Annotated in this window: 53 protein-coding genes and 2 pseudogenes (2 of these 55 only partly in view); 37 read left to right on the forward strand and 18 right to left on the reverse strand. The window is 59.9% G+C overall.

Features of this window, described 5'->3' with window-relative positions; all coding sequences use genetic code 11:
- The 5 genes and pseudogenes from arcD to gap all read right to left on the reverse strand — a co-directional run.
- Positions 1-430 carry the start of an arginine-ornithine antiporter gene (gene arcD, locus CS390_RS05140; RefSeq protein WP_065760160.1) on the reverse strand. Its footprint begins 998 nt before the window's first position, so the window shows 430 of its 1,428 coding nt (coding positions 1-430); the start codon lies at positions 428-430; its stop codon lies beyond the left edge, outside the window.
- Positions 431-1,004: 574 nt separating this feature from the next.
- Positions 1,005-1,760, reverse strand: a complete 756-nt coding sequence (locus tag CS390_RS25610) for a methyl-accepting chemotaxis protein (RefSeq protein WP_371918257.1) — start codon at positions 1,758-1,760, stop codon at positions 1,005-1,007.
- 102 nt (positions 1,761-1,862) lie between these two features.
- Positions 1,863-3,143, reverse strand: a pseudogene (locus CS390_RS25615) (HAMP domain-containing protein); the annotation flags it as partial.
- Positions 3,144-3,268: 125 nt separating this feature from the next.
- Complete coding sequence (locus CS390_RS05150) at positions 3,269-3,667, reverse strand: YbaN family protein (protein ID WP_065760158.1); 399 nt, start codon at positions 3,665-3,667, stop codon at positions 3,269-3,271.
- 217 nt (positions 3,668-3,884) lie between these two features.
- Positions 3,885-4,886, reverse strand: a complete 1,002-nt coding sequence (gap, locus tag CS390_RS05155; protein WP_099773652.1) for a type I glyceraldehyde-3-phosphate dehydrogenase — start codon at positions 4,884-4,886, stop codon at positions 3,885-3,887.
- 267 nt (positions 4,887-5,153) lie between these two features.
- On the opposite strand from gap, the gene edd reads away from it, so the two are divergent.
- The 10 genes from edd (at position 5,154) to CS390_RS05205 (ending at position 16,969) form a co-directional block, all read left to right on the forward strand.
- On the forward strand, positions 5,154-6,980 hold the full coding sequence (gene edd, locus CS390_RS05160) for a phosphogluconate dehydratase (RefSeq protein ID WP_099773653.1): 1,827 nt from the start codon (positions 5,154-5,156) through the stop codon (positions 6,978-6,980).
- A complete protein-coding gene (locus CS390_RS05165; RefSeq protein ID WP_099773654.1) occupies positions 6,977-7,933 on the forward strand; it encodes a glucokinase in 957 nt (318 codons plus the stop codon). The genes edd and CS390_RS05165 overlap by 4 nt, the downstream gene beginning before the upstream one ends.
- Positions 7,934-7,980: 47 nt before the next feature.
- A complete protein-coding gene (locus CS390_RS05170; RefSeq protein ID WP_099773655.1) occupies positions 7,981-8,706 on the forward strand; it encodes a response regulator in 726 nt (241 codons plus the stop codon).
- A complete protein-coding gene (locus CS390_RS05175) occupies positions 8,687-10,147 on the forward strand; it encodes an ATP-binding protein (protein WP_099773656.1) in 1,461 nt (486 codons plus the stop codon). Before CS390_RS05170 ends, CS390_RS05175 begins: the two co-directional genes overlap by 20 nt.
- 172 nt (positions 10,148-10,319) lie before the next feature.
- The gene (locus tag CS390_RS05180; RefSeq protein ID WP_099776547.1) at positions 10,320-11,582 is read left to right on the forward strand and encodes an ABC transporter substrate-binding protein; all 1,263 of its coding nucleotides are present in this window, start codon (positions 10,320-10,322) and stop codon (positions 11,580-11,582) included.
- A gap of 86 nt (positions 11,583-11,668) precedes the next feature.
- The gene (locus CS390_RS05185; RefSeq protein WP_065760150.1) at positions 11,669-12,577 is read left to right on the forward strand and encodes a carbohydrate ABC transporter permease; all 909 of its coding nucleotides are present in this window, start codon (positions 11,669-11,671) and stop codon (positions 12,575-12,577) included.
- Complete coding sequence (locus tag CS390_RS05190; protein WP_065760149.1) at positions 12,570-13,415, forward strand: carbohydrate ABC transporter permease; 846 nt, start codon at positions 12,570-12,572, stop codon at positions 13,413-13,415. Before CS390_RS05185 ends, CS390_RS05190 begins: the two co-directional genes overlap by 8 nt.
- Positions 13,416-13,418: 3 nt before the next feature.
- A complete protein-coding gene (locus CS390_RS05195) occupies positions 13,419-14,594 on the forward strand; it encodes an ABC transporter ATP-binding protein (protein WP_099773657.1) in 1,176 nt (391 codons plus the stop codon).
- A 54-nt stretch (positions 14,595-14,648) separates the two neighbouring features.
- Complete coding sequence (locus CS390_RS05200; RefSeq protein WP_065760147.1) at positions 14,649-15,995, forward strand: carbohydrate porin; 1,347 nt, start codon at positions 14,649-14,651, stop codon at positions 15,993-15,995.
- A 119-nt stretch (positions 15,996-16,114) separates the two neighbouring features.
- On the forward strand, positions 16,115-16,969 hold the full coding sequence (locus CS390_RS05205; RefSeq protein WP_065760146.1) for a D-hexose-6-phosphate mutarotase: 855 nt from the start codon (positions 16,115-16,117) through the stop codon (positions 16,967-16,969).
- On the opposite strand, the gene hexR is transcribed toward CS390_RS05205, so the two are convergent.
- Positions 16,962-17,822, reverse strand: coding sequence for a MurR/RpiR family transcriptional regulator (hexR, locus tag CS390_RS05210; RefSeq protein WP_218060847.1), 861 nt, complete (start codon positions 17,820-17,822; stop codon positions 16,962-16,964). The two genes, CS390_RS05205 and hexR, sit on opposite strands and share 8 nt — an antisense overlap.
- Positions 17,823-18,035: 213 nt before the next feature.
- Between hexR and zwf the strand changes: the two genes are divergently transcribed.
- From zwf to CS390_RS05225, 3 genes are read left to right on the forward strand one after another with little or no spacing between them, the layout of a single operon-like run.
- Positions 18,036-19,505, forward strand: coding sequence for a glucose-6-phosphate dehydrogenase (zwf, locus tag CS390_RS05215; RefSeq protein ID WP_099773658.1), 1,470 nt, complete (start codon positions 18,036-18,038; stop codon positions 19,503-19,505).
- Complete coding sequence (gene pgl / locus CS390_RS05220; protein WP_099773659.1) at positions 19,492-20,205, forward strand: 6-phosphogluconolactonase; 714 nt, start codon at positions 19,492-19,494, stop codon at positions 20,203-20,205. The genes zwf and pgl overlap by 14 nt, the downstream gene beginning before the upstream one ends.
- A 17-nt stretch (positions 20,206-20,222) precedes the next feature.
- Positions 20,223-20,897 carry a bifunctional 4-hydroxy-2-oxoglutarate aldolase/2-dehydro-3-deoxy-phosphogluconate aldolase gene (locus CS390_RS05225; RefSeq protein WP_065760142.1) on the forward strand — a complete coding sequence of 225 codons (675 nt, stop codon included), beginning with the start codon at positions 20,223-20,225 and terminating at the stop codon, positions 20,895-20,897.
- Positions 20,898-21,194: 297 nt separating this feature from the next.
- Here the strand turns inward: CS390_RS05225 and leuA are convergent, their stop codons facing one another.
- From leuA to xseA, 3 genes are all read right to left on the reverse strand, one after another.
- Positions 21,195-22,868, reverse strand: coding sequence for a 2-isopropylmalate synthase (gene leuA / locus CS390_RS05230; protein WP_099773660.1), 1,674 nt, complete (start codon positions 22,866-22,868; stop codon positions 21,195-21,197).
- 311 nt (positions 22,869-23,179) lie between these two features.
- The gene (locus CS390_RS05235) at positions 23,180-23,998 is read right to left on the reverse strand and encodes a M23 family metallopeptidase (protein ID WP_099773661.1); all 819 of its coding nucleotides are present in this window, start codon (positions 23,996-23,998) and stop codon (positions 23,180-23,182) included.
- Between the two features lie 3 nt (positions 23,999-24,001).
- Positions 24,002-25,381 (reverse strand): exodeoxyribonuclease VII large subunit, encoded by a 1,380-nt coding sequence (gene xseA / locus CS390_RS05240; RefSeq protein ID WP_099773662.1) that lies wholly within the window; start codon positions 25,379-25,381, stop codon positions 24,002-24,004.
- 504 nt (positions 25,382-25,885) lie between these two features.
- On the opposite strand from xseA, the gene CS390_RS05245 reads away from it, so the two are divergent.
- The 3 genes from CS390_RS05245 to CS390_RS05260 all read left to right on the forward strand — a co-directional run bounded on the left by CS390_RS05245 (position 25,886) and on the right by CS390_RS05260 (position 27,905).
- Positions 25,886-26,176 (forward strand): immunity protein, encoded by a 291-nt coding sequence (locus CS390_RS05245; protein ID WP_157767118.1) that lies wholly within the window; start codon positions 25,886-25,888, stop codon positions 26,174-26,176.
- Between the two features lie 857 nt (positions 26,177-27,033).
- On the forward strand, positions 27,034-27,324 hold the full coding sequence (locus tag CS390_RS05255) for an immunity protein (protein WP_099773665.1): 291 nt from the start codon (positions 27,034-27,036) through the stop codon (positions 27,322-27,324).
- Positions 27,325-27,614: 290 nt separating this feature from the next.
- Complete coding sequence (locus CS390_RS05260; protein WP_099773666.1) at positions 27,615-27,905, forward strand: immunity protein; 291 nt, start codon at positions 27,615-27,617, stop codon at positions 27,903-27,905.
- 44 nt (positions 27,906-27,949) lie between these two features.
- On the opposite strand, the gene CS390_RS05265 is transcribed toward CS390_RS05260, so the two are convergent.
- Positions 27,950-28,837 carry a LysR family transcriptional regulator gene (locus tag CS390_RS05265; RefSeq protein ID WP_099773667.1) on the reverse strand — a complete coding sequence of 296 codons (888 nt, stop codon included), beginning with the start codon at positions 28,835-28,837 and terminating at the stop codon, positions 27,950-27,952.
- Between the two features lie 102 nt (positions 28,838-28,939).
- Here CS390_RS05265 and CS390_RS05270 point away from each other — a divergent pair, with 102 nt between their 5' ends.
- The 4 genes from CS390_RS05270 to guaA all read left to right on the forward strand — a co-directional run bounded on the left by CS390_RS05270 (position 28,940) and on the right by guaA (position 33,523).
- Positions 28,940-29,710 (forward strand): sulfite exporter TauE/SafE family protein, encoded by a 771-nt coding sequence (locus CS390_RS05270; protein ID WP_065761734.1) that lies wholly within the window; start codon positions 28,940-28,942, stop codon positions 29,708-29,710.
- A gap of 43 nt (positions 29,711-29,753) precedes the next feature.
- Positions 29,754-30,311: a sugar ABC transporter ATPase gene (locus CS390_RS05275; protein WP_065761733.1), complete on the forward strand. Its 558-nt coding sequence runs from the start codon at positions 29,754-29,756 to the stop codon at positions 30,309-30,311.
- Positions 30,312-30,396: 85 nt separating this feature from the next.
- Positions 30,397-31,866 carry an IMP dehydrogenase gene (gene guaB / locus CS390_RS05280; RefSeq protein ID WP_099773668.1) on the forward strand — a complete coding sequence of 490 codons (1,470 nt, stop codon included), beginning with the start codon at positions 30,397-30,399 and terminating at the stop codon, positions 31,864-31,866.
- Between the two features lie 79 nt (positions 31,867-31,945).
- The gene (gene guaA, locus CS390_RS05285) at positions 31,946-33,523 is read left to right on the forward strand and encodes a glutamine-hydrolyzing GMP synthase (RefSeq protein WP_099773669.1); all 1,578 of its coding nucleotides are present in this window, start codon (positions 31,946-31,948) and stop codon (positions 33,521-33,523) included.
- A gap of 155 nt (positions 33,524-33,678) precedes the next feature.
- Here guaA and CS390_RS05290 read toward each other — a convergent pair.
- A pseudogene (locus CS390_RS05290) lies at positions 33,679-33,873 on the reverse strand (PH domain-containing protein); the annotation flags it as partial.
- A gap of 148 nt (positions 33,874-34,021) precedes the next feature.
- Between CS390_RS05290 and CS390_RS05295 the strand changes: the two are divergent.
- A complete protein-coding gene (locus CS390_RS05295) occupies positions 34,022-34,423 on the forward strand; it encodes a Rid family hydrolase (protein WP_099773670.1) in 402 nt (133 codons plus the stop codon).
- Between the two features lie 218 nt (positions 34,424-34,641).
- On the opposite strand, the gene CS390_RS05300 is transcribed toward CS390_RS05295, so the two are convergent.
- A complete protein-coding gene (locus CS390_RS05300; RefSeq protein WP_099773671.1) occupies positions 34,642-35,013 on the reverse strand; it encodes a PH domain-containing protein in 372 nt (123 codons plus the stop codon).
- A gap of 213 nt (positions 35,014-35,226) precedes the next feature.
- Between CS390_RS05300 and CS390_RS05305 the strand changes: the two genes are divergently transcribed.
- Both CS390_RS05305 and tadA read left to right on the forward strand, forming a co-directional pair.
- Positions 35,227-36,600: a multicopper oxidase family protein gene (locus CS390_RS05305; RefSeq protein ID WP_099776548.1), complete on the forward strand. Its 1,374-nt coding sequence runs from the start codon at positions 35,227-35,229 to the stop codon at positions 36,598-36,600.
- Complete coding sequence (gene tadA / locus CS390_RS05310) at positions 36,600-37,082, forward strand: tRNA adenosine(34) deaminase TadA (protein ID WP_099776550.1); 483 nt, start codon at positions 36,600-36,602, stop codon at positions 37,080-37,082. The genes CS390_RS05305 and tadA overlap by 1 nt, the downstream gene beginning before the upstream one ends.
- Before the next feature lie 43 nt (positions 37,083-37,125).
- Here the strand turns inward: tadA and mltF are convergent, their stop codons facing one another.
- The gene (mltF, locus tag CS390_RS05315) at positions 37,126-38,586 is read right to left on the reverse strand and encodes a membrane-bound lytic murein transglycosylase MltF (RefSeq protein WP_099773672.1); all 1,461 of its coding nucleotides are present in this window, start codon (positions 38,584-38,586) and stop codon (positions 37,126-37,128) included.
- 260 nt (positions 38,587-38,846) lie between these two features.
- On the opposite strand from mltF, the gene purL reads away from it, so the two are divergent.
- Positions 38,847-42,746 (forward strand): phosphoribosylformylglycinamidine synthase, encoded by a 3,900-nt coding sequence (gene purL, locus CS390_RS05320; RefSeq protein WP_065761801.1) that lies wholly within the window; start codon positions 38,847-38,849, stop codon positions 42,744-42,746.
- A 5-nt stretch (positions 42,747-42,751) separates the two neighbouring features.
- The gene (locus CS390_RS05325) at positions 42,752-43,063 is read left to right on the forward strand and encodes a YqfO family protein (protein ID WP_099773673.1); all 312 of its coding nucleotides are present in this window, start codon (positions 42,752-42,754) and stop codon (positions 43,061-43,063) included.
- Positions 43,064-43,138: 75 nt separating this feature from the next.
- On the opposite strand, the gene CS390_RS05330 is transcribed toward CS390_RS05325, so the two are convergent.
- Entirely contained in the window at positions 43,139-43,660 is a 522-nt protein-coding gene (locus CS390_RS05330) for a murein L,D-transpeptidase family protein (RefSeq protein WP_065759974.1), read from the reverse strand.
- Between the two features lie 29 nt (positions 43,661-43,689).
- On the reverse strand, positions 43,690-44,244 hold the full coding sequence (locus CS390_RS05335; protein WP_065759973.1) for an NUDIX hydrolase: 555 nt from the start codon (positions 44,242-44,244) through the stop codon (positions 43,690-43,692).
- Positions 44,245-44,378: 134 nt separating this feature from the next.
- On the opposite strand from CS390_RS05335, the gene CS390_RS05340 reads away from it, so the two are divergent.
- From CS390_RS05340 to purT, 5 genes are all read left to right on the forward strand, one after another.
- Positions 44,379-44,978, forward strand: a complete 600-nt coding sequence (locus CS390_RS05340; RefSeq protein WP_065759972.1) for a CoA pyrophosphatase — start codon at positions 44,379-44,381, stop codon at positions 44,976-44,978.
- 40 nt (positions 44,979-45,018) lie between these two features.
- Positions 45,019-45,543, forward strand: a complete 525-nt coding sequence (locus CS390_RS05345) for a gamma carbonic anhydrase family protein (protein WP_065759971.1) — start codon at positions 45,019-45,021, stop codon at positions 45,541-45,543.
- On the forward strand, positions 45,543-45,755 hold the full coding sequence (locus CS390_RS05350) for a DUF1289 domain-containing protein (RefSeq protein ID WP_065759970.1): 213 nt from the start codon (positions 45,543-45,545) through the stop codon (positions 45,753-45,755). The genes CS390_RS05345 and CS390_RS05350 overlap by 1 nt, the downstream gene beginning before the upstream one ends.
- A gap of 52 nt (positions 45,756-45,807) precedes the next feature.
- Positions 45,808-46,275: a VUT family protein gene (locus CS390_RS05355; RefSeq protein ID WP_065759969.1), complete on the forward strand. Its 468-nt coding sequence runs from the start codon at positions 45,808-45,810 to the stop codon at positions 46,273-46,275.
- A 95-nt stretch (positions 46,276-46,370) separates the two neighbouring features.
- Entirely contained in the window at positions 46,371-47,552 is a 1,182-nt protein-coding gene (gene purT, locus CS390_RS05360; RefSeq protein WP_065759968.1) for a formate-dependent phosphoribosylglycinamide formyltransferase, read from the forward strand.
- A gap of 75 nt (positions 47,553-47,627) precedes the next feature.
- Here purT and CS390_RS05365 read toward each other — a convergent pair whose 3' ends face one another.
- The 3 genes from CS390_RS05365 to CS390_RS05375 form a co-directional block, all read right to left on the reverse strand.
- Entirely contained in the window at positions 47,628-48,932 is a 1,305-nt protein-coding gene (locus CS390_RS05365) for an MFS transporter (RefSeq protein ID WP_099773674.1), read from the reverse strand.
- 274 nt (positions 48,933-49,206) lie between these two features.
- On the reverse strand, positions 49,207-50,427 hold the full coding sequence (locus CS390_RS05370; protein WP_065759967.1) for a transporter associated domain-containing protein: 1,221 nt from the start codon (positions 50,425-50,427) through the stop codon (positions 49,207-49,209).
- Between the two features lie 13 nt (positions 50,428-50,440).
- Positions 50,441-51,253 (reverse strand): inner membrane protein YpjD, encoded by an 813-nt coding sequence (locus CS390_RS05375; protein ID WP_099773675.1) that lies wholly within the window; start codon positions 51,251-51,253, stop codon positions 50,441-50,443.
- A 196-nt stretch (positions 51,254-51,449) separates the two neighbouring features.
- On the opposite strand from CS390_RS05375, the gene ffh reads away from it, so the two are divergent.
- The 7 genes from ffh to xerD form a co-directional block, all read left to right on the forward strand.
- Positions 51,450-52,826, forward strand: coding sequence for a signal recognition particle protein (gene ffh / locus CS390_RS05380; RefSeq protein WP_065759965.1), 1,377 nt, complete (start codon positions 51,450-51,452; stop codon positions 52,824-52,826).
- Between the two features lie 245 nt (positions 52,827-53,071).
- The gene (gene rpsP / locus CS390_RS05385; RefSeq protein WP_065759964.1) at positions 53,072-53,323 is read left to right on the forward strand and encodes a 30S ribosomal protein S16; all 252 of its coding nucleotides are present in this window, start codon (positions 53,072-53,074) and stop codon (positions 53,321-53,323) included.
- Between the two features lie 5 nt (positions 53,324-53,328).
- Entirely contained in the window at positions 53,329-53,865 is a 537-nt protein-coding gene (gene rimM / locus CS390_RS05390; RefSeq protein WP_099773676.1) for a ribosome maturation factor RimM, read from the forward strand.
- Between the two features lie 3 nt (positions 53,866-53,868).
- Positions 53,869-54,621: a tRNA (guanosine(37)-N1)-methyltransferase TrmD gene (gene trmD / locus CS390_RS05395; RefSeq protein WP_065759962.1), complete on the forward strand. Its 753-nt coding sequence runs from the start codon at positions 53,869-53,871 to the stop codon at positions 54,619-54,621.
- A gap of 42 nt (positions 54,622-54,663) precedes the next feature.
- Positions 54,664-55,014 carry a 50S ribosomal protein L19 gene (rplS, locus tag CS390_RS05400; RefSeq protein WP_065759961.1) on the forward strand — a complete coding sequence of 117 codons (351 nt, stop codon included), beginning with the start codon at positions 54,664-54,666 and terminating at the stop codon, positions 55,012-55,014.
- Between the two features lie 94 nt (positions 55,015-55,108).
- Complete coding sequence (locus CS390_RS05405) at positions 55,109-55,516, forward strand: acyl-CoA thioesterase (RefSeq protein WP_065759975.1); 408 nt, start codon at positions 55,109-55,111, stop codon at positions 55,514-55,516.
- A gap of 120 nt (positions 55,517-55,636) precedes the next feature.
- A protein-coding gene (gene xerD, locus CS390_RS05410; protein ID WP_065759960.1) for a site-specific tyrosine recombinase XerD crosses the window boundary here: on the forward strand, positions 55,637-56,401 show its 5' portion. It continues 132 nt past the right edge of the window; the window shows 765 of its 897 coding nt (coding positions 1-765); its start codon is at positions 55,637-55,639; its stop codon lies off the right edge, out of view.

Raw genomic sequence — 56,401 nt, forward strand, 5'->3', positions numbered from 1 at the left:
ACACCAGGAAGTGTACGGCCCAGAGCAGGATTGACGAGCCGACGATCGCGGCGGGCGTGTTGCCCTCGCCGAAGATCGGGAAGAAGTAGCCCAGGGTGCTGAACAGCAGCACGAAGTAGCCGACGTTACCTATCCAGGCGCTGATCCAGTAACCCCAGGCCGATGAGAAGCCCATGTAGTCGCCGAAGCCGGCCTTGGCATAGGCATACACCCCGCCGTCCAGATCCGGTTTGCGGTTGGCCAGGGTCTGGAAGACGAAGGCCAGGGTCAGCATGCCGACTGCGGTAATAGCCCAGCCGATCAGAATTGCACCGACATCAGCGCTGGCGGCCATGTTTTGCGGCAGTGAAAAGATACCACCGCCAATCATTGAACCCACCACAAGTGCGACTAGCGCACCGAGCTTTAGTTTTCCAGGAGCGTCAGACATTGGATAACTCCATTCCAGGAGAAGAGAGAGGCCAGCATAAAATTGGCGACTTTTGGATGAACTGATTCAGGTCAGTTCATGGCTACATTCCATTGTTGTTCAAATAGTTAGGCGGTGTATTCCTGTCTGTTTTTGAAGTGCTGCAGCCCCCGTCTGGCTGGGCTTTCATGGGTTTTTAGAGCATTTTATCTAGGGTGATTCGAGATTTGACGCTAGCCCCTTTTTCGGGATTCGCAAATTTTTGTCGGGAGAAATTCCTATTAAGTTGATGGAGATCAAGTGCTGTTCAAAACTAATGTTTTAATGCCGTTGGTATAGATGCGCCAGTTATTAGCGCTCTGGTTTGAATGCGTCATTACCTATAAACACGCACGGAACAAATGCCGTTAATTCAGGGTGCATCGCCAACGTTACAAATGCGGGACAGGGCGGGATGTCCGAAGGCTCGGCGCTGGGGAAGGCAACCGCTATCGGTTGTATGTCGGGGAGGAGGTATTGCCGGTGCCGGGGCTTTGCTGGCGTGCGCAGATGCGACCTGGGGTCGGCACTGCACACGCCAGCATGGGCTAGAGGGTCAAACCTTGAACTGCTCGATCAAGGCCATCTGTTGCGAGGAGAGGGTGTTGAGTCGATTGCTGACTTGCGCGGACTCGGCCGCCTGGCCGGTCAGGGTTTCGGTGACACCACGAATTGCCGAGACGTTGCGGTTGACCTCTTCTGCCACTGAGCTTTGCTGTTCGGCAGCGCTGGCGATCTGAAGGTTCATGTCGCTGATGACTGTCACCGCTTCGCTGATGCGGTTAAGGGCTGCGACGGCCTGATGAATCTGCCCGGCGTTCTCCTGAGCCTTGCCTTGGCTTGCATGCATGGTTGCGACCACGCTGCGGGTATTGCTCTGGAGACGTTCGATTACTTGGCGAATTTCTTCCACGGACTCCTGAGTGCGCTTGGCCAGGTTGCGCACTTCATCGGCGACCACGGCGAAGCCTCGGCCACTCTCACCGGCACGTGCGGCCTCAATGGCGGCATTGAGGGCCAGCAGGTTGGTTTGTTCGGCAATGCTGCGAATGACTTCCAGTACAGAGCCGATCTGTTCGCTGTTGGCCGCCAGGGTTTCGACTTCGCCAACCGCCTTGCTGACATCCTCGGCCAGCAGGGCGATGTCACGGGTGCTGCGCTCGATGATTGCACTGCCGTCCTTGGCGGACTGATCGGCACCACGGGCGGCATTGGCAGCGCTTGCGGCACTGTTGGCGACGTCATGGGCGGTGGCGCTCATTTCATTGGAGGCGGTGGCCACCTGGTCGATTTCGCGGAACTGCACCTGCATGCCGTCGCTGGTACGTTGGGCGATGGCTGAGGACTGGTCGGCGGTGGCGCGTGCTTGAGTGATGCTCTGTTTGATCTGGGCGATGATCGGCTGCAGCTTGTCGAGGAAGCGGTTGAAGCCGCCGGTCAGCCGTCCCAGTTCGTCCTGCCGGGCATAGTGCAGGCGTTGGGTCAGGTCGCCGTCGCCGCTGGCGATGTCTTCAAGCATCGCGGCCACGCTGTTCAGTGGTCGGGTTACGCCGGTGGCGGTCATCCAGATCACCAGCAGGCCGCCAAGACCGGCGAGGGCTGCGAGCAACAGAACCTTCAGGGTGCCACTGGTACGGGCCTCTTGCAGCACCTTTTGCAGGGCACTGGCATCGGCCAACAGTACGTCTTTTGGCAGGTCGATCAACACCCCCCAAGGTTTGCTGCTCGGGATCGGTTCGACCGGGTACAGGGCGCGAACCATTGTCCCCTGCTCGATGACGTGAGGGCGTTTGTCGGTAAGCCTTTCCAGTGCCTGCCGACCTTCCTGGCCAAGGGCCTGCTCAATACCTCGGCCGACTTTGCTGGCGTCATTGCTGTTGGCGGCGAGCAGGCCACCTGAAGAAACGACCAGCAGGTGGCCGGCGCCGTCGAACAGTTCACGCTGGGCGGCGCTGGCAGCGGTTTGCAGATCGTCCAGCGCCATGTCGACGCCGGCCACGCCAATCACCTTGCCGTCGCTGAGCAGCGGTACGGTGATACTGGTCATCAGCACTTTTTTGCCGCCGACGGTATCTTCATAAGGTTCCAGCAGGCAGGGCTGGGCACTGTTGAAGGTGCAGGTGTACCAGCTGTTGTAGGGGGTGCCGCTGAGGTTGAGCTCGGTTTTGGCCAGGTCGTCTTCGACAATCAGTGTGTTCAGCGCGGTGCCTTGGGCGCGGCTCCAATAGGTGGCGAAGCGCCCGCTGTCGTTGCCGCCATTTGCCAGTGTATTGACGAACGCGCTGTCGCGGCCGTCCAGCGCATTGGGCTGGAACACCAGCCAGAGGCCGAGGATGTCGGTGTTGCGATTGAACGCGGTCGCCAGGCTTTGGCTCAGTGCGGCGCGCACACTGGCCGCGTCCATCGTCTGGGCCTGGCCCAGCTTGCGAAGGTCCAGCGCCTGGTCGCTGACGCCAGTGGCCAGGGTCAGCTTGTTGCTGAAGGTGCGTTTGAGCAACTCGGCCTTTTCACCCGCCCGCGCTTGCAGCAACGCCTGTACGTTGCGGGTGAGCATGGTGCTGCTGGCTTTATCGACCAGTTGATCGCTGTCGTGTGACTGGTACAGGTTGATGCTGACGACCAGGGCAACGACCCCCAGCAGGCAGAGGCCGGAAAGCAGAACGATTTTCAGACGAATCGAAAGCGTGTCGAACATGAACGTACTCGCAAATGAACGGGTCGTTGAAAAGCCGAGTTGCTCGGCGCTGTTCGCCAGATGAGTTCAGCGATATCGGTGTATCGGCAGGGCCTTGTTAGACTTTAGTCGTATGCGGTGGGCGGTCATCTGTTTGTCACAGAAACCTGTTCCGGGCGTGACCAGATCCACAGGTTGACCAGGGCCATGCCCGCGAGGGCGCAAAACAGCGGCCAGCGATGTTCGAGCATTACCAGCATCAGTGCGCTGCACAGCAGCATGCTCACGGAGGCGCTGAACTTGGTCTTGCGGGTTATCACCTTGCCGTTGTGCCAGTTGTGCAGCATGGGGCCGAACAGGCGGTGATTTTCCAGCCAGTGGCTCAGGCGCGGGGAACTGCGGGTGGCGGCCCAGGCAGCGAGCAGAATGAACTCGGTGGTCGGCAGGCCGGGAACGAAAATGGCAATCAGGCCAATAGTCAGGCTTGTATAAGCCAGTAGGCCGAACATCAGGCGGGACAACTTGGAGGCGGGTGGGCGAGGCATGGGCGCTTTGACTGTGCGGGTAGGGCCCGGTTGCCGTCAGTGGCGATAGCGGGCTTGAAGGGAGCTTCGTCGCGCAGTTTGCGGCCTTTGGCGATGAAGATCCAGCACGTCTTGGCTTGGCTGCCTGTGTTTACAGGGTGGGCAGGTGCGGCAGGGGTATGGCTGCGGGCCGCGAAAGGGAGGCGCTCCCCTTCGCGTTGTTATCGCCTGCATCGACTCATTGCGCGTTGCACAGCGCCAGGCAGTTATCCAGCATGCGGTTGGAGAAGCCCCACTCATTGTCGTACCAGGCCAGCACCTTCAGCAGCTTGCCGTTGGCCTTGGTGTGGTTGGCGTCGAAAATCGATGACAGCGGGTTGTGATTGAAGTCGCAGGAAACCAGCGGCAGGTTGTTGTAACCGAGGACCTTCGAGTGTTGGCTGGCTTCCTTGAGCAGGGCGTTGACCTCCTCGGCACTCGCCTCGCGCTTGAGGTTCACCGTCAGGTCGACCAGCGACACGTTGATCACGGGTACCCGCACCGCCATCCCGGTCAGCTTGCCGGCCAGCTCCGGCAACACCAGGCCCACCGCCTCGGCGGCGCCGGTCTTGCTCGGGATCATCGATTGGGTGGCCGCGCGGGCGCGGAACGGGTCGCTGTGGTACACGTCGGTAAGGCTCTGGTCGTTGGTGTAGGCGTGGATCGTGGTCATCAGGCCTTGCTCGATGCCCAGTTCGCGGTGCAGCACCTGGGCCACCGGTGCAAGGCAGTTGGTGGTGCAGGAGGCGCTGGAGATGATCTGGTGCGATTGGCGCAGAATGTCGTGGTTGACGCCATAGACGATGGTGGCGTCAGCGCCCTTGGCCGGTGCCGAGATAATGACTTTGCGTGCCCCGGCAGTAAGATGGGCGGCCGCCTTGGCGCGGTCGGTGAACAGCCCGGTGCATTCAAAGACCACATCGATGGCCTCGGCCTTCCAGGGCAGCTCGGCAGGGTTGCGAATGGCGCTGACGGCAATGCGGTCACCGTTGACGGTCAGGCTTTCCTGATCGGACGCCACGCTGGCCTCGAATATCCCATGGACGCTGTCGTATTTGAGCAGGTGAGCGTTGATCGCGCTGTCCCCCAAATCGTTGATGGCGACGACCTGCAGGTCCTGGCGGTAGCCTTGGGTATAGAGTGCACGAAGAATGTTGCGGCCGATGCGGCCAAAGCCATTGATTGCAATTCGTAGGGTCATGGAGCTGCCTCTTGCAGACCAGGTGAAGCCCGAGATGCGAGTGAACACTTCACTGAATCTGATTTTGTTGTTGGAATAACAAGATTATTCCTAAAAAAATAGAAAACAAGCCTTTTTGATGGCAGTATTTTGTTCGATATACAACGAGTGACCTGGCAGGTCGTCCTCCCGATACGACCGATCCCCTGTACAAGAGCCTAGGCGGGGATTGGCGATAAGGGAAACTGCTGCACCGGTCGCAATCACCGCTAGCCTGGAGTCCAGTACATGCATCCGCGCATCCTTGAGGTCACCGAACGGTTGATCGCTCGCAGTCGTCCTACCCGCGAGCGCTACCTGCAACTGATTCGCGGGGCCGCCAGTGACGGACCGATGCGAGCCAAGCTGCAGTGCGCCAACTTTGCCCACGGTGTGGCCGGCTGCGCCCCTCAGGACAAGCAGAACCTGCGCCTGATGAACTCGGCCAACGTCGCCATCGTTTCGGCCTATAACGACATGCTCTCGGCGCATCAGCCCTACGAGCACTTCCCCGAGCAGATCAAGCAGGCATTGCGCGAGGTCGGATCGGTCGGTCAGTTCGCAGGCGGTGTGCCAGCAATGTGCGATGGTGTCACCCAAGGTGAGCCTGGCATGGAACTGGCCTTGGCCAGCCGCGAGGTGATCGCCATGGCGACTGCGGTGGCGCTCTCGCACAACATGTTTGACGCAACGCTGTGCCTGGGGATCTGTGACAAGATCGTTCCCGGATTGATGATGGGTGCGTTGCGTTTCGGTCACCTGCCGACGATGTTCGTCCCGGGTGGGCCGATGCCGTCGGGCATCTCCAACAAGGAAAAAGCCGACGTACGCCAGCGTTATGCCGAGGGCAAGGCCAGCCGCGAAGAGCTGCTGGAGTCGGAGATGAAGTCCTACCACAGCCCCGGCACCTGCACCTTCTATGGCACTGCCAACACCAACCAGTTGCTGATGGAAGTGATGGGGCTGCACTTGCCGGGCGCTTCGTTCGTCAACCCGTACACGCCACTGCGTGATGCCCTGACCGCCTATGCGGCGCAACAGGTCACGCGGATGACCAAGGCCAGCGGCGACTTCATGCCCTTGGGCGAAATCGTCGACGAGAAGGCGCTGGTCAACTCCATCGTGGCGCTGCACGCCACTGGCGGTTCGACCAACCATACCTTGCACATGCCCGCCATTGCGCAGGCGGCCGGTATCCAGTTGACCTGGCAGGACATGGCCGACCTCTCCGAAGTCGTGCCGACGCTGTCGCATGTCTACCCCAATGGCAAGGCCGACATTAACCATTTCCAGGCCGCTGGCGGCATGGCGTTCCTGATTCGCGAGCTGCTCGATGGCGGCCTGTTGCACGAGGACGTCAACACTGTGGCGGGGCACGGGCTGCGTCGCTACACCCAGGAGCCGTTCCTTGAGGAGGGCAAACTGGTCTGGCGTGACGGCCCTGCGGCCAGTCTGGACGAGAGCATCCTGCGACCACTGGCCCGTCCGTTCTCGCCTGAGGGCGGTTTGCGGGTCATGCAGGGCAACCTGGGGTTGGGCGTAATGAAAGTCTCGGCGGTGGCCCCGGAGCATCAGGTGGTCGAAGCCCCGGCGCGGGTGTTCCATGATCAGCAGGCATTGGCCGATGCCTTCAAGGCCGGCGAGCTGGAGCGCGACTTTGTCGCGGTGATGCGCTTTCAAGGGCCGCGCAGCAATGGCATGCCGGAACTGCACAAGATGACGCCGTTTCTCGGTGTGCTGCAAGACCGTGGCTTCAAGGTCGCGCTGGTCACCGACGGGCGTATGTCTGGCGCCTCGGGCAAGATCCCCGCGGCTATCCACGTTTGCCCGGAAGCCTTCGATGGCGGCCCGCTGGCGCGGGTACGCGATGGCGACATCATTCGTGTCGATGGTCATACGGGGACGCTGCTGGTGTGTGTCGATGAGGTCGAGCTGGCGGCAAGGCCGCTGGCGCAAGCCCCAACCGGCAATGACCTGGGCTGTGGGCGCGAGCTGTTTGGCTTCATGCGCCATGCGATGAGTTCGGCGCAGCACGGCGCCAGCGCCTTCACCGCTTCACTGGAGGCGCTGAAATGAAGCGTGCGCTGCTGGGTGACATCGGTGGCACCAATGCCCGTTTTGCCTTGTGGGAAAACGATCGGATGCACTCGGTCAAGGTCTATCAGACCGCCGACTACACCAGCCCGGAACAGGCCATCGACGCTTACCTGAGCGACCATGGCCTGGGGCGTGGCGCCTTGGGCGCTGTGTGCCTGGCCGTCGCAGGGCCTGTAGACGGCGATGCGTTTCGTTTCACCAACAACCATTGGCGGCTCAGCCGGCAGGCATTCTGCAAAACCTTGCAGGTGGATGAGCTGCTGCTGATCAACGACTTCTCGGCCATGGCCCTGGGCATGACCCGATTGCAGCCCGGCGAGTTTCGCGAGGTGTGTGCCGGGCAGGCCGAGGCGTTGCGCCCGGCGGTGGTCATCGGCCCGGGCACAGGCCTGGGCGTTGGTACCCTGCTGTCATTGGGCGAAGGGCGCTGGATGGCCTTGCCGGGCGAGGGCGGCCATGTCGATCTGCCGGTCGGCAATGCCCGTGAAGCGGCGATTCGCCAACAGATCGAGCGTGAAATCGGCCATGTCAGCGCTGAAACCGTGCTCAGTGGCGGCGGTTTGCTGCGCTTGTACCAGGCGATCTGCCTATTGGATGGCCATCGTGCAGTGCTGCAGACCCCGGCTGCGATCACCGAGGCGGCTCTGGCCGGCGAGCCGTTGGCGTGTTCGGTGATTGAGCAGTTCTGTCGCTTCCTGGGGCGTGTGGCGGGCAACAATGTACTCACCTTGGGCGCACGCGGTGGCGTGTACATCGTTGGCGGCGTGATTCCGCGCTTCGCCGAACTGTTCCTGAACAGCGGGTTTGCCGAGTGTTTTGCTGACAAGGGCTGCATGAGCGGCTATTTCAAGGATGTACCGGTATGGCTGGTGACGGCCGAATTTTCCGGCCTGCTTGGCGCCGGTGTCGCCTTGCAGCAGAAACAGGCCTGAGGGCCTAAGCGTGCAGCGGGCAACAAGACCCGCCAAGGATCAATGCATTGAGTACTGCCGGTAAGTCGATCCTGTTGGTCGATGATGACCAGGACATTCGTGAACTGCTGCAAGCCTACCTGAGCCGTTCAGGCTTTGCCGTGTGCGCGGTGGCCAACGGTCAGGGGTTTCGTCAGGCATTGGACGAGGGTGGTCATGATCTGGTGATCCTCGACGTGATGCTCCCGGATGAAGATGGTTTCAGCTTGTGCCGCTGGACTCGCCAACATCCGCGCCAGTCCCAGGTGCCGATCATCATGTTGACGGCCAGCTCCGATGAGGCCGATCGGGTGATTGGCCTGGAGCTGGGGGCCGACGATTATCTGGGCAAGCCGTTCAGCCCGCGCGAGTTGCAGGCGCGTATCAAAGCCCTGTTGCGCCGGGCCGGTTTTGCTCAGGAGCGTAACGGCGGTGAGGTCCTGGCGTTCGATGAGTGGCGGTTGGACACGGTCAGCCACCGGCTGTTTCACCGCGACGGTGAAGAGGTGATTCTGTCAGGGGCGGATTTCGCCTTGCTCAAGCTGTTTCTCGATCATCCGCAACAAATCCTCGACCGCGACACCATCGGCAATGCCACCCGTGGTCGGGAACCGATGCCGCTGGACCGGATTGTCGACATGGCGGTCAGCCGCCTGCGTCAGCGTCTGCGTGACACTGAAAAACCACCCCGTTTGATTCGTACTGTTCGCGGCAGCGGTTATCTGCTGGCAGCCCATGTCGCGCCTGCGCACTGAGCGGCGCTGGCGCCTGCCGTGGCCGCGTTCGCTGCTCGGGCGCATGCTGCTGTTGACGTTGTTGGCGGTGTTGCTGGCCCAGGGGCTGGCCAGCCTGATCTGGCTCTCGCAGCTGCGGGCCAGCCAACTGGAGGGCTTGGTGGCCAGTGCGCGCAGCCTGGCTCACTCGATGACCGCCAGCGTCAGCTACTTTCGCTCGCTGCCTGTGGCCTATCGGCCGATGGTGCTGGACCAGTTGCGTAGCATGGGCGGTACCCGTTTCGTGGTGTCGCTCAACGACCATCCATTGGACATGCAGATGTTGCCGGCCACACCGCGCAAAAAAGCAGTGATCGAAGCCGTGGAACAGGTGTTGCGCCAACGCCTGGGTGAGCAGATGAGTATCTCTGTGGAGTTCGTCAGCCCAAAGGAGCTGCGGGTGTTCAACAGCGGCCTGAAGCTGGACGAACTGCCGCGATCCTGGGCGCATTACGCGCTGACCCTGGCGCCACTTGATCCGCCGGTGCTGGTGACACAAATCGGTTTGGCGCCGGGTGAGTGGTTGTACATCGCCTCGCTGTTGCCTGAGCCGTACACCAGCCTGGAAGAAGAGGGCGTGCCGGGTCAGCAGATCGGTTTCATGGTGCTGACCAGTACCTTCCTGTTGCTGTTCATCGGTGTACTGGTGCATTGGCAGAGCCGTCCGTTGAAACGCCTGGCGCGGGCGGCGCGGGACCTTTCGCTAGGGGCGGCCGAGGTAGAGCCGGTGGTCGAAGGCGGTGGCAGCGAAGTGGTCGAGGTAGGCCGTGCCTTCAATGCCATGCGCGAGCGCATCAGCCGTTATTTGACGGAGCGCAGCCAGTTGTTCAGCGCGATTTCCCATGATTTACGCACCCCGATCACCCGTTTGCGGCTGCGGGTCGAGTTGTTGGATGACGAGCACGTGCAGCGCAAGTTCAGCCGTGACCTGGATGAGCTGGAGATGCTGGTCAAGGGCGCGCTGCAGTGTGTGAAAGATACCGACATCCACGAGAACATCGAACCGATCGATCTGGCCCAGGCGCTGCATGGCCTGATCGAGCCGTACCTGGGGACCGGTCAGGTCACCCTTGAGGGGCAGGTGCTGGCGCCATACCCCGGCAAGCCGTTGGCGCTGCGCCGGTGCATGGGCAATCTGATCGACAATGCGCTCAAGTACGGCCAGCGTGCGCACCTGCGGATCGAGGACAGCGATCAGGCGTTCGTGCTGCATGTCGATGACGAAGGCCCTGGCGTGCCCGAGCAGCGCCTGGAACAGGTGTTCGAGCCCCACTTCAGGCTGGCCGGGCAGCAGCAGGGTTATGGCCTTGGCCTGGGGATCGCCCGCAATATTGCTCACAGTCATGGCGGCGAGCTGACCCTGCAAAACCTGCGTGAAGGGGGGCTGCGGGTCACCCTGCGCCTGCCGCGAACCGGTGATTGAGTTCACTGAATTGGCGGTCGGCCGGGACAGGACGGCGCTTGTGCAATGTCACTGCTTGGTGACATTCGCGCATCCCTTCGTTACGTCCAGCGGGCGGGCCTCTGGTTAGACTGCTATGCAGCGCAAGCACCACGACTTGCACCTGCATAACAACAAGAAAAGGTTCCCTTCGATGAATGCGATTACTCGCCTCGCCGCTGTCATTTCTCTTGCCTCCTTGTTCCCCCTGAGCGCCATCGCTGCCGATCCCGGTACAGTGGAAGTGCTGCACTGGTGGACGTCCGGTGGTGAAGCAAAGGCCGTGGAAACCCTGAAGGAACAGGTCAAGAAAGACGGTTTCGTCTGGAAGGACAACGCCGTTGCCGGTGGCGGTGGTGCAGCCGCCATGACCGTGCTGAAAACCCGGGCCATTTCCGGTAACCCCCCTGCCGCCGCCCAGATCAAGGGGCCGGACATCCAGGAGTGGGGCGCCCTCGGCCTGCTGACTGAACTGGATGACGTGTCCAAGGCCAACCACTGGGATGCGTTGCTGCCCAAACAAGTCGCCGACATCATGAAGTACGACGGTCACTACGTTGCGGTGCCGGTGAATATCCACCGGGTCAACTGGCTGTGGATCAACCCGCAGGTGTTCGAGAAAGCCGGTGCCAAGGTGCCGACCACCCTTGATGAGCTCTTTGCTGCTGCCGACAAACTCAAGGCTGCAGGCTTCACTGCGCTCGCCCATGGCGGTCAGCCATGGCAGGACAGCACGGTTTTCGAAGACCTGGCACTGAGCATTCTGGGGACCAAGGGCTATCACGCGGCCTTCGTCGAGCTTGATGAGCAGGCCCTGACCGGCGAGAAAATGGTCGAGGTGTTCAAGACCTTGCAGCGCCTGGGCACCTACATGGACCCGAACCGCGCGGGGCGTGACTGGAACATTGCGGCGGCCGAGGTCATCAGCGGCAAGGCGGGCATGCAGATCATGGGCGACTGGGCCAAGAGCGAGTGGACCGCTGCAGGCAAGGTCGCCGGCAAGGACTACTTGTGCGTGGCCTTCCCCGGAACCCAGGGCAGTTTTACCTACAACATCGACTCGCTGGCGATGTTCAAACTCAAGAACGCGAACGACATCAAGGCCCAGAACGATCTGGCCAAGGTCGCGCTGGAGCCTGAGTTCCAGACCGTGTTCAACCGGAACAAAGGCTCGCTGCCGGTGCGTCAGGACATGGACATGAGCCTGTTCGACGCCTGCACGCAGAAGTCGTCGGTGGACTTCAAGGACGCCGAAAAAGGTGACGGCCTGCAACCGAGCATGGCGCACAACATGGCCACGTCGCTTGCCGTGCAGGGGGCCATCTTCGATGTGGTCACCAACTTCCTCAATGACCCGAGCGCCGATCCGGCCAAGGCGGTCAAGCAACTGAGTTCGGCGATCAAGTCGGCCAAGTGAGGCTGTGAGCCTGCTCTACCCGCTGTAGGAGCCGGCCTTGCCGGCGATGCGGTGCTTCGCGCCGCCCTCCATTCGAGATTTCCACGATGAGCACTGTTGTTGCACTCAACAAGGCCTCGCCCCTCGACGCATTGCAACGCTGGCTGCCAAAACTGGTGCTGGCGCCAAGCATGCTGATCGTCCTGGTGGGGTTCTATGGCTACATCTTCTGGACCTTCCTGCTGTCGTTCACCAACTCCAGTTTCATGCCCAGCTACAAATGGGTAGGGCTGGCGCAGTACGCCAAGCTGCTGGAGAACGACCGTTGGTGGGTGGCGAGCAAGAACCTGCTGGTGTTCGGTGGGCTGTTCATCAGCATCAGCCTGGTGGTCGGCGTGCTGCTGGCGGTGTTGCTCGATCAGCGCATCCGCCGTGAAGGCTTTATCCGCACCATCTACCTGTACCCGATGGCGCTGTCGATGATTGTCACCGGTACTGCCTGGAAGTGGTTGCTCAACCCCGGCCTGGGCCTGGACAAGCTGCTGCGTGATTGGGGCTGGGAGGGCTTCCGCCTGGACTGGCTGGTCGATCCGGACCGCGTTGTCTACTGCCTGGTGATTGCCGCGGTGTGGCAGGCCTCGGGCTTTGTCATGGCCTTGTTCCTGGCGGGCCTGCGGGGTGTCGATCAGTCGATCATCCGTGCCGCCCAGGTCGATGGGGCAAGCCTGCCGAGTATTTACCTGCGCATTGTCCTGCCGAGCCTGCGCCCGGTGTTTTTCAGTGCACTGATGATCCTGGCGCACATTGCGATCAAGAGTTTCGACCTGGTCGCCGCGATGACTGCAGGTGGCCCGGGCTACGCCTCCGACTTGCCGGCGATGTTCATGTACGCCTTCACCTTCAGCCGCGGGCAGATGGGCATGGGCTCGGCCAGCGCGATTCTGATGCTGGGGGCGATCCTGTCCATCCTGGTGCCTTACCTGTACTCGGAATTGAGGAACAAGCGCCATGACTAAGCCTCTTGCTTCGCGTGGCTTCAGCCTCAGCCGCCTGGCCATCTACGGCACCTTGCTGCTGGCCTGCGCGGTCTACCTGATCCCGCTGATCGTGATGCTGCTGACCAGCTTCAAATCACCGGATGACATCCGCACCGGCAACTTGCTGAGCTGGCCCGAGGTGATCACGGGCATCGGCTGGATCAAGGCTTGGGACACCGTGGGTGGCTACTTCTGGAACTCGGTGAAAATCACCGTACCGGCGGTGGTGGTTTCGACGCTGTTGGGGGCGCTTAACGGGTATGTGCTGTCGATGTGGCGCTTCCGTGGCTCGCAGTTGTTTTTCGGCTTGCTGTTGTTCGGTTGCTTTCTGCCGTTTCAGACCGTGCTGCTGCCGGCCTCGTTCACCCTCGGCAAGCTGGGCCTGGCCAGCACCACCACGGGCCTTGTGCTGGTGCATATCGTCTATGGCCTGGCCTTTACCACGCTGTTCTTTCGCAACTACTACACCAGTGTCCCGGATGCTCTGGTGCGGGCGGCACGGCTCGATGGTGCGGGCTTCTTCACCATCTTCGGGAAGATCCTGCTGCCCATGTCGGTGCCGATCATCATGGTCTGCCTGATCTGGCAGTTCACGCAGATCTGGAACGACTTTCTTTTCGGCGTGGTGTTCGCCAGCGGCGATGCCCAGCCAATCACGGTGGCGCTGAACAACCTGGTCAACACCAGTACCGGGGTCAAGGAATACAACGTCGACATGGCGGCGGCGATGATCGCCGGGTTACCGACCCTGTTGGTCTATGTGATGGCTGGCAAGTATTTCCTGCGCGGGCTCACTGCCGGCGCGGTCAAGGGGTGAATTATGGCAACGCTTGAATTGCGCAACGTCAACAAGACCTACGGCAGTGGCCTGCCGGACACCTTGAAGAACATCGAGCTGAAGATCGACTCGGGCGAGTTCCTGATTCTGGTTGGCCCCTCGGGCTGCGGCAAGTCGACCTTGATGAACTGCATCGCCGGGCTGGAGCAGATCAGCGGCGGGGCGATCCTGGTGGATGAGGCTGATATCAGCGGCATGAGCCCGAAGGACCGGGACATTGCCATGGTCTTTCAGTCCTATGCGCTGTACCCGACCATGAACGTGCGGGAGAACATCGCCTTCGGCCTGAAGATCCGCAAGATGCCCGCCGCCGCCATCGAAGAAGAGGTGGCGCGGGTGTCCAGGCTGCTGCAGATCGAGCACTTGCTCAATCGCAAGCCCGGTCAGCTCTCGGGTGGTCAACAACAGCGCGTGGCGATGGGCCGGGCGTTGGCGCGGCGGCCGAAGATCTACCTGTTCGATGAGCCACTGTCCAACCTCGACGCCAAGTTGCGGGTGGAGATGCGCACCGAGATCAAGCTGATGCACCAACGCTTGAAGACCACCACGGTCTACGTGACTCACGACCAGATCGAAGCGATGACCCTGGGCGACAAGGTCGCGGTGATGAAGGACGGGCTGATCCAGCAGTTCGGAACCCCGCAGCAGATCTATAACGACCCGGCCAACCTGTTCGTCGCCAGTTTCATTGGCTCTCCGCCGATGAACTTCATTCCTTTGCGTCTGCAGCGCAAGGACAGTCGGCTGCTGGCGCTGCTCGACAGTGGTCAGGCGCGCTGCGAGTTGCCGATGGGCATCGACGATGCGGGCCTGGAAGAGCGTGAAGTGATTCTGGGCATTCGCCCCGAACAAGTCTGCCTGGCACCGGAACAGCCCAATGGCCTGCCCAGTATTCGTGCCGAGGTGCAGGTGATCGAACCTACCGGCCCGGACACTCTGGTGTTCGTCAGCCTCAACGGCACCAAAGTCTGCTGTCGCCTGGCGCCTGACTGCCCGGTGCAGGTGGGGGACAACCTGAACCTGCAGTTCGACCCGGCGCGGGTGTTGCTGTTCGACGCCGTAACGGGTGAGCGATTGGGTGTGGTCGGCAACCCGCAAGTGCATGCGCCCAAGGACAATGTAGCCAAGGACAATGTGGCGCAGTTCAAGGGGCGCTGAGCCGTTTGCAGGACGTGTAAATCCATCGATAACAATAAGACGAGGAAACAAGGGATGGCTCATTACAAACGCATCAGGTCGCTGGCTCCGCTGACCTTGCTGGCCGCGTTCGGGGTAAACGGTGGTGCTCATGCTGCCGGTGCTTTCGACCCGGAATCGAAATGGATGACCGGAGATTGGGGCGGCACGCGTACCGAGTTGCTGGAGAAGGGTTACGACTTCTCGCTGGAGTACGTGGGCGAGGTGGCTGGCAACCTCAGCGGTGGCTACAACGATGACAAGACGGCGCGCTACAGCGACCAGTTTGCCTTGGGCGTGAAGCTGGACCTGGAAAAGATCCTCGGTTGGCAGGATACCGAGTTCAAGCTGGCCGTTACGGAACGCAGTGGCCGTAACCTGTCCAACGACCGCATCAGTGATCCGCGTGCCGGGCAGTTCAGTTCGGTGCAGGAAGTGTGGGGGCGCGGCCAGACTTGGCGGCTGACCCAGATGTGGATCAAGCAGCAGTATTTCGATCAGGCGCTGGACGTCAAAGTCGGTCGCTTCGGCCCGGGCGAGGACTTCAACAGCTTCCCCTGCGACTTCCAGAACCTGGCGTTCTGTGGATCCCAGGTTGGCAACTGGGTTGGCAGCATCTGGTACAACTGGCCCGTCAGCCAGTGGGCGTTGCGGGTCAAGTACAACATTACCCCGGAGTTCTTCGCTCAGGTCGGCGTGTTTGAGCAGAACCCGTCCAACCTGGAAACCGGCAACGGCTTCAAGCTCAGTGGCAGTGGTACCAAGGGCATGATCCTGCCGGTGGAAATGGTCTGGTCGCCCAAGGTCAACGACCTGCCGGGTGAGTACCGTCTGGGTTACTACTACAGCACCGCCAAGGCTGACGATGTCTTTGAAGACATCAATGGCCAACCGCAAGCGCTAACCGGTAATGACTTCAAATCGCACAGCAGCAAGCATGGCTGGTGGGTTGTCGCCCAGCAGCAGGTTACTGCGCACAACGGCGATGCCGCACGTGGTTTGAGCCTTTTCGCCAACTTCACCGTTCACGACAAGGCCACCAACGTGGTCGATAACTACCAGCAGGTCGGCCTGGTCTACAAAGGTGCCTTTGACGGGCGACCCAAGGACGACATCGGCTTTGGCGTGGCGCGTATTCACGTGAACGACGATGTGAAAAAACGTGCAGAGTTGCTCAATGATGTCAGTGGTATCAACGACTACGACAACCCGGCGTTCGTCCCTGTCCAGAAGACCGAGTACAACGCCGAGCTGTACTACGGTTTTCACGTCACCAACTGGCTGACCGTACGGCCGAACCTGCAGTACATCCGCAGCCCAGGGGGTGTGGATGAGGTGGACAACGCGGTCGTCGCCGGCTTGAAGATTCAGTCGGTGTTCTGACGTAATATGTTGTAAATTTACGCCATTTGTTGCAGCTGATTGTCGGCTTGCTCAGCACCTGCCTGTAGGTGCTGAGCTGGCTGGCGATAAAGCCCGTCAGTCAATCAGAGTTCCTAGCCATGCAAGAGCATCCGCTCCAGCGCTTTTTCACCTCGCGCCGGCCGCGTCCGACCTTTGAGTGGGAGCGCCATCAGCAGCGCGACGTGCTGATCATTGATCACCCACGTTGCCAGGCGGTGTTCAGTCGTCAGGGCGCCCAGTTGCTGCATTTTCAGCCGCAGGGCCAGCGCCCGTGGTTGTGGTGTGCCGCACAGTGGCCACAGGTTGGGGCGATCCGTGGCGGTGTGCCGGTGTGCTGGCCCTGGTACGGTCGTCACCCCAGTGAAGACCTCTGGCCTTCTCATGGTTGGGCACGCCTGCTGGACTGGAAGCTGATCGACAGCTCAGAGGATGCCGAAGGGGTTAGCCTGACCTGGCGTTTGCAGCTGTGTGACTGGCAGGTTGACTTGCAGGCGCGGCTCGGTGATGGCATGGAGTTGCAGTTGCGTACTGAGCATCAGGACAGCTTGCCCTGCCAGTTGAGTCATGCGCTGCTGGCTTACTGGCGTATCAGTGACGTCTCAAAGATAGCGCTGTCTGGGCTCGAAGGTGCGGAAGGTTACGACCAATTGAGTCGTCAAACCTGCCGGCAGAAAGGTGAGCTGAAAGTGCTGGGCGGCTGTCAGCGGGTGTTCCAGAATGCGGCAACGCTACAACTGCACGACCCGGCCTGGAAGCGCCAGCTGTGCATTGACATGGGCGACAGCGAGGACACGGTGGTCTGGCACCCCGGTAGTCGGCCGCTGATGGGTGTCAGTGGCAGCGAAACCCTCGGCTTTGTCTGCGTCGAGGCGACCAGTGGCCACAACGACAGCCTGAGCCTGGCACCGGGCGAGCAGGCTCATCTGCGGCTGCAGGCGCACCTGTTCAATTGAGTTCGTCGTCGATCGGGTAGCGGCTGGCGTTGAGGCTTTCCTTGATTTTGCGCAGGTGTGGCTGGAAGTCCACGCCACGGCGCAGGGTCATGCCGGTTGCCAGTACATCGAGTACCGTCAGCTGGATGATCCGCGAGGTCATCGGCATGTAGATGTCGGTGTCTTCCGGCAGCGGGATGTTCAGGCTAAGGCTGCTGGCCTTGGCCAGTGGTGAGCCGGCAGCGGTCAGGCCGAGCACCGAGGCACCGTTTTCACGGGCCAGGCGTGCGACTTCGACCAGTTCGCGGGTGCGCCCTGTGTAGGAAATGATCACGAACAGTTCGCCGGTGTGCGCCACCGACGCCAGCATGCGCTGCATCAGGACATCGGCATGGGCCGACACGGCAAGGTTGAAACGGAAGAACTTGTGTTGGGCATCCAGAGCCACTGGGGCCGAGGCGCCGAGGCCGAAGAAGTGGATCTGCCGGGCCTGGATCAGCATGTCGACGGCGCGGCTGATCAACTGCGGGTCGAGTTGCTGGCAGGCACTGTCCAGCGAGGCGATGGCACTGCCGAAGATTTTCTGGGTGTAGGCGGCCGGATCATCGTCGGCCTCGACAGCGCGGCTGACGTAGGCGGCGCCACTGGCCAGGCTCTGCGCCAGTTGCAGTTTGAGTTCAGGGTAGCCGCTGACATCGAACGAGCGGCAGAAGCGGTTCACGGTCGGTTCGCTGACCTTGGCCGCCTGGGCCAGGGCGGCAATGCTGAAGCGCGTCGCTTGCTGAGGGTTGAGCAGGATGACTTCGGCGACTTTGCGCTCGGCCTTGTTCAGCTCTTCAAGGCGGCCCTGGATCTGTTCCAGGAGGTTTCGCACGCGGTCCATGGTTTATGTCCTTGGGTCGAGGATGCAGCCAATAGCGGGCAGCAGCGGGCTTTTTGGGGGTGGCCTATCGTACTGATGGCCTGATTGCTTCACCACTTGAATCTGTCCAAGGGGTCAAATGTTGTGTTTATTACTACATAATCCCCTTGATTACTGCCCTTGAACAGGGTATTTGTACGTCAACTTGATAAAAGAACCAACATCATGTCTTCGATCTCCGTTGAGCCTTGTACGTTTGCCCTGTTTGGCGCCCTTGGCGACCTGGCATTGCGCAAGCTGTTTCCGGCGCTGTATCAGCTGGATCGCGCCGGGCTGTTGCATGCCGACACCCAGGTGTTGGCATTGGCCCGCGAGCCGGGCAGCGTCGAGGAGCACCTGCAGCGAATCGAAGCGCACCTGCATGAATTCGTCGAGGCCGGGCAGATAGAGGTCATCCCTCTGCAGCGCTTCCTGGCTCGCCTGAGTTACCTGCATGTGGACTTTCTCAAGGCGGATGACTATCAGACGCTCGCCGAAAAGGTCGCTCCCCAGGCGCCACTGATCGCCTACTTCGCAACGCCTGCAGCGGTTTATGGCGGCATCTGCGAAAACCTCGACAAGGTCGGCCTCGGCCCGCGTACCCGGGTTGTGCTGGAAAAACCGATTGGCCACGACCTGGAGTCGTCACGGCGGGTCAATGATGCCGTGGCGCAGTTTTTCCCGGAAAACCGGGTCTACCGCATCGACCATTACCTGGGCAAGGAAACCGTCCAGAACCTGATTGCGCTGCGCTTCGCCAACAGCCTGTTCGAAACCCAGTGGAACCAGAATTCGATCTCCCATGTGGAGATCACCGTGGCGGAGAAGGTGGGTATCGAAGGGCGCTGGGGCTACTTCGACAAGGCCGGCCAGCTACGGGACATGATTCAGAACCACCTGCTGCAATTGCTTTGCCTGATCGCCATGGACCCGCCCAGCGACCTGTCGGCCGACAGTATCCGTGATGAGAAGGTCAAGGTGCTCAAGGCGCTGGCGCCGATCACCGGTGAAGGCCTCGGCAGCCGCGTGGTACGTGGCCAGTACATCGCCGGTTACAGTGAGGGGCGCCCGGTACCGGGATACCTGGAAGAAGACAACGCCAACCCGCAAAGCAATACCGAAACCTTTGTTGCCTTGCGTGCCGACATTCGCAACTGGCGCTGGGCCGGTGTGCCGTTCTACCTGCGTACCGGCAAGCGGATGCCGCAGAAATTGTCGCAGATCGTCATCCACTTCAAGGAACCGCCGCACTACATCTTCGCGCCGGAGCAGCGTTTACAGATCGGTAACAAGCTGATCATTCGTTTGCAGCCGGACGAAGGTATTTCTTTGCGGGTGATGACCAAGGAGCAGGGCCTGGACAAGGGCATGCAGTTACGCAGCGGCCCGTTGCAATTGAATTTCTCCGACACCTACCGCAGTACACGCATCCCCGATGCCTACGAGCGGTTGTTGTTGGAAGTGATGCGCGGCAATCAGAACCTGTTTGTGCGCAAGGATGAAATCGAATACGCGTGGAAGTGGTGCGACCAGTTGATTGCCGGTTGGAAGAGTTCGGGCGAAGCGCCCAAGCCCTACGCCGCCGGGTCCTGGGGGCCGATGAGCTCGATCGCGCTGATAACCCGTGATGGGAGGTCGTGGTATGGCGATATCTGAACTGCAATGGCCGGCTAACGTGGCGACGCATACCTATGCAAGCCCGGCGCTGCAGGCTGAAGACCTGGCCAAGAATGTCGCCGAGCGCCTGAGTGCGGCCATTGCCGCCAACGGGCAGGCCACCCTGGTCGTCTCTGGTGGTCGTAGCCCGGTGATGTTTTTCCAATGCCTGGCACGCCGGTCGCTGGACTGGTCAAAGGTAGTGGTCAGCCTTGCGGATGAGCGCTGGGTGCCGGTGGAGCATGTCGACAGTAATGCCGGGCTGCTCAAGCGCTACCTGTTGGTCGGGGCGGCGGCCAAGGCTCGTTTTATTGGCCTGTATCGTGCCAGTGCCAGCCTTGAAGCGGCTGCCCTGGACGCCGATCAGGCCTTGGCCGAGTTGCCGCCGATTGATGTGCTGGTGCTGGGTATGGGCGATGACGGGCATACAGCGTCGCTGTTTCCGGCCAGCCCGAACCTTGCCCAAGGCCTGGCAGCCGACAGCCCTCGACGTTGCCTGCCCATGCTGGCACCGAGTGTTCCGCATCAGCGCCTGAGCATGACCCGTGCCTTGCTGGGGACTGCCGCATTCACTGCCTTGTCCGTGCAAGGGCAAGGCAAACTCGCTACCCTGCGCGCCGCGCTGGCAGGGGATGACCCTGCCGAAATGCCAATTCGCGCCTTTCTACACGCTTCCCTGGATATTTTCTGGTGCCCATGAGCCAAGGACCCGCCGTTATGACCACGCATGAACATTCGCAACCGGGCATCTCCATGGCCGACAAAATCGCGCAGATCGACCGTATCTGCGGTGAGGCGCGCATCCTTCCGGTGATTACCATTGCCCGCGAGGAAGACATTCTGCCGCTGGCCGATGCGCTGGCCGCAGGTGGCCTGAAGACCCTGGAGATCACCCTGCGCTCCGAACATGGCCTGAAAGCCATTCGTATGCTGCGTGAGCAACGCCCCGAGTTGTGCATTGGTGCCGGCACCGTGCTCGACCGCTCGATGCTGAAGGCGGTTGAGGCGGCGGGTGCCCAGTTCATCGTCACCCCCGGCTGTACCCAGGACATCCTTGAGGCGGGCGTCGAAAGCGCCTTGCCATTGCTGCCGGGCATCAGCAGCGCTTCGGAAATCATGATGGGCTATGCCCTGGGCTACCGTCGCTTCAAGCTGTTTCCAGCGGAAATCAGTGGTGGCGTCGCAGCGATCAAAGCCTTTGGAGGCCCGTTTGGTGAGGTGCGTTTCTGCCCGACTGGCGGGGTGAATGAAAGTAATCTGAAGAGCTACATGTCCCAGCCCAATGTGATGTGCGTGGGCGGGACCTGGATGTTCAACAGCGCCTGGGTCAAGGACCGTGACTGGGCGCGTATCCAGGCCTGCAGCGCCGAGGCCTTGGCCCTGCTGGACTGATCCCTATTCGTTATGTGCTACACGGCTTTAGGTGCGCTTGGTCGGCGCACCTTTTTTTTGCCTGTCAGAAACATAGGAGCCAGTCTGCACCTGCATCGTTGTGTAGGTTTGCCTGCAATGGCTTCGGCGGGGGCCAGTGAGTCCGCTGCGCCTCATCGCGGGCAAGCCCGGCTCCTACAGGCTGCGCGGTCTTTGGCTTAAAAAAAAGAACCCCCGCAATAAAAGCGAGGGTTCTTCGGTAGCCTGTGCCCGACTCTTTCGAGGCGGGCGTTTTCAACGGCTGGGTGCCAGGCCGGTTTACGCGGCTTTGGCGGCCTGTTGGCTCAGCGAGCGGTTCAGGGCGCTGAACAAGGCCTTGAAGCTGGCGGTGGTGATGTTTTCATCGATACCGACGCCATGCACTGGGCGGCCACCGGCCACGCGCAGCTCGATGTAGGCCGCCGCCTTGGCGTTGGTCCCGGCACCGATCGCATGCTCGTTGTAGTCCATGATTTCGACAGCAACCGGCAAGCCGGCAACCAGTGCTTCCAGGGCGCCGTTGCCCTTGCCGCGCCAGTGCAGGGTGGTCTCTCCTTCGCCAGCGACTTCCACTTCCACGGCGCTGTGACCGTTCTCTTCCTGCAGGCGGTGGCTGACCAGCGCATACGGCGAGTTGGCCTGCAGGTATTCACGGTGCAGCAAGTTGTAGATCTGCTGAGCGCTCATTTCCAGGCCCAGGCGGTCGGTTTCACCCTGTACGACCTGGCTGAACTCGATCTGCATGCGACGCGGCAGGCTGATGCCGTATTCCTGTTCGAGCAGGTAGGTGATACCGCCCTTGCCGGACTGGCTGTTCACGCGAATCACTGCCTCGTAGCTGCGGCCGATGTCGGCCGGGTCGATCGGCAGGTACGGTACTTCCCAGAGGGCGTCATCTTTCTGCTGGGCAAAGCCCTTGCGGATGGCATCCTGGTGGGAGCCGGAGAACGCTGTGTGAACCAGGTCGCCAACATACGGATGACGTGGGTGCACGGGCAGCTGGTTGCACTCCTCGACCACCTTGCGCACGCCGTCGATGTCGGAGAAGTCCAGTTGAGGGTCGATACCCTGGGTGTAGAGGTTCAGTGCCAAGGTCACCAGGTCGACGTTGCCGGTACGCTCGCCGTTGCCGAACAGGCAGCCTTCGGCGCGGTCGGCGCCCGCCATCAGGCCCAACTCGGTGGCAGCAACGCCGGTACCGCGGTCGTTGTGGGTGTGCAGGCTGATGATCACGCTGTCACGACGCGAGATGTTGCGGCAGAACCACTCGATCTGGTCGGCGTAGACGTTCGGCGTCGATACTTCAACGGTGGCCGGCAGGTTGAGGATGACCTTGTGTTCCGGGGTCGGGTTCCAGACTTCGATCACCGCATCGCAGACTTCCTTGGCGAACTCCATTTCGGTGGCGCTGAAGGTTTCTGGCGAGTACTCGAACGTCCAGTGGGTGTCCGGCTGCTGGGCGGCATATTTGACGAACAGCTTGGCTGCGTTCACCGCGATGTCTTTCACGCCTTGCTTGTCCTGGTTGAAGACAATGCGACGGAACGATGGGCTGGTGGCGTTGTACAGGTGGACGATGGCCTTTTTCGCGCCGCGCAGCGACTCGAAGGTACGGGCGATCAAGTCTTCACGAGCCTGGGTCAACACTTGAATGGTGGTGTCGTCAGGAATGTGGCCGTCTTCGATCAGGGTGCGAACGAAATCGAAGTCGGTTTGCGAGGCGGAAGGGAACGATGCCTCGATCTCTTTCACACCAACGCTGACCAGGGTCTTCCAGAAACGCAGCTTCTTCGCCGAGTCCATTGGTTCGATCAGCGACTGGTTACCGTCACGCAAGTCCGAGCTGCACCAGATCGGCGCCTGGGTGATGGTCTTCGATGGCCAGGTACGATCCGGCAAGTCGATGGTCGGAAACGCGCGGTATTTTTTCGAAGGGTCTTTGAGCATGGACATGGAAGCAATCCTTTAATGTGCGGCCTTGAAAGGGGCCCGCCGAGCAAACAAAAAGATGAAAAGGCGAGGCGACGCGATTCAGCTTGGTAGTCGGGCACTGACCAGGCAAAGGCTGCGGTGTTGGCGAAGCAGGAAGAGGTTCTGGAAGGTTTTCATGAGCTCAACCCTACCCAGTGGGGTGAAAGATGGCAAGCACTCGAAAAAAATTGATAGAAATGCTTAAAAAGTACTTTTTTGCGAGATTTTATAGCGCTTCATAGCGCAAAAGATCGCGCCAATTGCGCGGTCTTTTTAAATGGCGCAAACCTGCCTCAGGGCTGGAAGGCACCGATGAAAATGGCCGGATCGACCCGTGCATCGTTCAGGCTGATGTTCCAGTGCATGTGCGGGCCAGTGGCGCGCCCGGTGGAACCCACCCGCCCGATGACGGCGCCGCGACTCAGCGTCTGCCCGGGTTTCACGTCGATTTTCGACATGTGGCAGAACATGCTGATAAAGCCTTGGCCGTGGTCGACGAAAACGGTATTGCCATTGAAGAAGTAGTTACCGACCAGGATGACCTTGCCATTGGCCGGCGTCTTGATTGGCGTGCCGGCCGGTACGGCGAAGTCCAGGCCCGCATGGGGATTGCGCTCTTCGCCGTTGAAGAACCGACGTACGCCAAAGCGGCTGGACAGGGGGCCGTTGACCGGCTTGTCGAGTAGCAGGTTGCTTGGCAAGCCTGGGCTGAAGCTGCGGTAGGCGCGAACCTGTTCGGCCAGTTCGGCGTCGATGCGCTTCAGGTCAGCCGGGTTGGGATTGACCTGGCGCTTGTTCTTCAGGGTGATGTGCTGCTCCGGGTATTGCTTGCTGCCGACGGTAAAAGCCAGCGTCCGCGTGCCGAGGCTGAGTGTCGCCGGGCCGGGTTTCTGAGTCAGGGGCACGCCGACAATAGCCAGCCATTTGTCCTGTTCCTTTACCACCAGCACCGGTTTGCCATCGAAGCGAGCATTGGGCGCCTGAGCGCCTGGGCCCAAGTCAATGACTGCGACGCCGCCAGGCACCGGCTTGTTCAGTTTCTGGGTGATGTAGCTGGCGTGGGCGGTGCCGGCCAGTGTCAGGCAAAGCAGAAAAGCGAGCAGACGGGGCATGGATCAATCCAGTAGAGAAAGCGTGACCGGGGTCTGGTGGTTGTCTTCGACGCGTACCTGTAACTGACCTTCGCCGAGGCGCGCAGTCAGGCGTTGGCCGTTTTGGGTCTGGCTGGCGCTGCGAATGGCCTGGCCACGCTCATCCAGCAGGATGCTGTAGCCGCGGCCCAGGGTGGCCAGCGGGCTGACCACCTGCAGGGTCTGGACGGTGGCCTGCAACTGCTGGCGACGATCCTTCAGGGCTTCACGCATGGCGCGTGGCAGGCGCTCGGAGAGGCTGTCCAGGCGTTGCTTGAGCAGTGCCAGTGTGCGCCCGGGGTGCTGCGCGGCCAGCCGTGTGTCAAGCCGGGCCAGGCGCTCGCGGCGCTGGTTCAGGCGTTGCTCGAATGCGCGGCGCAGGCGCATATCCAGGTCATCCAGGCGTTGTGCTTGCTGGCGCAGCCGTTCGCCGGGGTGGCGCAGGCGTCGGCTCAGGCCTTCGACACGCAGGCGCGCATGGGCCAGACGGTTTTGCATCTGCAGCAGCAGGCGCCGTTGCAGGCTGTCGATGCGCCGTTGCAGGTCACTGCTGTCTGGCGCCAACAGTTCGGCTGCAGCCGACGGGGTAGGCGCGCGAACGTCGGCGACGAAGTCGCTGATCGAAACGTCGGTTTCATGGCCGACTGCGCTGACGATCGGTGTTACGCAGGCGGCGATGGCCCGGGCCACATCCTCTTCGTTGAAGCACCAGAGGTCTTCAAGCGAGCCGCCGCCACGGGCCAGGATCAGCGCGTCGAAACCCAGGCTGTCGGCCCGTTGCAGTGCGCGAACAATTTGCCCGATGGCTTCACGGCCCTGCACGGCAGTCGGGATCAGGGTCAGCTCAACCTGCGGCGCACGGCGCCGAAAGACACTGATGATGTCGCGGATCACCGCGCCGGTGGGTGAGCTGATAATGCCAATGCGCTGCGGATGCGCGGGCAAGGCAACCTTGCGCTCGCTGCTGAACAGGCCTTCGGCGCCGAGCTTTTCCTTCAGCGCCTCGAAGGCCAGGCGCAAGGCGCCATCACCGGCCGGTTCCACGGTGTCGAGAATCAGCTGGTAGTCGCCACGCCCCTCAAACAGAGAGACCTTGCCGCGCACCTTGACCGCCAGGCCATCGCGCAACGCTTGACGCACCCGTGCGGCGTTGTTGCGAAACAGCGCGCAGCGCACCTGGGCACCACTGTCCTTGAGGGTGAAATAGATATGGCCGGAGGCCGGGCGGGCGAGGTTGGATATCTCGCCCTCGACCCAGATACTGCTGAAAACATCTTCAAGCAGCACCCGGGCGCGGCCGTTGAGTTGGCTGACGGTCAGGACTTCGCGGTCCAGACCGAGTCGTTCGAAAGGGTCTCTGATCATGGGCCGCATCATAAAGGATTGTGAGCGCATTGCGCGCTATCGACGGTTCGAATGCAGCCGGTCGCGTCGGGCCGTTGCATCGCCGCTGGCTTGAGAGTGGGTTAAATCGAATGCTCCATGCGTGTGGTCAATGACCTGCGCTGCAGCCGAACAGTGAGGGTTGTTTAGGGAAACGTTGAGCCATTCATTCGTTCGCTTAGGAGAAGTCCTGCATTAATTCTGGAATCGGCTGATATACGCCCTCTGGCTAAAGTTGATTAGCTGTCATGCAGACACAAGGCAAAGCGGTATGTGCAGCAAGTGTAGGCTGACATTAATGCTGCAATGGCCAATCTCGGGGTATTGGGCAATGCCTCTGCGCTGGAAACAACTCAAAGATGGCTGTAGGCCCTTGAATACCTGACGGTCACGAAAAATAGCGCGTAACGCACGCAGCATAAGTCAATGAAATTTACGGTGGCAGCCTTTTCACCACGATACTCAATGCATTTTGGGGAGTTTGAAATGAGTTATCTAGAGGATGTCATAATCAATGAGCCCATCGCTGACGTGCTGACGGCATTCATTCCTGGAGTTTCATATCAGACGATTGATCGTCTGTATGTCCATTTCAAGTTTGAGGTCATCGCCAACGGTGAGCTTATTAACGTGTATAGACAGCTTTTCAATGATGGGGTGTTTATCACGAACGAAAAAGGCCTGCCGATGAAAGGCCCGAACTGGTCAGTCCCAGATTTTGTAACCTTGAACAAGTACAGGACCGACTCGTTGGATACACACTCCAACCCGGTTTGATCCAGTGAAAGTTCAATCACAACCATTGAGAACATTCCGATCACTCAGCTTAGGTCAGGCGGCCTGTGCTGACGTGACCGGAGTTTTCCTGGCGTTTACTGACAAGGGCAGAAGTGAGGGGCTGGAGCGCTATCGAGTGCTCGGAGTGAAGATAAGCGCGTATGGAACGATGCTTATATGGCAACCCTTGATGACCATGGGGCGATGAAGAAACGGACCCGTTTTATGCAGTAGAAGCGGACCGAATATAAACAGATAAAGAGAAAAGGGGTGTGAGCAATGAGTTATCTAGAGAAGGTCATAGTCAATGAGCCCATCGCTGACGTGCTGACGGCATTAATTCCCATCTCCTCATACCCAATGATTGACTATATGTACGTTCGATTCAAATTCGAAGTCGTCGCCAGTGGTGAACTTATGAGAGTGTATGAGCAGCTTTTCACAGATGGTGTGTTTGTCACGAACGAAAAAGGCAGGCCTATAAAAGGCCCAAACTGGTCAGTCCCAGATTTTGTAACCTTGAACAAGTACAGGACCGACTCGTTGGATACACCCTCCAGCCCGGTTTGATCGGGTGAAGGTTCAATCGCAACCATTGAGAGTATTCCGCTCACGTCATCACAGGTCAGACGGCCTGTGATGACGTGAGCGGAGTTTTCCTAGCGTTTACTGACGAGGGCAGAAATGAGGGGCTGGAGCGCTATCGAGTGCTCGGCATGAGGATAGGCGTGTATCGAACGATGCTTATACGGCAACCCTTGATGGCTATGGGGCGATGAAGAAGCGGACCCACTTTACAAAGCATAAGCGGAAGAGGCGTATCGGCGACAGATGGAAAATGAAATGAGGTGTTAGCAATGAGTTATTTAGAGGATGTCATAATCAATGAGTCCATCGCTGACGTGCTGACTGCATTCATTCCTGGAGTCTCATACCAGACGATTGATCGTCTGTATGTCCATTTCAAGTTTGAGGTCATCGCCAATGGTGAGCTTATAAAAGTGTATGAGCAGCTTTTCAATGATGGGGTGTTTGTCACGAACGAAAAGGGCCTGCCGATGAAAGGCCCGAACTGGTCAGTCCCAGATTTTGTAACCTTGAACAAGTACAGGACCGACACGCTGGATACACCCTCCAACCCGGTTTGATCCAGTGAAGGTTCAATCACAACCATTGAGAACATTCCGATCACGTCAGCACAGTTCAGGCGGCCAGTGATGACGTGATCGGAGTTTTCCTAGCGTTTACTGACGAGGGCAGAAAATAGGGGCTGGAGCGCTATCGAGTGTTCGGCATGAAGATAGGCGTGTATGGAACGATGCTCATACTGCAACCCTTGAGGGCTATGGGGGCGATGAAGAAGCGGACCCGCTTTATGCAGTAGAAGCGGAAGAAACGCACCGAAGGCAAACAGATAAAGAGAAGTGGGGAGTTTGCAATGAGTTATCTAGAGAGTGTCATAATCAATGAGCCCATCGCTGACGTGCTGACTGCATTCATTCCCAGAGTTCCATACCAGACGATTGATTATCTGTACGTCCAATTCAAGTTCGAGGTCATCGCCAATGGTGAACTAATTGAGGTGTATAAGCAGCTTTTCAAAGATGGGGTTTTTGTCAAAAACGAAAAAGGCCAGCCGATGAAAGGCCCGAACTGGTCAGTCCCAGATTTTGTAACCTTGAACAAGTACAGGGCCGACACGTTGGATACACCCTCCAACCCGGTTTGATCCAGTGAAGGTTCAGTCGCAACCATTAACGGTTGGCAGATGAGTCAGCCCTGTTCACGCAGGTGCTTAACAAACTGCTGCACCAACGGCCCGGCATCACGCCGATAGGCGACGGCCACGGTGCTGGTACAGCCCTCATCGGCCAAGGGCACGAATGTTAGTCCGCTGGGCGCGATGTCTTTCATACAGCGCGGTAGCAGGGCCACGCCAAACCCGGCCTGAATCAACTGCAGTTGCGTGGTCTTGCGTGACACCACTCGCGCAGCCTTGGGAAAGAATCCCGCTTGCATGCATAACTGCGCAGACAGGTAGCTCAAGCCGCCTCGTTGGCGATGGGGGATGGAGATAAAGGCTTCTTCTCGCAATTGCGCCAGGCTGGCTGTGGCCGTGCTGGCCAAGGGGTGGTCGCTGGCCACCGCTAGCAGCAGCGGTTCCTCGAACAGTGGCTCAATGCACAAGGCTTCATGCTGGCGCAGTACGGGGAGGCGCAGCAGGCCCAGTTCCAGCCGGCCTTCGACAAGTTCTTCGAGCTGCGCTTCGGAGGACTGCTGGGCAATCTCCATGGAGACCTTTGGGTTGTCCTGCAGGTAGCGGCTGAGCCGGGCGAGCAAGTGCCCTGTCAGCGGTACGGTGCTGGAGTGACTGAGGCGAAGGCTACCGCGCAGGCCATTACCGATTTCGTGGGCCATGCGACTGGCTTTTTCCAGTTCGCTGAGCAGGCTGCGTGCGCGTGGCAGGAACGCTTCGCCCGCCGTTGTCAGGCGCGGCTGGCGGGCGGTGCGCTCGAACAGTGGCGTGTCGAGCAGGTCTTCCAGCACCTTGATCTGCCGGCTCAAGGCCGATTGGGCGATGTACAGGCGTTCGGCGGCGGCACTGAAGCTGCCGCTGTCGGCGATTTCAACGAAGTAGCGCAGCTGTCGCGTGGAGATCATTAAGCTATGCCTTTTAAAGATACCTTCTGCATGAATTGCATATTAGTCGGCATGGCTGGCGAGTGGATAAAGTTTCCGCGTCTTCCTTAGAGGTCGCTCGCTATGACGGTGGCAATGGTGTTTTCCCTACTTCCCTTTTCGGCGATTGACTGGCTGCTGATCATGCTGGGTGTCGGTGCGGCCTACGTTGTCTTTGGTGTCGCCGGGTTTGGTACAGCGCTGGTCGCGGGGCCGGTGATGATTCAGTTCATGCCGTTGTCGCGGATTATCCCGTTGTTGGTGCTGCTGGATTTCGTGGCGGCGTTTGGTAACTGGCTACCGGCACGCAAGGCTGTGGTTCGCAGCGAGCTGATGCGTCTGCTGCCGTGCATGGCGCTGGGCTGCACCCTGGGTGTGGTGTTCCTGCTCAACCTCAAGTCCGACCTGCTGTTGCTGCTGATGGGGCTGTTTATTACGGCGTATGCCGTCTACAGCCTGGCAGTGACCGTCAAGCCTGCACGCCTGGCGCCTGGCTGGGTGGTGCCAATGGGTACGGTTGGTGGCCTGTTTGGGGCGCTGTTCGGGAGTGGCGGCTTTCTTTATGCGATCTACCTCAATGCCCGGTTGCTCTCCAAGGATCAGGTGCGTGCCACCCAGAGTGCCTTGATCAGTTGCAGTACGCTGGTGCGCCTGAGCCTGTTCCTGCTGGCGGGTGTGTATGCCGACCTGCCGTTGTTGCTGCTGGCGCTGTGCCTGGCGCCGATGATGCTGCTGGGCGTGTGGGTGGGCCGACGGCTGACCCTGAACATGTCGCGCGAAGCGTTTGTGCGCATGGTCACCTGGCTGGTGCTGGCCAGTGGTATTGCACTGATCGGTCGCTATCTGAGTGCCTGAGCACGGGTTAAACTGGCGACTTTGAATTGGTTTGGCCGTCGTTATGAATACCCAGTGCATCATCGTCCCGAAAATTTCCACGGTCCCGGTACACGAGCCGAGAGCCCGGGCGATCCTGCGTTGGCTAGTGCGCGAAAACATTGTCGAAGAACAGCTGAGCACCTGCGGGCGTACCGGCAATCGCATGGCGTATGCCATTGCGCCGGGCGCACGCAAGGTGGTGCTGCATCCGGAACTGCTGCCGTTCGATCAGCCGGTCAATGGCCTTGAGGTGGTCACCAAGCGTTGCATCTATACGCCGGTGCAGGGGTTTCTGGAGGAGGCCGGGTGTGCCGAATGCCGTCGCGAGGTTGGCGAGGCGCTGTTCGAGAGCCTGGAAGAGTGGATGCCTGGGCAGACCGATAACTTCACCTGCCCCGAGTGCGGCCATGAGGACGATATCAACGGCTTCCTGTTCCTGCAGCCGTGTGGTTTTTCCAACCTGGGGTTTATCTTCAACAACTGGGCCGAAGCTGGTTTCAAACCCTCTTTTATCGAAGCATTTGCCGATTGGCTGGACCAGCCCGTGGCCGTGGTGCAGGTGACATTGAACGACAACTGACCGAAGGGCCATCTATACATTGAGTGAAGGCCCGGGTATGAGTATAATGGCGCGCTTCCATTTTTCCCGCCCGGGAGCCCCCGCGATGCTGCGTATCAGCCAAGAAGCCCTGACCTTCGACGACATTCTCCTAGTGCCTGGTTATTCCGAGGTACTGCCCAATGAAGTCAGTCTCAAGACCCGTTTGACCCGTGGCATCGAGCTGAATATTCCGTTGGTTTCCGCCGCCATGGATACCGTGACCGAAGCCCGCCTGGCCATTGCAATGGCACAGGAAGGTGGCATCGGCATCATCCACAAGAACATGACCATCGAGCAGCAGGCTGCCGAAGTGCGCAAGGTCAAGAAGTTCGAGGCTGGCGTGGTCAAAGACCCGATCACCATCGACGCTGACGCTACCGTGCGCGACTTGTTCGAATTGACCCGCCTGAACAATATCTCCGGTGTACCGGTACTGCACAAGGGTGACCTGGTCGGTATCGTGACCTCCCGTGACGTGCGCTTCGAGAACCGTCTGGACGCCACCGTGCGTGAAGTGATGACGCCGAAAGAGCGTCTGGTCACTGTCCGCGAAGGCGCCGACAAGAACGAAGTCCGCGAGCTGCTGCACAAGCACCGTCTGGAAAAAGTCCTGATCGTCGACGAGCAATTCGCCCTCAAGGGCATGATGACCGTCAAGGACATCGAAAAGGCCAAGGCCTACCCGCTGGCCAGCAAGGACGACCAGGGTCGTCTGCGCGTCGGCGCCGCTGTCGGCACCGGCAAGGACACTGGCGAGCGCGTTGCCGCACTGGTTGCTGCTGGCGTTGACGTGGTTGTGGTCGACACCGCTCACGGTCATTCCAAAGGCGTTATCGACCGCGTTCGCTGGGTCAAGGAAAACTTCCCGGAAGTGCAGGTCATCGGCGGCAACATCGCCACTGGCGCTGCGGCCAAGGCACTGGTTGAAGCTGGCGCCGATGCGGTCAAGGTCGGTATCGGCCCAGGCTCGATCTGCACCACCCGTATCGTTGCAGGTGTTGGCGTGCCGCAAATCAGCGCCATCGCCAATGTCTCTGCTGCACTGGAAGGCACCGGTGTGCCATTGATCGCTGACGGCGGTATCCGTTTCTCCGGTGACCTGTCCAAAGCCATCGTTGCAGGCGCTTCCTGCGTAATGATGGGTTCGATGTTCGCCGGTACCGAAGAAGCGCCAGGTGAGATCGAGCTGTTCCAGGGCCGCTCCTACAAGGCGTACCGCGGCATGGGTTCGCTGGGTGCTATGTCCCAGGCCCAGGGCTCTTCCGATCGCTACTTCCAGGACTCCTCGGCCGGTGCCGAGAAGCTGGTACCGGAAGGTATCGAAGGTCGCGTTCCGTACAAAGGCTCCCTGACCGCAATCATTCACCAATTGATGGGCGGTCTGCGCTCCTCGATGGGTTACACCGGCAGTGCCACCATCGAAGAGATGCGCACCAAGCCTGAGTTTGTCCGCATCACCGGTGCCGGCATGGCCGAGTCCCACGTGCATGACGTGCAGATCACCAAAGAAGCGCCAAACTACCGCGTAGGTTGATGCTTCTGGCAGTACTAGCAAGCGGGGCTGTTATCGACAGCCCCGTGTCGTTTCCGATTACCACTGACGAGATTGAGTCATGGCCCTCGACATTCACGCTCACCGCATCCTGATCCTCGATTTCGGTTCCCAGTACACCCAACTGATCGCTCGTCGCGTTCGCGAAATCGGTGTGTACTGCGAACTGCATCCGTTCGACATGGACGATGAAGCGATTCGCGAATTCGCCCCGCGCGGCATCATCCTCGCAGGCGGCCCCGAGTCGGTCCACGAAGCCAACAGCCCACGTGCACCGCAAGCCGTTTGGGACCTGGGCGTACCTGTGTTCGGCATCTGCTACGGCATGCAGACCATGGCCGAGCAATTGGGCGGCAAGGTTGAAGGTTCCGACCTGCGCGAATTTGGTTACGCCCGTGTCGATGTCGTCGGCAAGAGCCGCGTGCTGGACGGCATCGAAGACCATGTAGACGACGATGGCGTATTCGGCCTCGATGTCTGGATGAGCCACGGTGACAAGGTTACCGAGATTCCAGCCGGCTTCCACATTCTGGCCAGCACCCCGAGCTGCCCGATCGCCGGTATGGCCGACGACTCCCGCGGCTACTACGGCGTGCAGTTCCACCCGGAAGTGACCCACACCAAGCAGGGCGGTCGCATCCTGTCGCGCTTCATCCTCGACATCTGCGGCTGCGAAGCACTGTGGACTGCGTCGAACATCGTTGAAGACGCCATTGCCCAGGTGCGTGAGCAGGTGGGTTCGGCAAACGTACTGCTGGGCCTGTCTGGCGGTGTCGACTCTTCGGTGGTGGCTGCGCTGTTGCACCGTGCCATTGGCGATCAACTGACCTGCGTCTTCGTCGACAACGGCCTGCTGCGTCTGCACGAAGGTGAGCAAGTGATGGCCATGTTCGCCGAGAACATGGGCGTCAAGGTGATCCGTGCCAACGCCGAGGAGCAGTTCCTGTCCAATCTGGCCGGCGAAGCCGACCCGGAGAAGAAGCGCAAGATCATCGGTCGCACCTTCATCGACGTGTTCGATGCTGAGGCGAGCAAGCTGGAGAACATTCAGTTCCTGGCCCAGGGCACCATCTACCCTGACGTGATCGAGTCGGCCGGTGCCAAGAGCGGCAAGGCCCACGTGATCAAGTCGCACCACAACGTTGGTGGCCTGCCAGAGGAAATGAACCTCAAGCTGGTCGAGCCGCTGCGCGAGCTGTTCAAGGACGAAGTCCGCCGTATCGGTCTGGAGCTGGGCCTGCCTTACGACATGGTCTACCGTCACCCGTTCCCGGGCCCAGGCCTGGGCGTGCGGATCCTCGGTGAGGTGAAGAAAGAGTACGCCGACCTGCTGCGTCGTGCCGACCACATCTTCATCGAAGAGCTGCGCAAGGTCGACTGGTACCACAAGGTCAGCCAGGCGTTCGTGGTGTTCCAGCCCGTCAAATCCGTTGGCGTGGTAGGTGATGGCCGCCGTTACGCCTGGGTCGTGGCCCTGCGTGCCGTTGAAACCATCGACTTCATGACCGCCCGTTGGGCGCACCTGCCGTACGAGCTGCTGGAAACTGTCAGTGGTCGCATCATCAACGAGATCGATGGCATCTCGCGGGTGACCTACGACGTGTCGAGCAAGCCGCCGGCAACCATCGAGTGGGAATGATCCCGCGTTCGGCATAGGCTACTGACAAACCCCCGCTTTTTAGCGGGGGTTTGTTTTTTAAGCCGAGTGGATTCTGGCACTGATCCCTATCGGCGTTGGCTTGCCAATGATGCCGGCGCCGCATGCTCGCTGACACCCCGCTTCGCGCAGTGCTGTCAGGCAACAATATGTGCAAAGATAAGCTTGGAAATCTCGACGATCGCGGTCTTGCCGGTGAACTCGAACTTCACTTTGCCCAGCGACGAAAAGTAAATTTCCAACTCCGAGTCCAGGTCGAACGTGCCGGAAGTTTCAACCGAGTAGGTCACGATATTTTTGTAGGGCAGGGAGGTGAAATCCTTTTTGCTGCCGTGCATCTTGGTTTCCGCCAAGCGTCGGCGGTAAGCCGGGCAGCACAGAAGCATCGCTCACGTTGACGTACCTCGGGGCTAAAACGGGTGGCTTCAGTGTTCATGACTCGATACTCTTGAATCAATATTTTTACAGGTTGGTGTTTTCATGCATAAGAGGATAAATCCAGGTTTTTTATTTGATAGCACACAATACGGATTCAGCCAGGCTGTTGTTTCAAAAGGAAGTAATCACATTTTCTTATCAGGGCAAGTTGCAGCCAATGCAGATCAGTCTCTGCACAGCGTTGGCATGTACGAGCAAGCAATACGGTGCTTAAAATGCATTGAAAGGTTGTTGGCAGAAGTCCCTGCGCGCTTGAATGATGTAACAATTCTCAGAATCTATATACGAGCTGATGCGAGTAATCCAGATTCTCAGAACGATATCTCAAGAGCACTGCATGACTCATTTGGAGACAAGTTGCCAGCCTCCTCGTGGATCTTGGTCTCGGGGTTGGCGAGCCCAGACTGGCTCCTGGAGATTGAAGCTCAAGCCGTTACTGAATAATGTGATCGCGCTCGGGCGCGTAAACGCCTGCGGCAGGCGTTTACACGATTTGCTCTAATGGTTGCCCGGCGAAACGCTGGAAGAAGCCATTGACCGTTACCAGGGCAAGCCTGGATCCCACAGGGAGCGCCCATGTTCTGCGCGGTCCCCTGTGGGAGTTGGCTTGCCAACGATGCAGGCGCCGCATGCTCGCTGGCACCCCGCTTCGCGCAGTGCTGTCAGGCAAAAATATGTGCAGAGATAAGCTTGGAAATTTCGACGATCGCGGTCTTGCCGGTGAACTCGAACTTCACTTTGCCCAGCGACGAAAAGTAAATTTCCAACTCCGAGTCCAGGTCGAACGTTCCGGAAGTTTCAACCGAGTAGGCCACGATATTTTTGTAGGGCAGGGAGGTGAAATCCTTTTTGCTGCCGGTGAGGCCTTGCACGTTCACTGCGATGATGCGCTTGTTGGTGAACACCACGCCGTCGCGCATTGATTTGTAAGCGTCGATGACGTGTTCGCCGTCTAGCAGCAGGGCGGTTACGCGTTCGGCGTATTCGTCGTTTTGCTTGAGTTTGAAGAAGCCTTTGTTGTTGAAGTCGATCATGCGTGGATATCCCTATGAGGTGAGCAACAGTCCAGGTTTTTCAATGGCAGGGGCTGGTCGTGCGGATTCTGGTGCAGATGGGGTGGGTGCCACAAGGCGGGTGCGACAAAGTCTTCACTTAATCTTTCTCAAATGCAGGTGTATCGTATTCGCCCTTCATCGCTGGCACAGTTCGCCAGCCTGTTGAGTCTGCAGTACGAGGTGCTTGCTCCGATGTCCTTTACCCGGCGACAAATTCTCGGTGGCCTTACTGGCTTGGTGGCGGTTGGCCTGGGGGCGGGTGGCGCTGCGCGCTATTGGCTGGGCAGGACCGACCCGAATGCTGGCCATGACTACGAGCTGATTGCCGCACCCTTGGATGTGGAGCTGGTATCGGGCTACAAGACACCGGCTTGGGCGTTTGGGCCTTCGGCGCCGGGCACCGAGTTGCGCGTACGTCAGGGCGAATGGCTGCGTGTACGCTTCATCAATCACCTGCCGGTTCCTACAACTATTCACTGGCATGGCATTCGCCTGCCGCTGGAAATGGATGGCGTACCCTACGTTTCGCAACTGCCGGTATTGCCGGGCGAATACTTCGACTACAAATTCCGTGTGCCGGATGCCGGTAGCTACTGGTATCACCCGCATGTGAGCAGTAGTGAGGAGCTGGGACGCGGGCTGGTGGGGCCGTTGATTGTCGAGGAGCGCGAGCCCACCGGGTTCAAGCACGAGCGCACCCTGAGCCTGAAGAGCTGGCATGTGGACGAGCAAGGGGCCTTTGTGGCCTTCAGCGTGCCTCGTGAAGCTGCCCGGGGTGGTACGGCAGGGCGCTTGCTCACCATCAATGGTGAACCCAATGCTGTTGTCGATCTGCCGGCTGGGCAGATTGTCCGCGTGCGCTTGCTCAACCTGGACAACACCCTGACCTACCGGATCAACCTGCGCGGGAATGCCGAGGCGCGTATTTATGCGCTGGATGGCAACCCGATCACGCCGCGTCCGCTGGGCAAGGACTACTGGTTGGGCCCGGGTATGCGTATTTGTCTGGCGATCAAGGTGCCGCCGGCGGGTGAGGAAATCTCCCTGCGTGATGGTCCGGTACGCTTGGGTACCTTGCGCTCGGTCGCCAGCAATGACACGCCGAGTGACTGGCCGCCAGCGCTGCCGGCCAATCCGGTGGCCGAGCCGGATCTGGCCAATGCCGAGAAGCTCCACTTCAATTTTGAGTGGGCAGGTTCGGTGTCGGTGAATACCGAGAATCGACCGCCGAGCCTGTGGCAGATCAATGGTGTTGCCTGGGACATCACGGACAAGACCTGCTCTGATCGCCCGATTGCTACGCTGAAGAAGGGCAAGAGTTACATCTTCGAGCTGAAGAACATGACCCAGTATCAGCACCCTGTTCACCTGCATGGCATGTCCTTCAAGGTGATTGGGTCGAACCGACGCAAAATCGAGCCGTACTTCACCGACACCTACCTGTTGGGCAAGAACGAACGCGCCCAGGTCGCCTTGGTAGCCGATAACCCGGGAACCTGGATGTTCCACTGTCATGTCATCGATCACATGGAAACCGGCCTGATGGCTGCAATCGAGGTGGCATGATGCGCCAGCCCCAGATCATTGATCGCAGTCGCGATCAGGTTTTCATGCAGATGGCCCTGGACCTTGCGGCCCAAGGCGCGGCCTTGGGTGAAGTGCCGGTGGGTGCGGTGCTGGTGCAGCATGGTGAGGTCATTGGTCGGGGGTTCAATTGCCCGATCAGTGGCAGTGATCCCAGCGCGCATGCCGAGATGGTCGCCATTCGTGCGGCTGCGCAGGCTGCCAGTAACTACCGCTTGCCGGGCAGCACCCTCTACGTGACGCTGGAGCCGTGCAGCATGTGCGCAGGGCTGATCGTCCATTCGCGTATTGCCCGTGTGGTGTACGGGGCGCTGGAGCCTAAAGCCGGGGTGGTGCAGAGCCAGGGGCAGTTTTTTACCCAGGGTTTTCTCAATCACCGCGTGCTGTTTGAAGGCGGGGTATTGGCCGAAGAATGCGGCAGTATTCTCACTGAGTTCTTCAAGGCGCGGCGTGCGCGATCCTGAGCGGGCATGCCGCTGGAAAGTGCGCGATGACTGACAGCGGGGCTCAGAGGGACGACGGCTGCTCAGGTGGTTTGGTCTTGTTGACCCCCGGCACATGCAGCGTGCCTTCGGCCACCTGATTGCCCTCAAGCTGTGGCTGCGTAACCCAGGTCAGGATGTCGTAGTAGCGACGGATGTTGGCCACGAAGTGCACGGGTTCACCGCCGCGGGCGTAGCCATATCGGGTTTTGCTGTACCACTGCTTTTGCGACAGGCGTGGCAGCATTTTCTTTACATCCAGCCACTTGTTCGGGTTCAGGCCTTCCCGGGCCGCCAGTTTGCGTGCGTCGTCCAGGTGGCCGCTGCCCACGTTGTAGGCCGCCAATGCGAACCAGGTACGGTCCGGCTCTTCGATCTTGTCGTCCAGTTCGTTCTTGACGTGCATGAAGTACTTGGCGCCACCGCTGATGCTCTGCTTGGGGTCCAGTCGATTGGAGACGCCCATGGCCTGGGCCGTGCGTTGGGTGAGCATCATCAGCCCGCGAACGCCGGTCTTGGAGGTGACCTCTGCCTGCCACATCGACTCTTGGTAGCCGATGGCCGCCAGCAGGCGCCAATCAACCTTTTCTTTCTTGGCCGTGGCCTGGAAATGCTTCTCGAAGCGTGGCAAGCGTTGCTGCAGGTGTTGGGCGAAGGTATACGCGCCGACGTAGCCAAGTACATCGACATGGCCGTAATAGCGGTCTTTCAGGCGTTGCAGGGTGCCGTTCTTTTGGGCCTTGTCGAGGAAGGTGTTGATTTCGTTGAGCAGGCTGTTGTCGTCGCCAGCGGCGACGGCCCAGCGCTGGTCGCGGGCATCCCCCAGATCAAACGCTACCCGTACGTTGGGGAAGTAAACCTGGTTCATTGCCAATTCGTTGGAGTCGACCAGGGTCAGGTCGATCTGGCCTTCGTCGACCATGCGCAGCAGGTCGACCACTTCGACCGCCTCGGACTCTTCGTAACTGAGCTTGGGGTACTGTTTCTTCAGTTCCGCCAACTGCTCGGCATGGGAGCTGCCCTTGAGCACCATGATGCGCTTGCCGACCAGGTCGGTGACGTCGGTAGGGCGTGAGCGGCCGTTGCGATAAATGATCTGGGGCGTGACTTCCAGGTAGGGGTGGGAAAAGCGCACCTGTTGTTTGCGCTGCTCGCTGCTGACCAGGCCGGCGGCGGCCAGTACCGGGCCTTGTGGCTTGCCCAGTTGTCCGAACAGGTCATCAAGGTTGTCGGCGGTTTCGATCTTCAGCTCTACCCCCAGATCGTCGGCAAAGCGCTTCACCAGTTCGTACTCGAAGCCGGTTTCGCCGTTGCGGTCCTGGAAGTAGGTGGCCGGGCTGTTGCGGGTAACCACGCGCAGCACGCCATCCTCTTTGACTCGCTCGAGTGTGCTGGGTTTTTCAACGCAGGCACCGAGCAGCAGTAAGAGTCCGGTTGCGATGAGCCATTTGGCGCAACGCTGGCGCAAAGCAGTCTGGGCAAACATAACGTGCAGTATACGCAAAGGTCAGGCCCAGCCATATCTCGACAATGGGTGGCTTGTCTGTTAGCGATGGGCAAAAATGTACGCGCAAAATGTAGGGTTTTTACCGTCTTTTTCAATTTAAGAGGTGGCGCTGTTGTAGGCCGTCAGCAGATACCGATATTCGGGCAGGGGTGGATGCAGCGTTTCGAGTGCCTGACGCGCCGGTTTAGGCTACAATGCACGGCCTCTAAGCACACCCCCTTCCTGAGGCTGTCCCGACGATGTTGATCCTGCGCGGCGCTCCTGCCCTTTCTGCCTTTCGCCACGGTAAGTTAATCGAGCAACTGAGCCAGAAAGTCCCCGCTGTTAGTGGTTTGTATGCTGAATTCGCTCATTTCGCCGAGGTTGACGGTGATCTGACCGCCGACCAACAGCAGGTGCTTGCACGTCTGCTCAAGTACGGCCCTAGCGTACCGGTCCAGGAGCCCACTGGCCGCCTGTTTCTGGTAGTGCCACGTTTTGGCACCATTTCGCCCTGGTCGAGCAAGGCCAGCGACATCGCCCACAACTGTGGCCTGACTAATATCCAGCGCCTGGAGCGGGGTATCGCCTTCTATGTCAGCGGTGAGCTGAGCGAGGCTGATGTCGTTGCCGTTGCCGACGTGCTGCACGACCGCATGACTCAGCTGGTGCTGAGCAAGCTGGAAGATGCCGCGGGTCTGTTCAGTCACGCACAACCCAAGCCGTTGACGGCGGTCGATGTACTGGCCGGTGGCCGCGCCGCACTGGAAAAGGCCAACGTCGAGTTGGGCCTGGCCCTGGCTGACGATGAGATCGATTACCTGGTCAATGCCTTCCTGGGCTTGAAGCGCAATCCGCACGACATCGAGCTGATGATGTTCGCCCAGGCCAACTCCGAGCATTGCCGGCACAAGATCTTCAATGCCAGCTGGGATATCGATGGCGAAAGCCAGGAAAAAAGCCTGTTCGGCATGATCAAGAACACCTACCAACTGCACAACGAAGGCGTGTTGTCTGCTTACAAGGACAACGCCTCGGTGATCGTAGGTTCCGTGGCCGGTCGTTTCTTCCCGAACCCTGAAACCCGCCAGTACGGCGCGGTGCAGGAGCCGGTCCACATCCTGATGAAGGTCGAGACCCACAACCACCCGACCGCTATTGCGCCGTTCCCGGGTGCTTCTACCGGCTCCGGTGGCGAGATTCGCGACGAAGGCGCTACCGGCCGTGGTGCCAAGCCGAAAGCGGGCCTGACCGGTTTCACCGTGTCCAACCTGCGCATCCCCGGTTTCGAACAGCCTTGGGAAAAGCCTTACGGCAAGCCTGAGCGCATCGTCAACGCGCTGGACATCATGATTGAAGGCCCACTGGGTGGTGCGGCGTTCAACAACGAATTCGGTCGTCCAGCCCTGACCGGCTACTTCCGTACCTTCGAGCAGTCGATCACGACCCCGCACGGTGATGAAGTCCGTGGTTACCACAAGCCGATCATGCTGGCCGGTGGTATGGGCAACATCCGTGAAGATCACGTGCAGAAGGGCGAAATCAGCGTCGGCGGCAAGCTGATCGTGCTGGGTGGCCCGGCCATGCTGATCGGCCTGGGCGGCGGTGCCGCCTCGTCGATGGCGACCGGTTCCAGCTCGGCTGACCTGGACTTCGCTTCCGTTCAGCGGGAAAACCCTGAAATGGAGCGTCGTTGCCAGGAAGTGATCGACCGCTGCTGGCAGCTGGGCGACAACAACCCGATCAAGTTCATTCACGACGTCGGTGCGGGCGGCCTGTCCAACGCTTTCCCTGAGTTGGTTAACGACGCCGGTCGCGGCGGTCGTTTCGAACTGCGCAACGTGCCGAACGACGAACCAGGCATGGCGCCGCTGGAAATCTGGAGCAACGAATCCCAAGAGCGTTATGTGCTCTCGGTCGATGCGGCCGATTTCGAGCGTTTCAAGGCTATCTGTGAGCGTGAGCGCTGCCCGTTCGCGGTGGTTGGCGAGGCCACTGCCGAACCGCATCTGACCGTTACCGACAGCCATTTCGGCAACAATCCGGTGGATATGCCACTGGACGTACTGCTGGGCAAGCCGCCAAAGATGCACCGTTCGGTGACCCGTGAAGCGGAACTGGGCGATGATTTCGATCCAAGCGCACTGGCGCTGGATGACTCCATTGATCGCGTATTGCGTCACCCTGCGGTGGCCAGCAAGAGCTTCCTGATCACCATCGGCGACCGCACCATCACGGGTCTGGTTGCTCGCGACCAGATGGTCGGCCCGTGGCAAGTGCCCGTGGCCGATGTCGCTGTCACCGCCACCAGTTTCGATGTCTACACCGGTGAAGCGATGGCCATGGGTGAGCGTACCCCGCTGGCCCTGCTCGATGCCCCGGCGTCCGGTCGCATGGCGATTGGCGAGACCCTGACCAACATGGCTGCCTCGCGGATCGGCAAGCTGTCCGACATCAAACTGTCGGCCAACTGGATGTCCGCCGCAGGTCACCCGGGTGAAGATGCGCGTCTGTATGACACCGTCAAGGCCGTTGGTATGGAGCTGTGCCCAGAGCTGGGCCTGACCATTCCGGTGGGCAAGGACTCCATGTCCATGAAGACCCGCTGGAGCGAAGAGGGCGAGGAGAAGAGCGTTACCTCGCCGCTGTCGCTGGTTGTCACCGGTTTTGCGCCCGTGACTGACATTCGCAAGACCCTCACCCCAGAGCTGCGCATGGACAAGGGCGAGACCGATCTGATCCTGATCGACCTCGGCCGTGGCCAGAACCGCATGGGTGCCTCGATCCTGGCACAGACCCACGGCAAACTGGGCAGCCAGGCGCCTGACGTCGACGATGCCGAAGACCTGAAAGCCTTCTTCGCTGTGATCCAGGGCCTGAACGCTGACGGTCATCTGTTGGCCTACCACGACCGTTCCGATGGTGGTCTGCTGGTCAGCGCACTGGAAATGGCCTTTGCCGGCCACTGTGGCCTGAGCCTGGAGCTCGACACCCTGACCAGCAAGCGTGAGAAGGTCGCGGCGATTCTTTTCAACGAAGAGTTGGGTGCGGTCATCCAGGTGCGTCAGGACGCTACGGCAGAGGTACTGGCACAGTTCAGCGCCGCAGGCCTTGGTGAGGACTGTGTTGCCGTGATCGGTCAACCGATCAACAGCGCAGAAGTGCAGATCAGCCTGAACGGCGAAGTGCTGTTCGACGGTGAGCGCAGTGTGTTGCAGCGCACCTGGGCAGAAACCAGCTACCGGATCCAGCGTCTGCGTGATAACGCTGACTGTGCCGATCAGGAGTTCAATGCCCTGCTGGAAGAAGACAACCCAGGCTTGAACGCCAAGCTGGGCTTTGACGTCAACCAGGATGTCGCGGCGCCTTACATCAAGACCGGTATTCGCCCGCAAGTGGCTGTGCTGCGTGAGCAGGGTGTCAACGGTCAAGTGGAAATGGCCGCTGCGTTCGACCGCGCCGGCTTCAATGCCATCGACGTGCACATGAGCGATATCCTCGCCGGTCGCGTTGACCTGAACGACTTCAAGGGGCTGGTCGCCTGTGGTGGCTTCTCTTATGGTGACGTGCTGGGTGCCGGTGAAGGCTGGGCCAAGTCGGCCCTGTTCAACAGCCGTGCGCGTGATGCCTTCCAGGGCTTCTTCGAGCGTAACGACAGCTTCACCCTGGGTGTCTGCAACGGTTGCCAGATGCTCTCCAACCTGCATGAGCTGATTCCGGGCAGCGAGCTCTGGCCGCACTTCGTGCGTAACCGTTCCGAGCAGTTCGAGGCCCGTGTGGCCATGGTCCAGGTTCAGGAGTCGAACTCGATCTTCCTGCAGGGTATGGCCGGTTCGCGTATGCCGATCGCCATCGCTCACGGTGAGGGTCATGCCGAGTTCCAGAGCCCTGAGGCGCTGCTTGAGGCAGACCTGTCCGGCTGCGTGGCGCTGCGTTTTGTCGACAACCATGGCAAGGTCACAGAAGCTTATCCGGCCAACCCTAACGGTTCGCCGCGTGGTATCACTGGCCTGACCAGCCGCGACGGTCGCGTCACCATCATGATGCCGCACCCTGAGCGGGTCTTCCGTGCCGTACAGAACTCCTGGAAGCCGGACGAGTGGAGCGAAGACGGTGCGTGGATGCGGATGTTCCGTAACGCGCGCGTGTGGGTGAACTAAGCCGGATGTACAAGCTCGCCTTCTTCGTACCGCCTAGCCATCTAGAGGTGGTCAAGGCTGCCGTATTCGCCGCCGGTGGCGGCCGAATCGGTGACTATGACTGCTGCGCCTGGCAGGTACTTGGCCAGGGCCAGTTTCGCCCATTGGACGGCAGCCAGCCGTTCATTGGGCAGGCGGGTGTGGTTGAGCAGGTGGAAGAGTGGCGGGTGGAGTTGGTGGTGGCCGACGCGTTGATTGAATCGGTCGTCACCGCTCTGAAACAGAGCCATCCGTATGAAACCCCGGCCTATGAAGTCTGGCAGCTCGCCAACTTTTGAGGGGTTCAATAAAAACGCCGCGATCGATACCGATCGCGGCGTTTTTTATGGGTTCAGTTTACTGTTCTTGCTGCCTCAGGGGCGGATCTCGATCAGGGTGCCGTCCTTGACCAGGCTCCAGACTTCGCGCATGTCAGCGTTCTTCATGGCGATGCAGCCTTCGGTCCAGTCCAGGGTATGGAAGTACCACTCCGGGTACTCGTCATTGAGGGGGGTGCCGTGGATCATGATCATGCCGCCAGGCTCGACACCTTCGCGGCGCGCTCGGGCGGCATCGCTGACGTTCGGGTAGGAGACATGCATGGCCAGGTTGTAGCGATCGCTAACCTTGCGCCAGTCAAGCCAGTACAGGCCTTCCGGGGTGCGTTTGTCACCTTCGCGCTGTTTCGGGCCGTTGGGCTGCTTGCCCAGGGAGATGCGGTAGCTCTTGAATGGTTCGCCAGCGCTGATCAGTTGCAGTTGACGGGCTGATTTGATGACCAGCACTTTCTCGACGGTGCGTTGCTGTGAGACCGGCTTGGTCACGATGGTTTCGGTGAAGGCCGCCTGAGATACCGAGGCCACTGTGAGGCAGAAGAGGGCAAGCAACCAACGCATGAAACAATATCCCTGATAAGTAGCCAGATCTAAGTCGTGAATGACGGGCCGAACAGGGGGGGTAGGCATTCGTTACCGACCGGGAAGCGCTGCTCGACGAGGTCACGATAATAGCATTCTAGGGTACGACTGATGGTGCGGAAAGCCAGCTCATCCCAAGGTATTTCGCTTTTTTCAAACAGCCGTACTTCCAGGCTTTCCTCGCCAATGGCGAAATCCAGATCGCTCAGTTCGGCGCGGAAGAACACGTGTACCTGGTTGATGTGCGGCAGGTCGAACAGTTGGTACAGGCTCATTGGGCCAAGTCGCGCGCAGGCCTCTTCGATGGTCTCGCGGCGAGCGGCCTGTTCGATGGTCTCACCGTTCTCCATGAAACCAGCCGGCAGGGTCCAGTAGCCGCGTCGGGGTTCGATGGCGCGGCGGCACAGCAGTATCTGGCTGCCCCAGATTGGCAGAACGCCGGCGACGATGTTCGGGTTCTGGTAATGAACGGTCTGGCAATGCTCGCACACATAGCGCAGGCGGCTGTCGCCTTCGGGGATGCGCTGAATGACCGGTTTGCCGCAGGCGCTGCAGAAATTCATGATCGGATTATCCTGATGGTTAGGCCTATCTTCGCGCCAGCGTCGGCAGGCCCGCAAGCGGGTTTGCCGCAGGGGGTTGGGCAGGGCAGTGCATTTGGTGCATGATGAGGGGAGTCCTTGAGTTGAGAGAGACCATGCTGGACGAGTTACTTCGCCGAGTGAGTAGTCATACACCGAGTACCCTGGAGACGGATCGACGTTTTCCCGAGGCTGCCGTGTTATTGCCCATCACGCGCAGCGACGAGCCTGAACTGGTCCTCACCTTGCGCGCCAAGGGGCTTTCCACCCATGGTGGTGAAGTAGCCTTCCCGGGTGGTCGACGCGACCCGGAAGACCCCGACCTGATCTTCACCGCCTTGCGCGAGGCCGAGGAGGAAATTGGCCTGCCACCGGGCCTGGTGGAGGTCATCGGCCCGTTAAGCCCATTGATTTCCCTGCACGGCTTGCGCGTCACGCCCTTTGTTGGGGTGATTCCCGACTATGTCGAGTACCGCGCCAACGATGCCGAGATTGCCGCGGTGTTTACTGTGCCGTTGGCGTTCTTTCGTCAGGACCCGCGCGACCATACGCACCGCATCGACTATCAAGGGCGCAGTTGGTATGTGCCCAGCTACCGATTCGGCGAATACAAGATCTGGGGGTTGTCGGCGATCATGATCGTCGAGCTGGTCAATCTGGTTTACGATGCCGGCATCTGCTTGCACAAGCCGCCAGAGCGTTTCATTCCAATCTGAGCGGGCTCAACCGCCATGATCCAATCGTGAGGAACCACGCATGAAATACCGTCTGGGCGACCTGCGGGTCGAAGCTCATCCGCAGAGCTGGGCTGCGCCCACCGCCACGCTGATTGGCAAGGTGCGCCTGCAGGCGGGCGCCAGTGTCTGGTTCGGTGCGGTACTGCGTGGTGACAACGAGCTGATCGACATTGGCGAGAACAGCAACGTTCAGGACGGTACGGTGATGCACACCGACATGGGTTCGCCGCTGACCATCGGCAAGGGCGTGACGATTGGTCACAATGCCATGCTCCATGGCTGCACGGTGGGTGACTACAGCCTGATCGGCATCAACGCCGTAATCCTCAACGGCGTGCGTATCGGCAAGCACTGTATTATCGGCGCCAATGCACTGATTCCCGAAGGCAAGGAGATCCCCGATGGCTCCTTGGTCATGGGCTCGCCGGGCAAGGTCGTGCGCGAGCTGACAGAAGCACAGATGAAAATGCTTGAAGCCAGCGCGGCCCACTACGTTCACAACGCACAGCGTTATGCCCGTGATCTGGCTGAGCAGGAGGCATGATGGTCAGCCCGGAGCGCCCGGTGGCGTCACCTTGTGTCAACGTGTGCGCACTGGACGAGCAGGATATCTGTACTGGTTGTCAGCGTACCGCCAGTGAAATCACGCGCTGGGGGCGCATGGACAACAGTGAGCGACGCAAGGTGCTTTTGTTGTGCCACGAGCGCGCACTGGCCGCGGGTTTGATACTGTCGACGGCCCAGCCATCGGCTTGAGCCTTACCGGGGCGGTCAAGTATTCTGTGCGGCTTGCCCTTCGGTTGCCCCTATGTTCTTTCTGATTGCTTACATCAGCAGTGTCGTGCTGATCAACTACGCTTTTTCCAGCGCCCCGCACCTGGACATCATCTGGTCTGCCTGGGGTGGTCTGGTGTTTATCCTGCGCGATATGGTGCAAACCCGCTTTGGGCATGGCGCTCTGATCGCCATGCTGGCAGCCCTGGTACTGTCCTACCTGACCTCCGAACCGGCCATCGCCCTGGCCAGCGCCACGGCCTTTGCGGTCTCCGAGTGCATCGACTGGCTGGTCTTCAGTATCACCAAGCGGCCCTTGCATGACCGCCTCTGGCTCAGCTCGGCACTGAGCATTCCGCTGGACACCTTTATCTTCTTCGGCATGATCGGTGCGCTGACGCCTGCGGTAGTCGGTACTGCATTGGGCTCCAAATTTGCCGGTGTGACGGTGGTCTGGCTGGCGATGGCCTGGCGCGCGCGGAAAAACGCTTACGCCAGCTGAGGCTTAGATGACCGGTTCATGTAAAATGTGCTCCCTATTACCGGGTTGCACCGAGCGCGGGGCGGCCCTGGACTCCTTCCTTTTGAGGACCTGAGATGACCCGTATCGGAACCCCATTGTCGCCGACCGCGACCCGCGTACTGCTGTGTGGCTGCGGCGAGCTGGGCAAGGAAGTGGTAATCGAGCTGCAACGCCTGGGTGTTGAAGTGATTGCCGTGGACCGTTACGCCGATGCGCCGGCCATGCAGGTGGCGCACCGTAGTCATGTGATCAACATGCTCGATGGTGTTGCCCTGCGCGCTGTGATCGAGGCCGAGAAGCCGCACTACATCGTTCCGGAAATTGAAGCCATTGCCACCGCGACCCTGGTCGAGCTGGAAGCTGAAGGCTTTACCGTGGTGCCGACAGCCCGTGCTGCGCAATTGACCATGAACCGTGAAGGCATCCGTCGTCTGGCCGCTGAAGAGCTCGATCTGCCGACCTCGCCGTATCATTTTGCCGACACCTTCGAAGACTATCGCAAGGCTGTTGAAGACCTGGGCTTCCCGTGCGTGGTCAAGCCGGTGATGAGCTCTTCGGGCAAGGGGCAAAGCCTGCTCAAGAGCGCCGATGACCTGCAGAAGGCCTGGGACTACGCTCAAGAGGGCGGTCGTGCCGGCAAGGGGCGGGTGATTATCGAGGGCTTCATTGACTTCGACTACGAAATCACCTTGCTGACCGTGCGACACATTGGCGGTACGACGTTCTGCGCACCTGTCGGCCATCGTCAGGAAAAGGGCGATTATCAGGAGTCCTGGCAGCCGCAGGCCATGAGCCCGGTGGCACTGGCTGAGTCCGAGCGCGTGGCCAAGGCCGTTACTGAGGCCCTGGGCGGGCGTGGTCTGTTCGGTGTCGAACTGTTCGTCAAAGGCGATCAGGTGTGGTTCAGCGAAGTATCGCCGCGCCCGCATGATACCGGTCTGGTTACCCTGATTTCCCAGGACCTGTCGCAGTTCGCCCTGCATGCGCGTGCCATTCTTGGCCTGCCAATCCCGTTGATTCGTCAGTTTGGCCCGTCGGCGTCGGCGGTCATTCTGGTTGAGGGGCAGTCGCAGCAGACCGCATTTGCCAATCTGGGCGCCGCGCTGAGCGAGCCGGATACCGCGCTGCGTCTGTTTGGCAAACCGGAGGTGAATGGTCAGCGCCGCATGGGTGTGTGCCTGGCGCGTGACGAGTCGATCGAGGCCGCCCGGGCCAAGGCGACCCGCGCTTCGCAAGCGGTCAAGGTTGAGTTGTAAGGTTTAAGCACCCTCGGAGGCAAGCCTGATTCCTGCTGGAGGCAGGCTTGCTAGCGATGAGCTGCAGTGCAGCGCTTAAAGCTCCGAATGTCGCGTTTCTTTCAGGCACAGCACGGCAATCAGGCTCAGCAGAGCCGCCGCCGAAACATAGCCTCCCACCCAGCTCAAGCCCCCCATGCTCACCAGTTTCTGGGCAAAGAACGGTGCTGCCGATGCGCCGACGATGCCACCTAGGTTATAGGCTGCCGAAGCCCCGGTGTAGCGCACATGGGTCGGGAACAGCTCTGGTAGCAGCGCGCCCATCGGCGCAAATGTCACGCCCATCAGAAACAGCTCGATAGCCAGGAACAGGGCTACACCAGTGGTCGAACCCTGAGTCAGCAAGGGCTCCATGGTGAAACCCGACAGGATGGCCAGAATGCCACCGCCAATCAGCACAGGCTTGCGGCCGTAACGGTCGCTGAGCCAGGCCGACAGTGGCGTGGCCAGGGCCATGAACAGCACGGCGAAGCACAGCATGCCCAGGAAGCTCTCGCGGCTATAGCCAAGCGTCGATACGCCATAGCTCAGTGAGAATACGGTGGAAATGTAGAACAGGGCATAGCACACCACCATGGCCGCAGCACCCAGCAGCATGGGCGCCCAATACTGGGAGAACAGCTCTATGACGGGCATTTTGACGCGTTCGTGGCGAGCGACTGCCTTGGCGAATACCGGGGTTTCTTCCAGTTGTAGGCGCACGTAGAGGCCGACAATGACCAGTGCGGCGCTGAGCAAGAACGGAATGCGCCAGCCCCAGCTACGGAATTGTTCATCGGTCAGCAGCAAGGCTAGGGTCAGGAACAGGCCATTGGCCGCCAGGAAGCCGATCGATGGTCCTAGTTGAGGGAACATGCCAAACCAGGCGCGTTTGCCCTTTGGCGCATTCTCGGTGGCCAGCAATGCCGCCCCGCCCCATTCCCCGCCCAGGCCAAGGCCTTGGCCGAAGCGCAGCACGCAGAGCAGGACCGGCGCCCAGGCTCCGATGCTGTCGTAGCCGGGCAGTACGCCGATCAGTGTGGTGCAGACGCCCATCAGCAGTAACGAGGCGACCAGGGTCGACTTGCGCCCGATGCGGTCACCGAAGTGGCCGAACAGCGCCGAACCCAGGGGGCGTGCCAGAAACGCGATACCAAACGTCAGGAAGGCCGAAAGCATCTGCGCGGTGCTGGAGGTCTGGGGAAAGAATACCGGGCCGATGACCAATGCAGCGGCGGTGGCATAGACGTAAAAATCGTAGAACTCGATGGCGGTGCCGATAAAGCTCGCGGTCGCGACGCGTGCGGGCGAGTTGCCTGGGGCGGCTGCGGTTGTGCCGTCGTAGGTGTGGGTGGTTGTCATTCAATGATCCCTGGCAGTCAAGTGCTCCATGGGCCGGCGAGTGTGCGCAATGCAAGGCGAGTACTCGCAGGCGTCGAAGCTGTTTTAGTTATGCGTTATTGAGGTGCCAATGAACATGCGCCCTCTGGGGATGGGGGCGGGCGCGAGCAGTGGGTCGGGGTTTGAGCCGCTGCCGGTAAAGCGCGCAATGTTCAGTCAGGCTGACTGGCCGAGATTCGCCGGATGCGGGTAGCGGGCGTTACGGCTGGGCTGGGTAAGCGTGCATCGAGTATAGCTAACGGGTTACTGTCCAGACCAGCACGCGACTGGCGCAATTGTCCTCGGTTTCGAGGATTTCCATGCGATATCGGCCTATTTTCAGGCATACAGCGCTTTCGGGGATACTTTCCAGGGCCTCGGTAACCAGCCCGTTGAGCGTTTTGGGCCCATCGCTGGGCAGGTGCCAGCCGAGGCAGCGGTTCAGTTCGCGCAACGAAGCAGCGCCTTCGATGACAAAACGGCCGTCGGCCTGCGGATGGATATGCGGGTTGTCCAGGCTGTGTTCATCCTCAAACTCGCCGACGATCTCTTCGAGGATGTCCTCCAGGGTGACGATGCCCAGCACTTCACCATATTCGTCGACCACCACGCCGAGGCGGCGCTGCTGTTTGTGGAAATTCAGCAACTGCAACTGCAGGGGCGTGCTTTCGGGGACGAAGTACGGTTCGTAGCAGGTTGCCAGCAAGATTTCCTTGGTCAGTTCGCCCTTGGGTAGCAGGTGGCTGATCTGCCGGGTGTTGAGTACTGCTTCGACCTGGTTGATGTCGCTGTGGAACACCGGCAGGCGCGTGTGGCGGCTGATGATCAGCTGTTCGATGATGGTTTCGATCGAATCATCCAGGTTAATGCCGTCCACGTCGTTGCGCGGCACCAGGATGTCGTTGACCGTCACCTTGTCCAGGGTCTGCAGGCTATGGAGCAGCGGGGCTTTGTGGTGGCTGTGGTCCAGTGCGGCGTCCTGCTCGCTGTGCGTATCCTGCTCGTTGTTGTCGTGCTGGCTGACCGTATTGGCCTTCAGGGCAAAGGGGCGTATCAGCAGGCGGGCAATACCATCGAACAGGCAGGCCAGTGGTTGAATGGCGTGCAGTGGGTACTTGAGCAGGCTGTTGCCGAGGCCAACGATTGCCTCTGGGCAGCGTCGCGCCAGCCGGCGAGGCATGTACTCGGCGAACACCAGCAGGGCTGCGGCTGCGGCGCCTGCGCCTGCCCAGAAGCCGGTATCGCCCATGCAGCGCAGGCCAAGCAGCACGGCCAGGGCAAACACCAGCAGTTTGCCGAGGCTGGCGCAGAGGATCAGGGCGGACAAGGGCAATTCGAGCAGGGGCCGCTCGCCTTGCTGACCGTTGCGCCGCTGCAGCATCTGCTGTCGGGCCGCGTCCACTGTGGCGAAGAGTGCCGACCATATCAGTGCCAGCGCCAGTGCGCCGAGCAGAGGGCCTAGTGGCAGGTTGTCCATAGGTGGCGGCCTGTCAGATATGCAGGATGAATTCGCGTACCAGCTTGCTGCCGAAATAGGCCAGCATCAGCAGGCAGAAACCGGCCAGGGTCCAGCGGATCGCCTTGTGCCCGCGCCAGCCAAGGCGGTTGCGTCCCCAGAGCAGCACGCTGAACACGATCCAGGCCAGGCAGGCCAGTAGCGTTTTATGCACCAGGTGTTGGGCAAAGAGGTTCTCGACGAACAGCCAGCCGGAGATCAGCGAGAGCGACAGCAGCCCCCAGCCGGCCCAGAGAAAGCCAAACAGCAGGCTTTCCATGGTTTGGAGGGGTGGGAAGTTCTTGATCAGGCCAGAAGGGTGCTTGTGCTTGAGTTGGTGGTCCTGCAGCAGTAGCAGCAGTGCCTGGAATACGGCGATGGTGAACATGCCGTAGGCCAGGATCGACAGCAGGATATGCGCAAGGATGCCTGGTTCTTCATTGATCAGCGGCGGCGTGCCGGCAGGTGCGAACTGCGCACTCAAGGCGGTGACCAGCCCGAGTGGGAACAGTAATACCAGCAGGTTTTCCACCGGGATGCGCAGGCAGGCGACCAGCGTCAAGGTGATCACCGCCGTCGCGATCAGGCTGGCGGCACTGAAAAAGTCCAGGCTCAAGCCCAGTGGCGTCAGCAGTTGGCAGTACAGTGCGGTGCCTTGTGCGGCAACGGCAAAGCAGCCTAGCAGGCTGAGCAGGCGTTTGTTGGCCTTGGTGCCCTGTGCGAGGCGTGTACTGTGATAGAGGGTCGCGGCGGCGTAGAGGCAGGCGGCGATCAAATTGGGTAGCAGACTGGGTGACAAGGGGAGCATAAGTCCTGTTAGGCAAGCCCGAAAGAAACTGAGTTTGGCATAGAACGCGTGCACCAAGGAAGACTGCAAGCCGACGGCCTGGTGTGCTTAGTGCTCAGTCTTCGTTATAATCGTCGGCCTGCCTTCGCCCTAGGCTGGCCGAGCGCGCCAGAGGCAGCTGATAAACCTCGGTTCAACAGAGCCTGAAAGGATCCCCATGTTTGAAAACTTGACCGACCGTCTGTCACAGACGCTGCGCCATGTCACCGGCAAAGCCAAACTGACCGAAGACAACATCAAAGACACCCTGCGTGAAGTGCGCATGGCGTTGCTCGAGGCCGACGTCGCCCTGCCGGTGGTCAAGGATTTCGTCAACAAGGTCAAGGAACGTGCGGTCGGCACTGAAGTGTCGCGCAGCCTGACACCAGGCCAGGCGTTCGTGAAGATCGTCCAGGCCGAGCTTGAAGGCCTGATGGGTGCGGCCAACGAAGACCTGGCGCTCAATGCCGCTCCACCTGCCGTAGTCCTGATGGCCGGCTTGCAGGGTGCGGGTAAAACCACCACCGCCGGCAAGCTGGCGCGCTTCCTTAAAGAGCGCAAGAAAAAGACCGTGATGGTGGTGTCTGCCGACGTCTACCGTCCTGCGGCAATCAAGCAGCTGGAAACCCTGGCCAACGATATCGGCGTGACGTTCTTTCCGTCGGATATCAGCCAGAAGCCGGTAGCTATCGCTGAAGCGGCAATTCGCGAAGCCAAGCTGAAGTTCATCGACGTGGTGATCGTCGATACCGCCGGTCGCCTGCACGTCGACGCCGAGATGATGGCCGAGATCAAGCAGCTGCACGCCGCGGTCAAGCCGATCGAGACCCTGTTCGTGGTTGATGCCATGACCGGTCAGGATGCGGCGAACACGGCCAAGGCCTTCGGTGATGCGCTGCCCCTGACCGGTGTGGTGCTGACCAAGGTCGACGGCGATGCCCGTGGTGGTGCTGCACTGTCGGTGCGTGCGATTACCGGCAAGCCGATCAAATTCATCGGTATGGGCGAGAAGACCGAAGCCCTCGAGCCCTTCCACCCAGACCGTATCGCCTCGCGAATCCTGGGTATGGGTGACGTGCTCAGCCTGATCGAGCAGGCCGAGCAGACCCTCGACAAGGAAAAGGCCGACAAGCTGGCCAAGAAGCTGAAGAAGGGCAAGGGCTTCGACCTCGAAGACTTCCGTGACCAGCTCCAGCAAATGAAGAACATGGGCGGCCTCGGCGGCCTGATGGACAAGCTGCCAAGCATCGGTGGGGTCAACCTGGCGCAGATGGGCAGTGCCCAGGGCGCGGCCGAGAAGCAGTTCAAGCAGATGGAAGCGATCATCAACTCGATGACTCCGGCCGAGCGCCGTGACCCCGAGATGATCAGCGGTTCGCGCAAGCGCCGCATCGCCATCGGTTCCGGTACCCAGGTGCAGGACATCGGTCGCTTGATCAAGCAGCACAAGCAAATGCAGAAAATGATGAAGAAGTTCTCCGCCAAAGGCGGTATGGCGAAAATGATGCGTGGCCTGGGCGGCATGATGCCAGGCGGCGGCATGCCGAAGCTGTAACCTCAAATTCAAGGCGTCGGTCGGGCCTGTTAGGCCTGTACTGATGCACTGGGTTCCGCCATTGGCGGATACAAACGCCGCTGTCAGCAGCGGCACAACTGGCAAATCTGCAAGGCGCCCCTGGGGTCGCCGGAAAAAGGCATTTGCAAAAGTCCGTATATTCCTTGAGAATATGCGGCCTTTCGGGCACCCGTGCCCGCTGTGCATTACAGATTTGCAGCACCGACTACAGGAATGATGTTCACATGGTAACCATCCGTCTTGCCCGTGGCGGCTCCAAAAAGCGCCCGTTCTACCACCTCACCGTGACCAACAGCCGCAATGCGCGCGACGGTCGTTTCGTTGAGCGTATTGGCTTCTTCAACCCGGTTGCTGCCGGTGGTGAAGTTCGTCTGTCCGTGAACCAAGAGCGCGCCACCTACTGGCTGAGCCAAGGTGCACAGCCGTCTGAGCGTGTTGCTCAGCTGCTGAAGGACGCTGCTAAGGCTGCTGCCTGAGCAGTATGAACGCGACGCCAGAAAGTGCTGATGACCTGATCGTTGTTGGCAAGATTTTTTCGGTTCACGGCGTTCGCGGCGAGGTGAAGGTTTATTCCTTTACCGATCCGATTGAAAACCTGTTGTCGTACCGTAACTGGACGCTTCGTCGTGACGGTTCGGTAAAACAGGTAGAGCTGGTCAGTGGCCGTTCCACTCAAAAGGACCTGGTCGCGAAGCTCAAGGGGCTCGATGATCGTGATGAAGCGCGTCTTCTGAGCGGTTATGAGATTTGCATCTCACGTAGCCTTTTGCCCAACCTGACCAACGGCGAGTACTACTGGTACCAGCTGGTAGGTCTGAAAGTCATCGACCAACTCGGGCAACTGTTCGGGAAGATCGATCACCTGTTGGAGACCGGCGCGAACGATGTAATGGTGGTCAAGCCCTGTGCTGGCAGCCTGGATGATCGCGAGCGGTTGTTGCCCTATACAGAGCAATGCGTGCTGGCTATCGACCTGGGTGCAGGTGAAATGAGGGTGGATTGGGACGCGGATTTCTAAGCAATGGCGAGCCTGCGCGTAGAAGTCATCACGTTGTTCCCCGAGATGTTCTCGGCCATCAGTGAGTACGGCATTACCAGCCGCGCGGTGAAACAGGGGTTGTTGCAACTGACCTGCTGGAACCCGCGGGACTACACCACAGATCGTCACCATACGGTGGATGATCGGCCGTTTGGCGGTGGTCCGGGGATGGTAATGAAGATCAAGCCTCTGGAAGATGCCTTGGTGAATGCCAGGCAGGCAACCGGGGGGGCGGCGAAGGTTATTTACCTGTCGCCACAAGGCCGCAGGCTGACTCAGTCGGCGGTTAAAGACCTGGCCAAGTCTGAATCGTTGATTCTGATTGCCGGTCGTTATGAAGGCATTGACGAGCGTTTTATTGAAGCTCATGTCGATGAAGAGTGGTCGATTGGTGACTATGTCCTGTCTGGCGGCGAGCTGCCGGCGATGGTACTGATCGATGCGGTTACGCGGCTGCTGCCCGGAGCTTTAGGGCATGCGGACTCGGCGGAGGAAGACTCCTTCACCGATGGTCTGCTTGATTGCCCGCATTACACCCGTCCGGAGGTGTATGCGGATCAGCGTGTTCCCGACGTGTTGCTAAGTGGCAACCATGCACACATCCGGCGATGGCGTTTACAGCAGTCCCTTGGGCGGACCTATGAACGACGCGCCGATCTTCTGGAAAGTCGCTCACTTTCTGGAGAAGAGAAGAAGCTGCTCGAGGAGTATCTCCGCGGGCGGGACGATAGTTAACGTATCGATGGTAGATCCGACGATTTACCTTAGGAGCACAGCATGACCAACAAAATCATTCAGCAGATCGAAGCTGAGCAGATGACCAAAGAGATCCCGACCTTTGCCCCGGGCGACACCATCGTCGTTCAGGTGAAAGTGAAGGAAGGTGATCGCGCTCGTCTGCAGGCTTTCGAAGGCGTTGTTATCGCCAAGCGTAACCGTGGTCTGAACAGTGCTTTCACTGTTCGCAAGATCTCCAACGGTGTTGGCGTTGAGCGTACTTTCCAGACCTACAGCCCGCAAATCGACAGCCTGGCCGTGAAACGTCGTGGTGACGTGCGTAAAGCCAAGCTGTACTACCTGCGCGACCTGTCCGGTAAAGCCGCTCGCATCAAGGAAAAACTGGCTTAAGTCCAGTTTGACCGGCGGCTGCGGCCGCCATGCGAAAAAAGCAGCCTTCGGGCTGCTTTTTTGTTGCCCGAAATTTTTCCAAGATGTGATGTTGATGAGTAGTAGAGAGCAGGAAATCGAGCGTCGTACCGAATTGTCGGTGACCCGTGTAACCAAGGCGGTATTCCCGTCGACCACCAACCACCACAACACCTTGTTTGGTGGCACCGCGCTGGCCTGGATGGATGAAGTGTCGTTCATCGCGGCCACGCGTTTTTGCCGGTTGCCGTTGGTTACCGTCTCCACTGACCGTATCGATTTCAAGCACCCGATCGCGGCGGGTTCGATTGTTGAGTTGGTGGGGCGTGTGGTCAAGGTGGGTAACACCAGCCTCAAGGTTGAAGTTGAAGTCTTTGTCGAGAGCATGACCTGCGATGGGCGTGAAAAGGCTATCCATGGCCTGTTCAGCTTTGTTGCGATAGACGAGGAGAAGCGCCCGGTTCCTGTACTGCCAGGGTTCTAGCTGAGGCCTGGGGGTGCAGGCTGACGCGTGCAGCGTTTGTTCATTCGGGTTTCCCTGGCTGGCAGTGTTATGGAAGACTAAAGGCATTACGTTGTTTCGTTTGCCTGCCATCGAGTTCACATGCCCGCTCTAGAACACCCGCTGATTGACCAGTTCCTCGATGCCCTGTGGTTGGAAAAGGGCCTGGCCGACAATACCCGTGAGTCCTATCGAAGCGACCTGGCCTTGTTTAACGGCTGGCTTCAGGAAAAAGGCATTGCGTTGCCTGATGCTGGCCGAGAGTTGATTCTCGATCATTTGGCCTGGCGCCTCGATCAGGCTTACAAGCCGCGTTCGACAGCGCGGTTTCTATCGGGCTTGCGTGGCTTCTACCGTTACCTGTTGCGGGAGAAGCTGATCGCTACCGACCCTACATTGTTGGTGGAGATGCCACAGTTGGGCAGGCCACTGCCCAAGTCGCTATCGGAAGCTGATGTCGAAGCCCTGCTGAAGGCACCCGACCTCAGCCAGCCTATTGGCCAGCGTGACCGTGCCATGCTCGAAGTGCTGTATGCCTGTGGTTTGCGGGTGACCGAGCTGGTCAGCCTGACCCTTGACCAGGTCAACCTGCGTCAGGGGGTATTGCGGGTGATGGGCAAGGGCAGCAAGGAGCGCCTGGTGCCGATGGGGGAGGAGGCGGTGGTGTGGGTCGAGCGGTTTTTGCGTAATGGCCGCAATGAGCTGCTGGGTGAGCGTCCTAGCGATGTGCTGTTTCCGAGTCAGCGCGGTGAGCAGATGACCCGCCAGACGTTCTGGCATCGGATCAAGCACCAGGCGCTGGTCGCCGGGATCGACAAGGCATTGTCACCGCATACCTTGCGCCATGCGTTTGCCACCCATTTGCTC

The sequence above is a fragment of the Pseudomonas sp. HLS-6 genome, assembly GCF_002753995.1.
GTDB classification, from domain to species: domain Bacteria; phylum Pseudomonadota; class Gammaproteobacteria; order Pseudomonadales; family Pseudomonadaceae; genus Aquipseudomonas; species Aquipseudomonas defluvii.

Bases quoted from the DNA above. Each gene is read 5' to 3' on its own strand.
- CS390_RS05300 (WP_099773671.1), bottom strand. From the start codon at position 35,013: ATGATCGACTTCAACAACAAAGGCTTCTTCAAACTCAAGCAAAACGAC.
- CS390_RS05405 (WP_065759975.1), top strand. From the start codon at position 55,109: ATGAGTAGTAGAGAGCAGGAAATCGAGCGTCGTACCGAATTGTCGGTG.
- CS390_RS05305 (WP_099776548.1), top strand. From the start codon at position 35,227: ATGTCCTTTACCCGGCGACAAATTCTCGGTGGCCTTACTGGCTTGGTG.
- ffh (WP_065759965.1), top strand. From the start codon at position 51,450: ATGTTTGAAAACTTGACCGACCGTCTGTCACAGACGCTGCGCCATGTC.
- CS390_RS05235 (WP_099773661.1), bottom strand. From the start codon at position 23,998: ATGCCCCGTCTGCTCGCTTTTCTGCTTTGCCTGACACTGGCCGGCACC.
- CS390_RS05355 (WP_065759969.1), top strand. From the start codon at position 45,808: ATGTTCTTTCTGATTGCTTACATCAGCAGTGTCGTGCTGATCAACTAC.
- CS390_RS05260 (WP_099773666.1), top strand. From the start codon at position 27,615: ATGAGTTATCTAGAGAGTGTCATAATCAATGAGCCCATCGCTGACGTG.
- CS390_RS05190 (WP_065760149.1), top strand. From the start codon at position 12,570: ATGACTAAGCCTCTTGCTTCGCGTGGCTTCAGCCTCAGCCGCCTGGCC.
- rimM (WP_099773676.1), top strand. From the start codon at position 53,329: ATGAACGCGACGCCAGAAAGTGCTGATGACCTGATCGTTGTTGGCAAG.
- CS390_RS05345 (WP_065759971.1), top strand. From the start codon at position 45,019: ATGAAATACCGTCTGGGCGACCTGCGGGTCGAAGCTCATCCGCAGAGC.
- CS390_RS05335 (WP_065759973.1), bottom strand. From the start codon at position 44,244: ATGAATTTCTGCAGCGCCTGCGGCAAACCGGTCATTCAGCGCATCCCC.
- CS390_RS05205 (WP_065760146.1), top strand. From the start codon at position 16,115: ATGCAAGAGCATCCGCTCCAGCGCTTTTTCACCTCGCGCCGGCCGCGT.
- CS390_RS05165 (WP_099773654.1), top strand. From the start codon at position 6,977: ATGAAGCGTGCGCTGCTGGGTGACATCGGTGGCACCAATGCCCGTTTT.
- edd (WP_099773653.1), top strand. From the start codon at position 5,154: ATGCATCCGCGCATCCTTGAGGTCACCGAACGGTTGATCGCTCGCAGT.
- gap (WP_099773652.1), bottom strand. From the start codon at position 4,886: ATGACCCTACGAATTGCAATCAATGGCTTTGGCCGCATCGGCCGCAAC.
- CS390_RS05150 (WP_065760158.1), bottom strand. From the start codon at position 3,667: ATGCCTCGCCCACCCGCCTCCAAGTTGTCCCGCCTGATGTTCGGCCTA.
- CS390_RS05275 (WP_065761733.1), top strand. From the start codon at position 29,754: ATGAATACCCAGTGCATCATCGTCCCGAAAATTTCCACGGTCCCGGTA.
- CS390_RS05350 (WP_065759970.1), top strand. From the start codon at position 45,543: ATGGTCAGCCCGGAGCGCCCGGTGGCGTCACCTTGTGTCAACGTGTGC.
- zwf (WP_099773658.1), top strand. From the start codon at position 18,036: ATGTCTTCGATCTCCGTTGAGCCTTGTACGTTTGCCCTGTTTGGCGCC.
- purT (WP_065759968.1), top strand. From the start codon at position 46,371: ATGACCCGTATCGGAACCCCATTGTCGCCGACCGCGACCCGCGTACTG.
- tadA (WP_099776550.1), top strand. From the start codon at position 36,600: ATGCGCCAGCCCCAGATCATTGATCGCAGTCGCGATCAGGTTTTCATG.
- CS390_RS05225 (WP_065760142.1), top strand. From the start codon at position 20,223: ATGACCACGCATGAACATTCGCAACCGGGCATCTCCATGGCCGACAAA.
- leuA (WP_099773660.1), bottom strand. From the start codon at position 22,868: ATGTCCATGCTCAAAGACCCTTCGAAAAAATACCGCGCGTTTCCGACC.
- CS390_RS05195 (WP_099773657.1), top strand. From the start codon at position 13,419: ATGGCAACGCTTGAATTGCGCAACGTCAACAAGACCTACGGCAGTGGC.
- CS390_RS05295 (WP_099773670.1), top strand. From the start codon at position 34,022: ATGCATAAGAGGATAAATCCAGGTTTTTTATTTGATAGCACACAATAC.
- CS390_RS05270 (WP_065761734.1), top strand. From the start codon at position 28,940: ATGACGGTGGCAATGGTGTTTTCCCTACTTCCCTTTTCGGCGATTGAC.
- CS390_RS25610 (WP_371918257.1), bottom strand. From the start codon at position 1,760: ATGCAGGTGCAGTTCCGCGAAATCGACCAGGTGGCCACCGCCTCCAAT.
- CS390_RS05175 (WP_099773656.1), top strand. From the start codon at position 8,687: ATGTCGCGCCTGCGCACTGAGCGGCGCTGGCGCCTGCCGTGGCCGCGT.
- CS390_RS05180 (WP_099776547.1), top strand. From the start codon at position 10,320: ATGAATGCGATTACTCGCCTCGCCGCTGTCATTTCTCTTGCCTCCTTG.
- rplS (WP_065759961.1), top strand. From the start codon at position 54,664: ATGACCAACAAAATCATTCAGCAGATCGAAGCTGAGCAGATGACCAAA.
- CS390_RS05265 (WP_099773667.1), bottom strand. From the start codon at position 28,837: ATGATCTCCACGCGACAGCTGCGCTACTTCGTTGAAATCGCCGACAGC.
- trmD (WP_065759962.1), top strand. From the start codon at position 53,869: ATGGCGAGCCTGCGCGTAGAAGTCATCACGTTGTTCCCCGAGATGTTC.
- xseA (WP_099773662.1), bottom strand. From the start codon at position 25,381: ATGATCAGAGACCCTTTCGAACGACTCGGTCTGGACCGCGAAGTCCTG.
- rpsP (WP_065759964.1), top strand. From the start codon at position 53,072: ATGGTAACCATCCGTCTTGCCCGTGGCGGCTCCAAAAAGCGCCCGTTC.
- CS390_RS05185 (WP_065760150.1), top strand. From the start codon at position 11,669: ATGAGCACTGTTGTTGCACTCAACAAGGCCTCGCCCCTCGACGCATTG.
- CS390_RS05375 (WP_099773675.1), bottom strand. From the start codon at position 51,253: ATGCTCCCCTTGTCACCCAGTCTGCTACCCAATTTGATCGCCGCCTGC.
- mltF (WP_099773672.1), bottom strand. From the start codon at position 38,586: ATGTTTGCCCAGACTGCTTTGCGCCAGCGTTGCGCCAAATGGCTCATC.
- CS390_RS05325 (WP_099773673.1), top strand. From the start codon at position 42,752: ATGTACAAGCTCGCCTTCTTCGTACCGCCTAGCCATCTAGAGGTGGTC.
- CS390_RS05370 (WP_065759967.1), bottom strand. From the start codon at position 50,427: ATGGACAACCTGCCACTAGGCCCTCTGCTCGGCGCACTGGCGCTGGCA.
- guaA (WP_099773669.1), top strand. From the start codon at position 31,946: ATGGCCCTCGACATTCACGCTCACCGCATCCTGATCCTCGATTTCGGT.
- CS390_RS05200 (WP_065760147.1), top strand. From the start codon at position 14,649: ATGGCTCATTACAAACGCATCAGGTCGCTGGCTCCGCTGACCTTGCTG.
- CS390_RS05330 (WP_065759974.1), bottom strand. From the start codon at position 43,660: ATGCGTTGGTTGCTTGCCCTCTTCTGCCTCACAGTGGCCTCGGTATCT.
- pgl (WP_099773659.1), top strand. From the start codon at position 19,492: ATGGCGATATCTGAACTGCAATGGCCGGCTAACGTGGCGACGCATACC.
- purL (WP_065761801.1), top strand. From the start codon at position 38,847: ATGTTGATCCTGCGCGGCGCTCCTGCCCTTTCTGCCTTTCGCCACGGT.
- CS390_RS05340 (WP_065759972.1), top strand. From the start codon at position 44,379: ATGCTGGACGAGTTACTTCGCCGAGTGAGTAGTCATACACCGAGTACC.
- CS390_RS05255 (WP_099773665.1), top strand. From the start codon at position 27,034: ATGAGTTATTTAGAGGATGTCATAATCAATGAGTCCATCGCTGACGTG.
- guaB (WP_099773668.1), top strand. From the start codon at position 30,397: ATGCTGCGTATCAGCCAAGAAGCCCTGACCTTCGACGACATTCTCCTA.
- CS390_RS05245 (WP_157767118.1), top strand. From the start codon at position 25,886: ATGAGTTATCTAGAGGATGTCATAATCAATGAGCCCATCGCTGACGTG.
- CS390_RS05365 (WP_099773674.1), bottom strand. From the start codon at position 48,932: ATGACAACCACCCACACCTACGACGGCACAACCGCAGCCGCCCCAGGC.